This is a genomic window from Pseudomonas sp. MYb118, from assembly GCF_040947875.1.
In the GTDB taxonomy this organism is placed as follows: Bacteria; Pseudomonadota; Gammaproteobacteria; order Pseudomonadales; family Pseudomonadaceae; genus Aquipseudomonas.
In genome coordinates this window covers 2390664-2448084 of record NZ_JBFRXN010000002.1, presented here as the reverse complement: position 1 = coordinate 2448084, position 57421 = coordinate 2390664, and the positions used below count along the sequence as shown (strand labels likewise).

General features: G+C 62.6%; 51 protein-coding genes (2 of these 51 only partly in view). 27 read left to right on the top strand and 24 right to left on the bottom strand.

The annotated features are described in order from the left end of the window. A protein-coding gene (locus ABVN20_RS16995; RefSeq protein ID WP_368556871.1) for a PA4780 family RIO1-like protein kinase crosses the window boundary here: on the bottom strand, positions 1-323 show its start. 571 nt of this gene lie to the left of the window's left edge; only the first 323 of its 894 coding nucleotides appear in the window; the start codon lies at positions 321-323; the stop codon falls past the left edge of the window. Between the two features lie 445 nt (positions 324-768). Here ABVN20_RS16995 and ABVN20_RS16990 point away from each other — a divergent pair, with 445 nt between their 5' ends. Beyond that, positions 769-2715, top strand: a complete 1947-nt coding sequence (locus ABVN20_RS16990; protein WP_368556870.1) for a methyl-accepting chemotaxis protein — start codon at positions 769-771, stop codon at positions 2713-2715. Between the two features lie 87 nt (positions 2716-2802). Here the strand turns inward: ABVN20_RS16990 and ABVN20_RS16985 are convergent, their stop codons facing one another. Further along, positions 2803-3594 carry a helix-turn-helix transcriptional regulator gene (locus ABVN20_RS16985; protein ID WP_368556869.1) on the bottom strand — a complete coding sequence of 264 codons (792 nt, stop codon included), beginning with the start codon at positions 3592-3594 and terminating at the stop codon, positions 2803-2805. Between the two features lie 195 nt (positions 3595-3789). Continuing rightward, positions 3790-5067, bottom strand: a complete 1278-nt coding sequence (locus ABVN20_RS16980; RefSeq protein ID WP_368556868.1) for an acetyl-CoA C-acetyltransferase — start codon at positions 5065-5067, stop codon at positions 3790-3792. A gap of 183 nt (positions 5068-5250) precedes the next feature. On the opposite strand from ABVN20_RS16980, the gene ABVN20_RS16975 reads away from it, so the two are divergent. The 4 genes from ABVN20_RS16975 to ABVN20_RS16960 all read left to right on the top strand — a co-directional run bounded on the left by ABVN20_RS16975 (position 5251) and on the right by ABVN20_RS16960 (position 10893). Next, positions 5251-6603: a 3-oxoacyl-ACP reductase gene (locus tag ABVN20_RS16975; RefSeq protein WP_368556867.1), complete on the top strand. Its 1353-nt coding sequence runs from the start codon at positions 5251-5253 to the stop codon at positions 6601-6603. A gap of 2 nt (positions 6604-6605) precedes the next feature. Beyond that, entirely contained in the window at positions 6606-7460 is an 855-nt protein-coding gene (locus ABVN20_RS16970; RefSeq protein ID WP_368556866.1) for a MaoC family dehydratase, read from the top strand. Positions 7461-7688: 228 nt separating this feature from the next. Next, positions 7689-9134 (top strand): collagen-like triple helix repeat-containing protein, encoded by a 1446-nt coding sequence (locus ABVN20_RS16965; RefSeq protein WP_368556865.1) that lies wholly within the window; start codon positions 7689-7691, stop codon positions 9132-9134. 88 nt (positions 9135-9222) lie between these two features. Continuing rightward, positions 9223-10893, top strand: coding sequence for a ShlB/FhaC/HecB family hemolysin secretion/activation protein (locus tag ABVN20_RS16960; protein ID WP_368556864.1), 1671 nt, complete (start codon positions 9223-9225; stop codon positions 10891-10893). 125 nt (positions 10894-11018) lie between these two features. On the opposite strand, the gene ABVN20_RS16955 is transcribed toward ABVN20_RS16960, so the two are convergent. The 5 genes from ABVN20_RS16955 to ABVN20_RS16935 form a co-directional block, all read right to left on the bottom strand. Next, positions 11019-11801, bottom strand: a complete 783-nt coding sequence (locus ABVN20_RS16955) for a response regulator transcription factor (RefSeq protein ID WP_368556863.1) — start codon at positions 11799-11801, stop codon at positions 11019-11021. A 469-nt stretch (positions 11802-12270) separates the two neighbouring features. Continuing rightward, positions 12271-12828, bottom strand: a complete 558-nt coding sequence (locus ABVN20_RS16950; protein ID WP_368556862.1) for a DUF4136 domain-containing protein — start codon at positions 12826-12828, stop codon at positions 12271-12273. 56 nt (positions 12829-12884) lie between these two features. Beyond that, positions 12885-13499 (bottom strand): DUF4136 domain-containing protein, encoded by a 615-nt coding sequence (locus tag ABVN20_RS16945; RefSeq protein ID WP_368556860.1) that lies wholly within the window; start codon positions 13497-13499, stop codon positions 12885-12887. Positions 13500-13511: 12 nt separating this feature from the next. Further along, on the bottom strand, positions 13512-14261 hold the full coding sequence (locus ABVN20_RS16940) for a methyltransferase domain-containing protein (RefSeq protein WP_368556859.1): 750 nt from the start codon (positions 14259-14261) through the stop codon (positions 13512-13514). Next, complete coding sequence (locus ABVN20_RS16935; RefSeq protein WP_368556858.1) at positions 14261-14563, bottom strand: MazG-like family protein; 303 nt, start codon at positions 14561-14563, stop codon at positions 14261-14263. Before ABVN20_RS16935 ends, ABVN20_RS16940 begins: the two co-directional genes overlap by 1 nt. A gap of 144 nt (positions 14564-14707) precedes the next feature. Here ABVN20_RS16935 and ABVN20_RS16930 point away from each other — a divergent pair, with 144 nt between their 5' ends. Both ABVN20_RS16930 and ABVN20_RS16925 read left to right on the top strand, forming a co-directional pair. Further along, positions 14708-15001: a hypothetical protein gene (locus ABVN20_RS16930; protein WP_368556856.1), complete on the top strand. Its 294-nt coding sequence runs from the start codon at positions 14708-14710 to the stop codon at positions 14999-15001. A gap of 57 nt (positions 15002-15058) precedes the next feature. Next, positions 15059-16408, top strand: coding sequence for an MATE family efflux transporter (locus tag ABVN20_RS16925; protein WP_368556855.1), 1350 nt, complete (start codon positions 15059-15061; stop codon positions 16406-16408). On the opposite strand, the gene ABVN20_RS16920 is transcribed toward ABVN20_RS16925, so the two are convergent. From ABVN20_RS16920 to ABVN20_RS16880, 9 genes are all read right to left on the bottom strand, one after another. After that, the gene (locus ABVN20_RS16920) at positions 16402-17187 is read right to left on the bottom strand and encodes a DUF4123 domain-containing protein (protein ID WP_368556854.1); all 786 of its coding nucleotides are present in this window, start codon (positions 17185-17187) and stop codon (positions 16402-16404) included. The genes ABVN20_RS16925 and ABVN20_RS16920 overlap by 7 nt on opposite strands. Beyond that, a complete protein-coding gene (locus tag ABVN20_RS16915; protein ID WP_368556852.1) occupies positions 17184-18491 on the bottom strand; it encodes a type VI secretion system Vgr family protein in 1308 nt (435 codons plus the stop codon). The genes ABVN20_RS16920 and ABVN20_RS16915 overlap by 4 nt, the downstream gene beginning before the upstream one ends. Positions 18492-18724: 233 nt before the next feature. Then, positions 18725-20638 carry an arginine decarboxylase gene (speA, locus tag ABVN20_RS16910; protein ID WP_368556851.1) on the bottom strand — a complete coding sequence of 638 codons (1914 nt, stop codon included), beginning with the start codon at positions 20636-20638 and terminating at the stop codon, positions 18725-18727. 218 nt (positions 20639-20856) lie between these two features. Beyond that, a complete protein-coding gene (locus ABVN20_RS16905; RefSeq protein WP_368556850.1) occupies positions 20857-21228 on the bottom strand; it encodes a translation initiation factor Sui1 in 372 nt (123 codons plus the stop codon). A 291-nt stretch (positions 21229-21519) separates the two neighbouring features. After that, positions 21520-22077 (bottom strand): NUDIX hydrolase, encoded by a 558-nt coding sequence (locus ABVN20_RS16900; RefSeq protein ID WP_368556848.1) that lies wholly within the window; start codon positions 22075-22077, stop codon positions 21520-21522. A 3-nt stretch (positions 22078-22080) separates the two neighbouring features. Further along, positions 22081-23148, bottom strand: coding sequence for a DUF2333 family protein (locus tag ABVN20_RS16895; RefSeq protein WP_368556847.1), 1068 nt, complete (start codon positions 23146-23148; stop codon positions 22081-22083). Between the two features lie 131 nt (positions 23149-23279). Next, complete coding sequence (locus ABVN20_RS16890; RefSeq protein ID WP_368556846.1) at positions 23280-23771, bottom strand: hypothetical protein; 492 nt, start codon at positions 23769-23771, stop codon at positions 23280-23282. Further along, positions 23747-24253, bottom strand: a complete 507-nt coding sequence (locus ABVN20_RS16885) for an Hcp family type VI secretion system effector (RefSeq protein ID WP_368557719.1) — start codon at positions 24251-24253, stop codon at positions 23747-23749. Before ABVN20_RS16885 ends, ABVN20_RS16890 begins: the two co-directional genes overlap by 25 nt. Positions 24254-24954: 701 nt before the next feature. Then, entirely contained in the window at positions 24955-26103 is a 1149-nt protein-coding gene (locus tag ABVN20_RS16880) for a hypothetical protein (protein WP_368556845.1), read from the bottom strand. A gap of 323 nt (positions 26104-26426) precedes the next feature. On the opposite strand from ABVN20_RS16880, the gene gcbA reads away from it, so the two are divergent. The 13 genes from gcbA (at position 26427) to ABVN20_RS16815 (ending at position 43375) form a co-directional block, all read left to right on the top strand. Further along, on the top strand, positions 26427-28097 hold the full coding sequence (gcbA, locus tag ABVN20_RS16875) for a diguanylate cyclase GcbA (protein ID WP_368556844.1): 1671 nt from the start codon (positions 26427-26429) through the stop codon (positions 28095-28097). Positions 28098-28148: 51 nt separating this feature from the next. Further along, a complete protein-coding gene (locus ABVN20_RS16870; protein WP_368556843.1) occupies positions 28149-30095 on the top strand; it encodes a methyl-accepting chemotaxis protein in 1947 nt (648 codons plus the stop codon). Between the two features lie 339 nt (positions 30096-30434). After that, positions 30435-30890 (top strand): type II 3-dehydroquinate dehydratase, encoded by a 456-nt coding sequence (aroQ, locus tag ABVN20_RS16865; protein ID WP_368556842.1) that lies wholly within the window; start codon positions 30435-30437, stop codon positions 30888-30890. Positions 30891-30915: 25 nt separating this feature from the next. Next, positions 30916-31380 carry an acetyl-CoA carboxylase biotin carboxyl carrier protein gene (gene accB / locus ABVN20_RS16860; RefSeq protein ID WP_368556841.1) on the top strand — a complete coding sequence of 155 codons (465 nt, stop codon included), beginning with the start codon at positions 30916-30918 and terminating at the stop codon, positions 31378-31380. 17 nt (positions 31381-31397) lie between these two features. Next, entirely contained in the window at positions 31398-32756 is a 1359-nt protein-coding gene (accC, locus tag ABVN20_RS16855) for an acetyl-CoA carboxylase biotin carboxylase subunit (protein ID WP_368556840.1), read from the top strand. A 281-nt stretch (positions 32757-33037) separates the two neighbouring features. Then, positions 33038-33916: a 50S ribosomal protein L11 methyltransferase gene (gene prmA / locus ABVN20_RS16850; protein ID WP_368556839.1), complete on the top strand. Its 879-nt coding sequence runs from the start codon at positions 33038-33040 to the stop codon at positions 33914-33916. Between the two features lie 30 nt (positions 33917-33946). Further along, positions 33947-35209 (top strand): DUF3426 domain-containing protein, encoded by a 1263-nt coding sequence (locus tag ABVN20_RS16845; protein ID WP_368556838.1) that lies wholly within the window; start codon positions 33947-33949, stop codon positions 35207-35209. A 185-nt stretch (positions 35210-35394) separates the two neighbouring features. After that, positions 35395-36405 (top strand): tRNA dihydrouridine synthase DusB, encoded by a 1011-nt coding sequence (gene dusB / locus ABVN20_RS16840; protein WP_368556837.1) that lies wholly within the window; start codon positions 35395-35397, stop codon positions 36403-36405. Continuing rightward, entirely contained in the window at positions 36402-36722 is a 321-nt protein-coding gene (gene fis / locus ABVN20_RS16835; protein ID WP_030128251.1) for a DNA-binding transcriptional regulator Fis, read from the top strand. Before dusB ends, fis begins: the two co-directional genes overlap by 4 nt. A 75-nt stretch (positions 36723-36797) precedes the next feature. Continuing rightward, positions 36798-38405: a bifunctional phosphoribosylaminoimidazolecarboxamide formyltransferase/IMP cyclohydrolase gene (gene purH / locus ABVN20_RS16830; protein ID WP_368556836.1), complete on the top strand. Its 1608-nt coding sequence runs from the start codon at positions 36798-36800 to the stop codon at positions 38403-38405. A gap of 136 nt (positions 38406-38541) precedes the next feature. Next, positions 38542-39837 carry a phosphoribosylamine--glycine ligase gene (gene purD / locus ABVN20_RS16825; RefSeq protein ID WP_368556835.1) on the top strand — a complete coding sequence of 432 codons (1296 nt, stop codon included), beginning with the start codon at positions 38542-38544 and terminating at the stop codon, positions 39835-39837. A 99-nt stretch (positions 39838-39936) separates the two neighbouring features. Continuing rightward, positions 39937-42714, top strand: a complete 2778-nt coding sequence (locus ABVN20_RS16820) for a response regulator (protein ID WP_368556834.1) — start codon at positions 39937-39939, stop codon at positions 42712-42714. A gap of 64 nt (positions 42715-42778) precedes the next feature. Beyond that, positions 42779-43375: a MarC family protein gene (locus ABVN20_RS16815; protein WP_368556833.1), complete on the top strand. Its 597-nt coding sequence runs from the start codon at positions 42779-42781 to the stop codon at positions 43373-43375. On the opposite strand, the gene ABVN20_RS16810 is transcribed toward ABVN20_RS16815, so the two are convergent. The 7 genes from ABVN20_RS16810 to ABVN20_RS16780 all read right to left on the bottom strand — a co-directional run bounded on the left by ABVN20_RS16810 (position 43344) and on the right by ABVN20_RS16780 (position 50341). Next, positions 43344-44018, bottom strand: a complete 675-nt coding sequence (locus tag ABVN20_RS16810; protein WP_368556832.1) for a hypothetical protein — start codon at positions 44016-44018, stop codon at positions 43344-43346. The two genes, ABVN20_RS16815 and ABVN20_RS16810, sit on opposite strands and share 32 nt — an antisense overlap. Before the next feature lie 141 nt (positions 44019-44159). Further along, positions 44160-44912 carry a hypothetical protein gene (locus ABVN20_RS16805; protein WP_368556831.1) on the bottom strand — a complete coding sequence of 251 codons (753 nt, stop codon included), beginning with the start codon at positions 44910-44912 and terminating at the stop codon, positions 44160-44162. A 176-nt stretch (positions 44913-45088) separates the two neighbouring features. After that, on the bottom strand, positions 45089-46786 hold the full coding sequence (gene cobJ / locus ABVN20_RS16800; RefSeq protein ID WP_368556830.1) for a precorrin-3B C(17)-methyltransferase: 1698 nt from the start codon (positions 46784-46786) through the stop codon (positions 45089-45091). Next, positions 46786-47517, bottom strand: coding sequence for a precorrin-2 C(20)-methyltransferase (locus tag ABVN20_RS16795; RefSeq protein ID WP_368556829.1), 732 nt, complete (start codon positions 47515-47517; stop codon positions 46786-46788). The genes cobJ and ABVN20_RS16795 overlap by 1 nt, the downstream gene beginning before the upstream one ends. After that, positions 47517-48143: a precorrin-8X methylmutase gene (locus ABVN20_RS16790; RefSeq protein ID WP_368556828.1), complete on the bottom strand. Its 627-nt coding sequence runs from the start codon at positions 48141-48143 to the stop codon at positions 47517-47519. The genes ABVN20_RS16795 and ABVN20_RS16790 overlap by 1 nt, the downstream gene beginning before the upstream one ends. Then, positions 48136-49440 (bottom strand): precorrin-3B synthase, encoded by a 1305-nt coding sequence (gene cobG, locus ABVN20_RS16785; protein WP_368556827.1) that lies wholly within the window; start codon positions 49438-49440, stop codon positions 48136-48138. Before cobG ends, ABVN20_RS16790 begins: the two co-directional genes overlap by 8 nt. Before the next feature lie 136 nt (positions 49441-49576). Then, on the bottom strand, positions 49577-50341 hold the full coding sequence (locus ABVN20_RS16780) for a hypothetical protein (protein WP_368556826.1): 765 nt from the start codon (positions 50339-50341) through the stop codon (positions 49577-49579). Between the two features lie 223 nt (positions 50342-50564). Here ABVN20_RS16780 and cbiE point away from each other — a divergent pair, with 223 nt between their 5' ends. From cbiE to ABVN20_RS16745, 7 genes are all read left to right on the top strand, one after another. Beyond that, positions 50565-51776: a precorrin-6y C5,15-methyltransferase (decarboxylating) subunit CbiE gene (cbiE, locus tag ABVN20_RS16775; protein WP_368556825.1), complete on the top strand. Its 1212-nt coding sequence runs from the start codon at positions 50565-50567 to the stop codon at positions 51774-51776. Continuing rightward, positions 51769-52866: a cobalt-precorrin-5B (C(1))-methyltransferase gene (locus ABVN20_RS16770; RefSeq protein WP_368556824.1), complete on the top strand. Its 1098-nt coding sequence runs from the start codon at positions 51769-51771 to the stop codon at positions 52864-52866. Before cbiE ends, ABVN20_RS16770 begins: the two co-directional genes overlap by 8 nt. Continuing rightward, a complete protein-coding gene (locus ABVN20_RS16765) occupies positions 52863-53573 on the top strand; it encodes a cobalt-precorrin-6A reductase (protein WP_368556823.1) in 711 nt (236 codons plus the stop codon). The genes ABVN20_RS16770 and ABVN20_RS16765 overlap by 4 nt, the downstream gene beginning before the upstream one ends. Before the next feature lie 257 nt (positions 53574-53830). Next, positions 53831-54229, top strand: coding sequence for a DUF2946 domain-containing protein (locus ABVN20_RS16760; protein ID WP_368556822.1), 399 nt, complete (start codon positions 53831-53833; stop codon positions 54227-54229). A 47-nt stretch (positions 54230-54276) separates the two neighbouring features. Further along, positions 54277-54756: a copper chaperone PCu(A)C gene (locus ABVN20_RS16755; RefSeq protein WP_368556821.1), complete on the top strand. Its 480-nt coding sequence runs from the start codon at positions 54277-54279 to the stop codon at positions 54754-54756. Between the two features lie 15 nt (positions 54757-54771). Next, positions 54772-55221: a DUF2946 domain-containing protein gene (locus ABVN20_RS16750; protein ID WP_368556820.1), complete on the top strand. Its 450-nt coding sequence runs from the start codon at positions 54772-54774 to the stop codon at positions 55219-55221. 164 nt (positions 55222-55385) lie between these two features. Further along, positions 55386-57421: the 5' portion of a TonB-dependent copper receptor gene (locus tag ABVN20_RS16745; RefSeq protein WP_368556819.1), read on the top strand. It continues 82 nt past the right edge of the window; 2036 of the gene's 2118 nt are visible here — the first part of the coding sequence; the start codon lies at positions 55386-55388; the stop codon falls past the right edge of the window.

Sequence of the window (57421 nt, the reverse complement as noted above, 5' to 3'; positions counted from 1 at the left end):
ACCCGCACACCGGCATTGGCCAGGCGGAACAACGCCGCCACTTCGGCGTTCTGCCAGGCGTCTTCGGCCTCCTTGCGACCGAACTTGGAGCCCTTGGCCATGGCCCGGGCCTGCCGACTGTTGCGGACCTTGCGGCCTTCCTGATACTCGGCCGCCTGGCGGAAACTGCGTTTGTTCGCCTCCTTGTAGACCTTCGCGCAACGCACCTGATTGCCGCAGCGCACCACATACACAGCTGCTTCTTTACCACTCATGAGTGGGCGCAGCACCTCGTCGACCAGACCGTCCTCGATCAGGGGTTCAATGCGTTTTGGAGTCTTCATCAGCTTTTATTCTGGGTCCTTTATTACCAAACACGCGTGAGTCATTCGTTATACGGCAATCCACTCATTGGCGGGAGGGGTTGCCGACCTGTGAACTGTGCAGATGCACACAATGTGCCGAAAAAACCGGCCAATGGCGTCGAGTTTCCTCGACCGCCAAGGATCATAGCCGAGCCCACCCTCATTGATGGAGAAGGCATTCGCGGGCATTGACGACAGAGCCCGACATACTGATCAGCGCCTTTCGTAGGATTTTTTTCAACAGCCCTCAATTTCCCTCCCGGGCAGCCGAAGCCCTCAGTAACAAAGTGAATTGTCCGACGATCCCTTCCACAGAAGAAGACGTCGAAACCTCCCAGGATCGGGACTGACACAATCGTTACGGCTGCCAATAATTCCGCGGGTCCTCTGCACTACGTGGGTTACAAGAAAATATGGAGCGCGGATGAACATCAAACAGAAGTTGACGTGGGCGTTTGCAATCATCGCCTGCTTGCCCGTGGTGCTGGTCGCCACCCTCGTGGTCATGAACCTGCGCAGCGATGCCAAGGACGATTTCGTCGACGGCAGCGGCCGCGAGATTCGTCAGGTCAGCAACGCCATGCAGCTGTTTTTCGACGGCATCACCCAGAACGTCGAGTACCTGGCCAACCAGCCGCTGGTCAAGGCGGCTGACGCCAGCGTGAAAAGCCACATGAGCGCTGACGCTGCGCAAATCCCCTTCACGGAAATCGACACCAAACTGTTTGATCTGTTCGCCGCCCTGGCCGCCAGTCATCCGGCGTACTCCTACGTGTCCTACGGCTTGAGCAACGGCGGTTACGCGTTCTGGCCTGGCGACCCGAAAATGGCGAACTACGACCCGCGCGTTCGCCCGTGGTACAAGACGGCAATGGCCAACCCCGGCAAGACCGTGCGCACCGAAGCCTATTACTGGGCCGGTGATGACGCGGTACTGGTCAGTACCGTGCGCGCCGTGGCCAACCAGCTGGGCGCCCAGGGTGGCGTGGTCAACATCGACGTATCGCTCAAGCAGCTCACCGAGATCGTCAAGCAGATCAAGCTGGGTGAAACAGGCTACCTGATGCTGCTGGAAAACAACGGCACCGTGCTGGTGGACCCCAAGCAGCCGGAGCATAACTTCAAGGCGCTGGGCAGCCTCGGCGACGGTTACGCGCAACTGGCCAAGGCCGGCAAGGGCCTGGTGGAAGTCGAACTCAACGGCGAGCGCTACATGGCCAACGTCTGGCCATCGGAGCAACTGGGCTGGACCTTCATCGGCCTGATCAAGCAAAGCGAAGTGATGAGCTCGGCGACCCAACTGACCTGGTTGATCGCCATCATCGCCGCCGTACTGGCCGTGGTCTTCGCCGTGGTCGGCGCCAGCTTCGCCAGCCTCATCGTGCGGCCGATCCGTGGCGTGGCCAGCGGCCTGGAAGGCATCGCCCAGGGCGAAGGTGACCTGACCCAGAGCCTGCAAATCCGCGGTCGCGATGAAACTGCGCAACTGGCCAACTGGTTCAACCAGTTCCTGGCGGCGATCCGCAACCTGATCCAGAGCATTGGTGGCGCGGCGAGCAAAATCCTCGACACCTCCAAGAGCTCCACCCAGGTGTCCCACGACATGGCCGAAGCGGCCGGTCGCCAGCGCGAAGCGGTGGACATGGTGTCCACCGCGTTCCACGAAATGGTCGCCACCGCCAACGAAGTCGCGCGCTCCTGCAGCCAGGCCGCCGAGTCGGCCGACAGCGGCCAGCGCCAGGCCCATGAAGGCCAGCAGCAGATTGATGCGGCCGTGAACAGCGTCGATCGCCTGAGCCAGGAAATCGAACAGTCGGCGCAGTCGATGCAACAACTGGAGCGCGACAGCAACGACATCCAGTCGATCCTCGGGACCATCCGTTCGATCGCCGAACAGACCAACCTGCTGGCCCTCAACGCCGCCATCGAAGCGGCCCGTGCGGGTGAGCAGGGGCGCGGCTTTGCGGTGGTAGCCGATGAAGTGCGGGCACTGGCCAAGCGCACCGCCGACTCCACGGCGGAAATCGACGGTCTGCTCGGCAACCTGGCCCGGCGCACCAGCGAAGTGACCCAGCAGATGCACGCGAGCCTGGAAGTGTCGCAGCAGTCGGTGACCCGCATCGCCGAGGCACGCAGCAGCTTCGGGCAGATTCGTGAGTCGGTGGACGTCATCCGCGACATGAACACCCAGATCGCCACCGCGGCGGAAGAGCAGCACCAGGTGGCCGAAGACATCAACCGCCACATCAGCCAGATTCACGGCGATGCGCAGCTGGTGGCGGAACTGGCGAACTCGGCGCGACTGGATTCCCAGAGCCTGGCGGGGCTGTCCAGTGAGCTGGATGGGTTGGTGCGCAGGTTCAAGACCTGATCTGAACCGGGGTGACCTTATCGCGAGCAGGCTCGCTCCCACAGTACACAAATCCACTGTGGGAGCGAGCCTGCTCGCGATGGGGCATCACTGCCGGAACAACTCTCCTGGGGTAAACCCGAACAACCCCTTGAACGCCGCAATAAACGCCGACGTCGAGTCATACCCACAAGCCAACGCGGTATCGGTCACACTCGCCCCCTCCTCCAGCAGGCTCAGCGACGACAGCAGCCGCATGCGCTGGCGCCAGCCGCGAAAGCTCAAGCCGGTTTCGCGCTGGAACAGGCGCATCAAAGTCTTTTCCGACGTCCCCAGGCGCAGCGCCCATTCTTGCAACGTCACAGTGTGCTCGGGGTTTTCGATCAGTTCGTTGCACAGCCCCAGCAAGCGTTCATGACGCGGCAACGGCAAGGAAAAGCCGACCTCCGGCAGACTCGCCAGCTGATCCAGCAACACACTCACCAACCGCGCCTGCGGACTGTCGCCCTGTGGATACTCCACCGGCAACTGGCAAAAGCTCTTGATCAGTTCCCGCGCCAGCGGCGTCACCTCCAGCACCCGGCAACGGTCTTCGGCCCATAGGCAATCTTCGCGGCGCACATACAGGCTGCGCATCTCGGCGCGCATCGAGGTCACGACCTGATGCTCGAAGTCCGCTGGAATCCAGATGCCCCACTGCGGCGGCGCGAAGAAACTGCCTTCAGCGGTGTGCACGCCGAGTACGCCGCTGATCGCATAGGAAAACTGCACCCAGTCGTGGCGATGTGAGGGCGTCCAGGAGCCGGCGTTGAGGCTTTCGACTCTGGCGTAGAGCGGACGCGGCAAGGCGCCCAGGACCGGGATGCTGCGCTCGAGGGAAAGTTGTCCGTTGGACGGCATTTGCGGGCCTTGTGTTGCTGGGTGGGTGGTGCGTGGGACAGTAGGGCAAGCGCCCTATCTATTCAACACCACTATCCTCTGCTGAAACCGAACCCTGTGGGAGCGAGCCTGCTCGCGATAGCGGTCTCACCTGACACACTGCTATCGCGAGCAGGCTCGCTCCCACAGGGGTTCCAGTTTCCAGTTGATGGACGGCTAACGCTCGATAATCGCCGTCACCCCCTGCCCGCCTGCCGCGCAGATCGAAATCAACCCCCTGCCCTGCCCGGCCGCATCGAGCAGTTTCGCCAGGTTGGCCACGATCCGCCCGCCGGTGGCAGCGAAGGGATGCCCGGCGGCCAGCGAGCTGCCCTTGACGTTGAGCCGGCTGCGGTCGATGGAACCCAGCGGTGCGTCCAGGCCCAGGCGGGTCTGGCAGTACTCGGCATCTTCCCAGGCCTTCAAGGTGCAGAGCACCTGGGCGGCGAAAGCTTCGTGGATTTCGTAGTAGTCGAAGTCCTGCAAGGTCAGGCCATTGCGCGCCAGCAAACGAGGCACCGCGTACACCGGGGCCATCAGCAAGCCTTCGGCGCCGTTGACGAAATCCACCGCGCCGGCCTCGCCATCGCGCAGGTAGGCGAGGATCGGCAAACCGCGCTCCCTGGCCCACTCCTCGCTGCCCAACAGCACCAGTGACGCGCCGTCGGTCAGGGGCGTCGAGTTGCCCGCCGTGAGGGTGCCCCTGGCGCTTTTCTCGAAAGCGGGTTTGAGCGAGGCGAGTTTTTCCAGGGTCAGGTCCGGACGCAGGTTGTTGTCGCGGGTGAGGCCGAGGAACGGCGTCATCAGGTCGTTGTGCCAGCCTTCGGCATAGGCCGCAGCCATTTTCTGGTGACTCTCCAGCGCCAGTTGATCCTGTTCGGCGCGCGGGATGTTCCAGGTTTGCGCCATCAATTCGCAGTGATCGCCCATGGACAAACCGGTACGCGGCTCGCCGTTGCGCGGAAACTCGGGGATCAGATGGCCGGGGCGCAGTTGCAGGAAGGTCTTGAGCTTGTCGCCGGTGGTCTTGGCACGATTGGCTTGCAGCAGAATCCGGCGCAGCCCTTCGTTGATGCCGATAGGCGCGTCCGACGTGGTGTCGACGCCGCCGGCAATGCCGCACTCGATCTGGCCCAGGGCGATCTTGTTGGCCACCAGCAACGCAGCCTCCAGGCCGGTGCCACACGCCTGCTGAATGTCGTAGGCCGGAGTGGTCGGCGACAGTCGCGAGCCGAGCACGCATTCGCGGGTCAGGTTGAAGTCGCGCGAATGCTTGAGCACCGCACCCGCCGCCACTTCACCGATGCGCTGGCCGTGCAGGTTGAAACGCTCGATCAGGCCCTCGAGCGCAGCGGTGAGCATCGCCTGGTTACTCGCGGTGGCGTACGGCCCATTGGAGCGGGCGAATGGAATGCGGTTACCGCCGATGATCGCGACGCGGCGCAACTGAGTCATGTCATGCTCCCCATGAAATATCTGGATATAGAACCGAATCCCCCTGGATCGGCCACCCATGCCCCGTAAACCCTGGGGGCAAACCTGCCTAACCTGTTCAAGCGTAGGCCTTATCTCGCTGATCGAACGACTGATTGCCATTCGTGGTCCACACTTTGAACCCCAGCTACCGGAGCGCGTTCCATGTCTGACCGCTATATCGACTTCGCCAATTCATCCATCGGCCATCGCCTGGTCGGGGCCCTGGGGCTGCCGGCGCCGGTGCGGCTGGAGCGTTGGCAAGCCGGCCGGCTGCGGCCGGTCGAAGGGGCGCTGCTGCTCGGCGGCGGGCCACTGGCGCAAAAGGTCGGTGCCTTCGCCAATCGCCTGACCGATGCGATCTACAGCTACGGCACCGAGCCGTCACTGGCCACCGCCTGGATTCCCGGCCTCGGCCCGAAACTCAAGGCCGTGGTGTTCGACGCCACGGATCTTTTGCACACCGACCAGCTCAAGCAGTTGCGCGAGTTCTTCCAGCCGCTGATGAAAAACCTCGATAACAGCGCACACCTGGTCATCCTCGGGCGGCCGCCGCAGGACCTGCGCGATCCGTTCGCCGCTAGCGCGCAACGTGCCCTCGAAGGCTTCAGCCGGTCATTGGCCAAGGAACTGCGCAACGGCGGCACCCTGCAACTGATCCAGGTTGGCGAAGGCGCCGAGGATCAACTGGAAGGACCGCTGCGGTTTTTCCTCTCGCCCAAGAGCGCTTTCGTGTCCGGGCAGGTGATCCGCCTGAATGCTTGCGACACCCCCGTCACCGACTGGACGCGCCCGCTGGCCGGACGCAAGGCGCTGGTCACCGGCGCGGCGCGGGGCATCGGTGCGTCGATCGCCGAAACCCTGGCCCGCGACGGTGCCGAGGTCATTCTGCTCGACGTACCATCGGCCAAGGCTGACCTCGAAGCCCTGGCCGCGCGCCTGGGCGGGCGCGGTATCACTCTGGACATCTGCGCCGAGGATGCCGCCACGCAGTTGGTCGAGCACTTGCCGGACGGCGTCGATATCGTGGTGCACAACGCCGGCATCACTCGGGATAAGACCCTGGCCAACATGACCCCGGAATTCTGGGACGCGGTGCTCGCGGTCAACCTCAATGCCCCGCAAGTGCTGACCCAGGCCCTGCTCGACAGCGGCACCCTGCGCGACAACGGCCGTGTGGTGTTGCTGGCGTCCATCAGCGGCATCGCCGGCAATCGCGGGCAAACCAACTATGCGGCGAGCAAGGCCGGCTTGATCGGCCTGGCCAATGCCTGGGCGCCGTTGCTCAGTGAGCGCGGGATCAGCATCAACGCCGTGGCCCCCGGCTTTATCGAAACGCAGATGACCGCACACATTCCGTTTGGCTTGCGCGAAGCGGGCCGGCGCATGAGTTCGCTGGGCCAGGGCGGCTTTCCGCAGGATGTCGCCGAAGCGGTGGCGTGGCTGGCGCAGCCGGGCACCGGCGCGTTCACCGGGCAGGCGCTGCGGGTGTGCGGGCAAAGCGTCCTGGGGGCTTGATGATGAATACCGACTGGCACACGCTCGACCGCGAACCCGCTCTGCCGGGGTTGTTTGCCCGGGCGGCGACGCGGCGCAAGATCACCGGCACCACACTGCCCGACACCGGCTTGCGCTGCTGGGTCGATGTCGATGGCAAGCGCCTGGCCGCTTACCGTTCGGTCTGTGGTTTTGCCGACAGCGGCCTGCTGCCGCCGACGTATCCTCACATCCTCGCGTTTGCCCTGCAGATGCAGTTGCTCACGGCGAAAGACTTTCCGTTTCCGCTGCTGGGGCTGATCCATCTCGGCAACCGCATCAGGGTTTTTCGCCCCATGGGTGGCGTGAGTCGCGTGCGGGTCGGCGTGCAGGTGGAGAACCTGCAACCCCATGCCAAGGGTGCGACCTTCGACCTGATAACGACACTCGACGATCAACTCGGGCCGTTATGGGAAGCGCAAAGCCGCATGCTCTGTCGCGGGGTGAAACTCGAAGGCGAGCCGACCGATGACACCTTCCAGGCTTCACTGGTGCAAACCGAGGTCACCCGCTGGAAAGCCCCGGCAGACATTGGCCGGCAATACGCCAAAGTGTCCGGCGACTACAACCCGATCCACCTGAGCGCCGCCAGCGCCAAGCTGTTCGGCTTTCCCACCGCCATCGCCCACGGGCTGTGGCTCAAGGCCCGCACCCTCGCCGCGCTGGCCGAACATCTGCCCACGGCGAACATCGAGATCACCGTGCAGTTTCGCAAACCGGTGAGGCTGCCCGGCGAGGTGTTCCTGCTGGCCAGTGCGGCCGGTTCCAGTGGCGATTTTCAGCTGCTGGGGGCCGGGGACCTTGAACACATGGTGGGGCGTTGGCAGCCGATCGCCTGATGCCGGGTGACTGATCACTCCCACGTCGAGGCGTCGAACCTTCCGCGTGGGAGCGATCATGCGCGCGCGCCGTTCTGCAGCGCCAAAAAGGTGTTAATACCAATTGGAGAATGGCGGACCAGAGCCCTTGGGACTTTCATGTAAACGACGGACAAAGGCAGCGCCGCCACGTGAAACGGCGAGCCTGCAATAACAAAAGACGTTGTGAAAAGTGCAAGGAATCTCCCCATGAAAAACTCGGCGTGGTGCAAATCGGCAACAGCTCTGGCCCTCATCCTGTCTCTCGGCCTCGGTGGTTGCAGCAGTGGCGGTGGCGGCCATCACAGCAGTTCCGGCAGCAGTTCACCTGACAATTCAGCGGGAGCAGGAGCCGGTGGCGGCGGCGATGGTTCGGGTGGCGGCGCGGGTGGTGGTGATGGTACTGCCGGTGGCGGTGGTGGCGGCGGCGGCGACAATGGCGGTGGCGGCGGGACAACCCCTCCCACTGCAACACCCTTGGTGACCACCACGCTGGTCCAGGATGTCGGCACCACCGTCGGCGGCGTGGGTGATGGCGTGGGCCAGATCGGCGACTCGTTGAGTTCGGTTCCCGTGGCCGGCGGCGTGGTGCAAAGCGTCGCCAATACCGCTGGCAACGTGGTCAGCACATTGGGTGATGGCGTCGCCAACGGCGTCGGCCAACTGGGCACCAACCCCAATGGCCTCGGCGTCACGGCCTCGGCGGTGGGCGGTGTGGTGCAGGATGTCGGCAATGGCGTTTCCGACCTCAGCGGCAAACTCGACACCGCCACCACCAGCATTCCTGTGGTAGGCGGCGTAGTGACCCGAGTTGCACCGGTGGTCGATGGCGTCGGCCAGCGCGTCACCATGCTGGGCGATACCCTGAGCACGGCCACCACGAGCGGCCCGCTGGGCTCGGTCACCCAGACCGTCGGCAACAATTTGGTGCCAGTGATTGCCATGGTCGAGAGCACCACCAATCAGGTCGGCAGCGCCACGGGCCTCGGTGACCCGCTCAAGGGCGTGATCAAGAAAGTCGGCGACACCGTTGATGGCGTTGGCAGCAACGTCACGGCGGCGGGCAACGGCAACCCTGTGACCAACACCCTCGGCGGCGCTCTGAGCAACACCGGCACGGCAGTCGGCAAGGCCGGTGGGCTGGTGTCCAATGGCACGGGAACCGGAGGCACCGGCTTGCTCGAAACCGTCGGCGGCGCAGTGGTCAATGTCGGCCAGGGCCTGACCGGGAGCAATGCAGTGGTCACCTCAGCCGGCAACAACGCGGTGGCCGGCGGTAATCTGGTCGCCAGCGTCGGCAGCGCGCTGGGCGGCTCGGGTGTGGCCAATACCGCACCGACCGCAGCACTGGCCAGAGTCGGCAATGGCTTGGGCACCGTGGTCAATCCCGTGGTCAGCGGGGTGAGCGGCGTCACCCAGAATGTCGGCGCGGCCACCGGGCTCGGCGCTCCAGTCGCCGGCCTGACCAGCCAGGCAGGCGGCGCGGTTGCGAACCTCGGCGGAGCCATTGCCGCCAGCAACGCCAACCCGGTCACCACGACACTGGGCAACACCGTGACCTCGCTTGGCAATACCGTCACCGCGGCCGGCGGCCTGGTCAACGGCACCGGTACGGGCGGCGGCCTGCTCGGAACCCTGGGCGGCAAACAACGCTAGCGTCACCCGGCGCAAGGCTCCCTGCGAGCCTTGCGCCGCTGTTTGCCGGACATGAACCCCAGGCAGAGACTCGAACAGGGAATGTCTTATGCGCGTCATGGCGTCATTGCTACTGCTCACCGTCAGTTCCTGCGCCCTCGCAGACCCTCTCCCCAGCTTCCTCAACAGCAACGACACCATCCGCAACCTGCCCGTGCCCAACCTGCCGGCCGACGCCTACCGGCCAACCGCAGCCCCCTTGCAAGTGCCGGAGCCCGGCGCGGCCCAGGCCCAGCCGTTGCTGATGGGCACCAAGGTGCATATCAAGACCGTGCAGATCGAAGGCGGGACGATCTATCCGCTCAACGAGTTGGCCACCCTTTACCAACCGCTGCTGGGCCGTGACAGCAGTGTCGCCGATCTGATCGAGGCCACCCGCAGCATCACCCGTCGCTACCAGCAGGATGGTTACCTGCTGTCCTACGCTTTCCTGCCCCAGCAGACCTTCGAAAATGGCGTGGCGCGCGTGGTGCTGGTGGAGGGCTACATCAAGGACTACCAACTGCAGGGCGATGTCGGACGGGTCAAAGGCCTGCTGGATAAACTGGTGGCCAAGCTCCAGGCAGAGCGGCCGCTGACGCGCAAGACCTTCGAGCGCTACACCACACTGATGACCCGCATTCCCGGCGTGACCTTGCAGGCACAGGTGCCGCCACCGGGCACCACCGATGGCGCCGCCGACCTCAGGGTCCAGGCCAGCCGCAAAGCGTTCACCAGCAGCCTGAACGCCACCGAGGACAACCGCAACGGCACCCAGGCGCTGCTGGGTGTCAGCAGCAACTCGCAGACCACCATGGGCGAACAACTGAGCCTCAGCGGACTGTTCCCGCCGGGCGATGACGACGAGCATTACTATCGCCTGGACTACAACCAGTTCCTCAATGCCGAAGGCACGCAACTGGCGTTGTCCGCCTCGCGCTATCGCGCCGACCCGAGCACTACTGTGCAACTGGACAATGGCCTGCAACTCAAGCCGCATCGGGAAAACGACCGCTACTCCATCGGTTTCAGTCATCCACTGATCGCCGGCCCCAACCAGCTGTTCAGCGCCGGGGCACGGCTGTATGCCGTCAACGACAAGACGCGTTACCAGGTGGTCGGTTTCCCGCTCAGCGTGGAGGAACACAGCGACATCCGCGCCGTGGCCGTGGAAAGCGACTGGCGCAAGGCCGATCAGACGCAACTGCGGATTCTCAGCGGCGGGCTGTATCAGGGCATCGACGGCATGGGTGCAAAAACCAACAACACCGACCTCGACCTCGACTTCTTCCGCGCACGCTTGTCAGGGGTGCAAAGCGACAAGTTTTTCGATAACTGGCAGGGCGTGGTATCCGCCGCCCTGTACTGGAGTGATGACACCCTGCCCGAGAGTGAGCGGGCGGTGTTCGGCGGGCAGAATTTCGGACGCGGCTACCCCGATGACCAGGCCTCGGGCGACAAGGGGTGGGGCGTGGCCTATGAGTTGAACTACAGCTTCAACCGCGACGGCAAGTGGGTCAGGATTGTGCAACCGTACGGCGTGCTGGACCGCGCCCGGACCTGGTTCAACGAGCTGCCGGTCAAGGGCAACGACCTGTCCTCGGCGGCGCTGGGTGTGCGATTCGGCGACGCGAAGTACTACAACATCGCGCTGGAGGCGGCCAAACCGATGTCGGAAAAAGCGCTGGATACGTTCAATCGCCGGGCGAGGTACAGCATCAGCTTCAGCTATCAGTTGTGAGCTTTTCTGTTCCTGTAGGAGCAGCCGGTCGACGCTCGATTGCTCGCGATTGCGTAGTGTCAGTCGATGATGCCGTGATTGATAAACCGCCATCGCGAGCAAGCTCGCTCCTACAGGTACGGGTTTCAGTGGGTGGTGTCTTTCTGGCGCACCGCTGACACGTTCGGTGATAACGCCAGCGCCAGTTGCGTGCGGTTGTGCATGTGCGTCAGGCGCAGCACCTGCGACACATACAATTTGACCGTGTTTTCGGTGATGCCCAGCTCACAGGCGATCTGGTAATTGGTCTGTCCCTTGCCCACCAGCCGCGCCACATCCAGTTGCCTGGGCGACAACTGATGGAAGATCGCCGGCACGTCTTCCTCTGCCGCATTATCCGCCGTGCCCTCGCTCGGCTCCGACATGGGCGAACTGTGGCGGATCTGGTCCAGGTCCTGGTACAGGTCATTGATCGACGCGGAAAGGTATTGCAGCTTCTGGCTCAACTTCCCCAGTTGCACGTTTTTCTGCCGCTCGCGCAGGGCCACTTCCCGACGCTGAACCCCTTCGAGCATTTCTCCCAGGTTGATCGGCTTCTGGTAGTAATCGGCAATGCCCACCCGCAGGGCCTTGATCACATCCTGCTTTTCCGCGCGTCCCGTGAGCATGATTGCCTCGAAAGCCCGGTGTTTGCCGGAACGCCGCTGCAGCTCTTGCACCAACTCGATGCCATCCAGACCGGGCATGTGCAGATCACAGAGCACCAGGCCAACCTCTGCATCCTCGGTGAAGCGCTCGACAGCCTCGTGACTGGACTCGCAAGGCACGCAGCGATACCCGCTGCCCTCGAGAAACTCGCACACCATCTCGACGATCATTGGCTGATCATCGACTACCAGGACCTTTACCGGGGATACAGACTTGTTCAATTTCGGCTCCTTTCCGGGTCAATTGACTGACCACTCCTGTACCACCACTCGCTGGCTGTACAACAAACCCTATTGTGAAAGTAGACGCAGTTCCTGCCCCTGTCATACGTCCTTCGACAATTGGATCCATCTGAGCGTGCGAAAAAGGTGTCAGCAGAAATTGCGCGGAAAGTGGCTTGTTTGACGCTTGAGGTCAGATATTTCCCACAGGGCACGTAAGCCCTTGAACGGTATACAGCCAGACTTTTGACGTGGGTAGTGGCCAGTGAGCATCAGCCAAATCTGACACTCGATAAGCGCTGCGATGTGAGTAGAACCGTCCGTCGCACAGATCAGGCTGTCATTACTTTCAAAATGGCCCCTCTGTAGGAGCGAGCTTGCTCGCGATTGCGTAGTGTCAGTCGATGTTGCCGTGACTGATACACCGCCATCGCGAGCAAGCTCGCTCCTACAGAAGCCGATTTACGGGCTAGCGCGGTGGGTAGTTGGCCAGGATGTTTTTCACCGTATCGTGAATCGCCGTGCTGCGATCCGACGGGTTCGGTGTGCGGCTGAGGATCTGTTCGTCACTGCCGCGCCACACCAGCTTGCCGTCCTTGCCATCGAGCAGGTCGATCTGGATGGTCGCCACCTTGTAGGTGATGTTGCGGGTTTCGTTGTACATCGGGCCGCCCCAGTAACCATTCCAAGGGTTGCCCCAGGCACCGCCATAGTTGGTGGTCACCTGCTGCTGGCGGTCCTCGACGATCAGGTAGGTCTGCACTTGCACATCGCCCTTGCTGCCAGCCGCCGCCGGACGCAGGCCGCGCTGGTCGAGCTGATCCGTCACCGCCTGGCGAATGCGCTGTTCGGTCAGGTCGCTCTTGATCCGAGGGTCATCGGGGCGATATTGCAGGGCGGGCTCTTTCCAGCTCCAACTGCGATAGGCGGCAAAATCGCGGCTGGCGTCGAAGTCATGGTTGACCTGATTGGCGGCGCAGGCACTCAGCAGTGCGGCCACGACCAGTAAAGCAAGACGGCGGAACATGATGATTCTCCAGTTGAAGACATGAACCTGCGGAACGCTTCTTATTATTGTAGAAGCTAACTGGGAGGATACGCCGACATGGCCTTTTCCACAGCCTCACGGATGGCATCGGCTTGCGCGCTCTGGCTGCTCTTGCTGCTGGTTTCGGCACTGGCACTCCAGACCGGCTGGCCGCTTTGCGCATCGAAGAGGTCGACCTGTACCACCACGACCTGCTCCGAATAAGTGCGCACGATCGGCACCGTGTTGTACATGCCGTAGCCACTGCCATAGCGGTTGTAGCTGCCATACCCGCCACCGTAATAACCGTAGTCGTCCTGGTACTGACGCAAGCGGGTTTCCAGGTGCAGGTTGGCACTGACGAACAGGTCGGCCGGGCGATTGTCATGCAGAGGGCGCAAGCCGCGTTGATCCAGCGCGTTGCTGACGGCTTCGGCGACTTGCGCCGAGTCCGCCCAGGCCGTGCCGGGCGGCAAGGTTCCATTGAGCCACGCCCAACTGCGGTAGCGCCCGTAATCACGAGGCGCTGCCGGATAGGCGCTGCGGTCGAAGGTCGTGGCCGCTTGCGGTGGCGCCGGCGGCAGCGGCCTGGAACTGGCCACATACGGATTGCTGCCCTGGCAGGCGGCCAGGCCCAGGCAGATGACCAGTAACCCTGAACGACTTTTCATTTCGTGCTCCGATCAGATCGGCCGGCAAATCCAGTGCAGGTAACGCCCGAGCCCGGCAAAACTGGGGTGACGTCGGTGGGCCAGCTCCATTTCCAGCAAGTCCACCAATTCGGCGCGAGCCTGGAACTCCACGGGCATGTAGTCATGGAAAACCCGCACCCCGCTCTGTGTTTCGACCTGCCACAGGCCTTCAAGTTGCGCCGCCAGCTCGCGCGGATCAAGAGGTTGTTGCGGGGTCAGGCTCTGTTTCTCGCCGGCCATGTCGTTCTTGCGCATTTTGCGGAAGTGGCCCTTGAGCAGGTTGCGGTAAATCAGCGCATCCCGGTTGTAGAAAGCCAGGGACAACCAGCCGCCCGGTCGCGTCAATTGATGCAGCACCGGCAGAATGGCGTGAGGCTCGGCCAGCCACTCCAGCACGGCATGGCAGAGCACCAGGTCGTAAGGCTCGGTGAGCTGGCCAAGCAGGTCCTGCCAGGGCGCCTGAATGAATGTCGCAGGCTGCCCGGCCTCGGCAAATCGCTGACGGGCGCCTTCAAGCATGGGTTCGGCCGGCTCGGCCAGGGTAACGTCGTGCCCGCGCTGGGCCAGCCACAACGACATGTGGCCCAGGCCGGCGCCGATATCGAGCACGCGCAGCGGTCGGTCCGGCAAGGTTTCGGCAAGATCGGCCTGCAACACCGCCAGACGGATCGCGCCCTTCGCCCCACCGTAGATCTTTTCGGCGAAACGGGTGGCCAACTGGTCGAAATGACGGTCACTCATCAGCTGAACCTCCGCTCGCTGTCGGCCAGCTTGCTGCGCACCACTTCGTTCATGTCCAGCCCCAGTTCGCTGCACAGCAGCAGGAGGTAGAGCACGATGTCACCGACTTCCTGCCCGGCATGCGCCAGCTTGTCCGCCGGAAGCGCTCGCGACTGGTCTTCGGTCAGCCACTGAAAGATCTCCACCAGTTCGGCCATTTCCACGCTCGCGGCCATGGCCAGGTTTTTCGGGCTGTGAAATTGCCGCCAGTCATTGTGGTCGCGGATGGCGTGCAGGCGTTCGGTCAGTTCAACAAGGTTCATCGGGCTCTCCTCAAGGCGTATAGCTTCGGGGGGATAAACCATGAAGGCAAGTTTCTTGCGCCATACTCAAACGATCCGGTCACGGAACTCGCCGCTGTCATTCGTGGCCCAAGGCTCAATCACTGACATCAGGACGTTGAAGACATGCAGGTAGAAAGCTTTTTCGAATGGCTCGGCCAGGCGCTCGGTTCGGTCATCCGCTTTATCGTTGACGGCCTCGGCGGGCTGTTCAACCTGCTCAGCGATGCCGGGAGCAATTTTGTCGAAGGGTTGTCCCGGACCCTGGGCATGGATACGTCGATTGTCAGCATCATCGCCTTGATTGTCGGCCTCATGCTGTTGTGGTCGGCGATCCGCGCGTTCATGAATGCGTCGATCATCATGGGCATCATCTGGCTGCTGCTGGGCTTGTGGCTGTTGAGCTGGATCATTCACTAACCCGCCGAACGCCCTCCCCCGACTACCGCTACAATGCCGGCTCGCCAAGGAGCCTGCATGTCCAACCTGATCGCCGACTGGCGCGACCGCCCCACCCATCGTCGGGTCTGGGCGCTCGCCGCGCCGATGATTCTCTCGAATATCTCCGTGCCACTGGTGGCGCTGGTCGACAGCACGGTCATCGGCCACCTGCCCCACGCCCATCAACTGGGCGCGGTTGCGGTCGGGGCCAGCCTGTACAGTTTTCTCGCCTGGGCCATGAGTTTCCTGCGCATGGGGTCCACCGGTTTTGCCGCCCAGGCGGCAGGTCGCGCGGACGGGGCCGCGCTGCGGCAGATTCTGTTGCAGGGGCTGTTACTGGCCATGGGGCTGGCGCTGGCATTGGGGGCGCTGGGCATTCCGCTGAGCGGTGTCGCCCTGCACTTCATGCAACCGTCGGCGGACCTTGCACAGATGACCCGGGAGTTTTTCCATACCCGTCTGTTCGGCTTGCCCGCTGCGCTGGCCAGTTATGCGCTGGTCGGCTGGTTCCTCGGCACCCAGAACGCCCGCGCGCCGCTGGCGATTCTGCTCGGTACCAACCTGGTCAACATTGCGCTGAACCTGTGGTTTGTCCTCGGTCTGGATTGGGGAGTGGTGGGGTCCGCCCGGGCGTCGGTGATCGCCGAATGGACCGGCGCGCTGATCGGCCTGCTGCTGACCCGCAAAGCGCTGCGCGCCTACCCCGGCCATATTGCCTGGGCCGCCCTGGCGCGGTGGCAAAGCTGGCGCCCGCTGCTGGCGGTCAATCGCGACATTTTCATCCGCAGCCTGCTGCTGCAATCGGTGTTCATCCTGATCACCGTGCAAGGCACCCGGCTGGGCGACGCCACCGTGGCCGCCAATGCCCTGCTGCTCAACGGACTGCTCCTCACCGCTCACGCGCTCGATGGCCTGGCCCACGCTGTCGAAGCATTGTGCGGGCACGCGATCGGTGCACGCGACCGCACGGCCCTGCGTCGCTCCCTGGTCGTGGCCTGCGGCTGGTCACTGCTGGCCAGCCTGGGGTTCGCCACGCTGTTTATGTTCGCCGGCCACCTGTTCATCGAAATTCAGACCGACATCCAGAGCGTGCGCGACACCGCCTTCATCTACTTACCCTACCTGGCCGCCCTGCCCTTGATCGCCGTCTCGAGCTACATCCTCGACGGCCTGTTCATCGGCGCCACTCGGGCGCGGGAAATGCGCAACGGCATGTTGCTGACGGTGCTGCTGACCCTGCCGTTCGCCTGGGCCTTGAGCGGCCTGGGCAATCACGGTCTGTGGCTGGCGTTCCTGCTGTTCATGGTGCTGCGCAGCATGACCCTCGGTGCCATTGCCTGGTCGTTGCGCAAACAGGATCGCTGGTTCACCGATCAGGCTCATTGAGCCTGATCGTCTTGCCATCGCCGCCGCAGGCTGTCCAGTCGCTCCTGCTGCGTGCGCCCGGACAGCGGTTGCGCCAGCGAAGCTTCGGGGTGTTGCAGGCGCAGCCATAACCAGCCGTCGAGCACCGAGCGATCATGGAACCCCAGCGCCAGTCCTTCCTGCAGATGCGCCCACAAGCGGTGATAGTCCGTGCCGGTGGCCTGGCTCCAGTGGCAGGCATGCTGCTCCAGCAGGCAGGTCTGCAAGGTTTCGCGCTGACGGACACTGAGACTTTCCTCGACGGCCAGCGGACGGACAGCAAGGGCCGGGTTGAACAACTGCTGCCAGCCCTGACTGCCGAGCGCGCGGTCGACCCAGGTGCCGCCGAACCAGTGCAACTGATGAATGGGGCCCAACCAGCGACTCAATTCCTGCGCATCGCAGGCATCAAAAAAGTAACTGGCGGTATTCGGGTTGTAGTAACTCAGCAGCGCCCGATGATGCAGCCCCAGCGTGACGGTGAGCATGCGCCGCAGGTGCTCGAGCAACCGGGCAGACGCCGCCTCGCTGACAATGAGCAAGCCGCGACACAGGTGCGTTCGGCTATAGCAGGACTGCGCCAGCACCGGGCACGTCCGCAGGTCGATCAACGCCGGCCCTTCTTCACGCAGGGCGTGCCACGGTGTGCCCTCGAACAACCAGAACCTGCGGGCATCGGTCAGCGGCTGTTGCAGCAAGGCCCGCGCTTGCGGCGTACCGGGCACATCCAGCAGCAGCCATTGTGGAGTCGTGTCGATCATGCCGCACCGCTCTGGCCGGAGCGGGCCAGTGCCCGACAGGCGCATGGCCTTTGCGTGCAGTGGCTGAAACTGCCGCCGCCCGGCATCAGGCATAACAACACCAGCGGATCGCCCGCGCGCAGTCGTTCAAGCAAACCGGCCTCGACCGAACCATCACGGCACGGGGCCGGTGTTTCCACGTCTTCGGTCATCGATGGCGTCGGCAGGAACCCGCAAATCAAGGGCCGATCCGGATCACCCTCGATGAAACTCACCACCACCTCGGTGCCCTCGATCAACGGTGCGGCGTCCAGCTCGCTCGCCAGCGGCAACCAACAGTAGCTGGGACTCGCCCCTTCACCCTGATACAACCAGTCGAACTGCACCGGCACCGGCCGCGAAGGGTCCGGCCGCGGTTCATCGACCTCAACCACCCAGGCCCGTTGCAGGCTGTGCATCCGCGGTTTCACGACGGATGGCGGCGAGACGAAGGGCACCGTCCAGGGAATCGCGCGGATCTGGTTGCTGTAGGGTTCGAATGGATCCTGGCTGCCCTGGTGTTCGACATGGGTCAACAGCCACAACTGATTCCATTCGACCACCGGATGACCGGACAACGGCATCAGATGCCCGCTGCGCAGGCTCGGCAGGTCGGCGCGACCTTCAGCACCCGGCGACTGACGCTGCCCCGCCTGAAACTGAAATTGCCGTACCCCCGGCTGCCCTGCGTCGAGTTGAAACGACGCGCTCGCGCACCGCTGGAAATGCCCCTGACCATCACCAAATACCACGCAGTGCCCGCGCGGATGATGCTCGAAGTGATAGTGCAGGCATTCCTGGGCGCACAGGCGCTGGAGAAATTGCAGATCCGACTCGCGATACTGCGTGCAGAAATCCCGGGGCGGGTAATCGCCGCTCAACTCGAAACGCCGATCCTTGCCGACGATACCGTGCTCCCTGAGCACCTGGCTGAGAATCTGCGGCACCGACAGCGCATTGAAAATGCGCTGACTGAAACGCTGACCCAGACAGGCCAGCCGAGGCCCCAGCCGCACATGGCAAAGCCGGATGCTCGAACCGTGGTCACGCTGAACCAGCTCATGCAACTGGCCGTGCAACGTATTGGCGGGTGGTCCGAAATGCAAAACAGCCGGTCGGTACAGCAAGCTGGCAAGGTCGAGCGTCGGGTCTTCGATCAGCAGATCCACGTCGAATACAAACGGCTCGCTGATCGCTTCTCGACCGGTAAAGGCCAGCACCTCGAAAGGCTCAGGCAGACCGGCTACATCCAGACGAAATGACGGTTCGTTGACTGGATCGAACATCGACGATTCTCTACAGGAGGGGCGGGCGGGGATTCTCGCCGAGAGACATGGCCGAGTAGAGAGCCGAAGTACAACTTAGGAAATGGCCTACGCGAAAAGAAGACCATGTGGCTTTGATCGCCAGAAGAGAGGCAAGTGATGCGGAAAAATCGAGAACCGTCGCACCAGATCATCTGAAAATTCCGCAGCTCGCAGTGAATTTTCAGACAACCTGGTGAGAACGACTTCTGACGTCAGGAGGACAGGTAAGACGAACGGGTCAGGCCCAGACGCAGGGCGTCGAGGAACTGGGTGCGCTCGGCAGCGGTGATGCGCGCGCTGGCGCACTTGTCGCGGTAGTGGGTCATCAGCTCTTCAGGCGACAGGTGCACGTAACGCAGCATGTCCTCGATGGTGTCGTGGGTTTCGATACCCGCGTGGTACACACTGCCGTCAGCATTCTGGTAGATGTTCACCGAGTCGGTGTCACCGAACAGGTTGTGCATGTCACCGAGAATTTCCTGGTAGGCACCGACCAGGAACACGCCCAGCAGATAGTCCTCGCCCTCGTTCAAGGCGTGTACCGGCAGGCTGGTTTCGATGCTCTGCTCGTCGACGTACTGATTGATCTTGCCGTCGGAGTCACAGGTCAGGTCCTGCAGTACCGCACGACGCAGCGGCTCTTCATCGAGACGGTGCAGCGGGATGATCGGCAGTACCTGGTCGATGGCCCAGGTGTCCGGCAGGCTCTGGAACACCGAGAAGTTGCAGATGTACTTGTCGGCCAGTTTGTCGTTGAGCTCGTCGAGCACCTGACGGTGCGAGCGCTGGCGCGCCTTCAGCGAGTTATGCAGGCGACGGCACACGGCGAAGTAGCACTGCTCGGCCAGGGCCTTTTCCGCCAGGGTCAGCTTGCCATCGGCGTACTGGGCGGCGACATCGCTCATGTAGTGCGTGGCGCGCCAGTAGGTTTCGGTGACCATCTCGATGTCGGTCGGGCCGAGCAGGTCAACCAGCCACTGCACGGTTTCCGGCAGCGCGTCCTTGTTCTCGATCTGCGGCACGTCGTCGTTGTGTTTTTCGACGTCGGTGACCTGTACCACCAGCATGGCGTGGTGCGCGGTCAGCGAGCGACCGCTCTCGGAGAAGATGTGCGGGTGCGGCAGGCTCTGCGCGTCGCAGAACTCCTTGAGCATCCCGACCACGACACCGGCGTAATCGTCCATGTCGTAGTTGATCGAACTGGCGTTGCGCGAGTGGGTACCGTCGTAGTCCACGCCCAGGCCACCGCCGACGTCGATGTGATCGACCGGCAGGCCGAGGTTGCGCAGTTCGCCGTAGTAACGGATCGCTTCCTTGAAGCCGTGCTGGTAATCGGCCAGGTTGGCGATCTGCGACCCCATGTGGAAGTGCAGCAGACGGATGCCCTGGTCCAGGCCCGCCGCGCGGAAACGCTCGACCACCGACAGCAGTTGCGCCGCCGACAGGCCGAACTTGGATTTTTCGCCACCGGTGTCCGCCCATTTCGACGACGCCAGGGACGACAGGCGCACACGCAGGCCGACCTGTGGCTTGACCTTCAGCGACGCGGCTTCTTCGATCACCAGCCCGACTTCGGACTCTTTCTCGATGACGATGAACACGTTGTGGCCGAGCTTCTGGCCCATCAGTGCGAGGCGGATGAACTCACGATCCTTGTAACCGTTGCAGACGATAGTGCCACCCTTCGGTGCCAGGGCCAGCACCGCCAGCAGCTCCGGCTTGGAGCCGGCTTCCAGGCCGATCGACACGTTCTGCGTGGCGATGATGTTCTCGATCACCGCTTCCTGCTGGTTGACCTTGATCGGGTACAGCGCGGTGTATTTGCTCTGGTATTCCAGGCGCGCGATGTTGGCATCGAACGCGCCGGTCAGCTGACGCACGCGGTCTTGCAGGATATCCGGGAAACGGACCAGCAACGGCAAGGACAGGCCGCTCTGGCGCAGCTGGTCGACTTGCTCGAACAGGTCGATGGGCGAGCTGCTCGGGCCGTTCGGACGAACCTCGACGCGACCGGCGTCATTGATCGCGAAATACCCGGCCCCCCAATGGCGAATCCCGTAAACACTGCGGCTGTCCGCAACTGTCCATTGGCTGCCATCGTCTTTGCGTGTGCGTCGTACGGACATTGAAGTCCCCTATAAAGAAGTCATAGAGCGTCGCCTGGATTCAGGCCGGCGCAGTCTAATGGATGAAAATGACGGTTCGTCAACGAAGGGGTAGACCCCGTCGACCGCTACGAGTTTAGAAGCCGGTCAGGAACAGGCTCTGTGAAAACCATGGTGACGACGCCAGGCCGCACGGTGTGCAGGCCGGATCAAGCCAGCGGTGGTCTTCACAGAGGCTGCTAGCCGCCGGACTTCTTCGCCTTGAAACCGAGCTTGATCAGTTCGGCCAGCAACGGCTCGACATGATCGCCCTGGATCTCGATGACACCGTCTTTCAACGCCCCGCCGGTACCACAACGTTTCTTCAACGTGGTGGCCAGCTCCTTGAGCGCGTCTTCGGCCAGTGGCACGCCGGTGATGGTGGTCACCGTCTTGCCGCCACGGCCCTTGCTCTCGCGACGCACGCGGGCAATGCCGTCGCCGGCCGGGATAACGGTCTGTTTGCAGATGCAGGCGTCCACCGGTTTACTGCATTCCGGACAATGACGACCTGCGTCGGTGGAAAATACCAGGCCACCAAGGGCGGCGAAGGATGCGGCTTTTTTGGCCACCGGCAATCCTCTATGGGAGGACAAAGACTGGTCGCAGCCTGGGGCAGGCCATCGACCGCGAAGCCCCACTCAGGCAGGGGCAGCGCTACTGCAACGGTTGACCCCCTGTAGGAGCGAGCTTGCTCGCGATGGTCGAAAGATCGCCGCTGGGTGTCAGGATTCCAGCGTTATCGTTGAAGACCATCGCGAGCAAGCTCGCTCCTACGCGGGTAAAGCCAACCGTTACAGCTTGAAAAGGTCGCGCAGTGTAACGGCAAAACCGCCGATTGCTAAGAGCCAATCGGCGCCAATTTATGCCTCTTTTGCGACGCCACCGCCGTGAGCGCGCAGATAGCGTTTCAGGGCGGCCAGGGAGTCCGGGCAATAGGGCTTCTGCTGGATTTCCTGCATGACCTGATCAACCGGGATAAAACGTGCTTCCAGCACCTCCTCCGGTTGCAGAATCAGTGGACCATCCCACACGGCCGAAAACGCCGAACACCACAGCCGGTTACCCGTGTCCTCGAAAAAGAAGTGATCGTGGGCGGTCAGTTCCACGCCACTCACCCCCAATTCCTCCTCGAGCTCCCGGGCGGCCGATTCGGCGTAGGTTTCTGTGGCGAGCACCATGCCGCCCGCCGCCACGTCCCAGTAACCCGGATAGATCGCCTTGCTCAGGGTGCGCCGGTGCACACACAAATCACCGGCGGAGTTGAACAGCATGATGTACGTGCCGCGCCCGATCAGCCCGCGTTCACGCAGGTCGCTGCGCACCAGGACGCCGAGCAGATTGTCCTGCTCGTCGACCCAGGCGATCTGTTCGGCGTCGGAGGCCGCGCGATGGGCGGCCTCCCGGGTGTTATCGACCATGACTCAGCCCTGGTTGAGCAGTTGACGCAAGTCGATCACCGCTGCGTTGGCCCGGGAAATGTAGTTGGCCATGACCAGCGAGTGGTTGGCCAGCACACCGAAGCCGCTGCCGTTGAGGATCATCGGGCTCCACACCGGTTCCTGCGACGCTTCCAGCTCACGAATGATCTGGCGCACGCTGACCGTGGCGTTCTTTTTCGCCAGCACATCGGCAAAGTCGACTTCAATGGCGCGCAGCAGGTGGGACAGCGCCCAGGCCTGGCCACGGGCCTCGTAGAACACGTTGTCGATCTGCATCCACGGGGTCTCGACGATCTCTTCGTCCACCTGTGGCACTTCACCCGGTGCGACGACTTCGGTCTTCAACGCGGTGTTCAGCTTGACTCGACCGACGCTGGCCGACAGGCGCTGCGACAGCGAACCCAGACGGGTCCCGACATCGCCCAGCCAGTTGTTGAGGTTGTCGGCGCGGGCATAGAACAGCGCGTTTTTCTGCGTAGGGTCGGACAGGCGAGCCTGGTAGCGGCTCAGGGAGTTGATGCCTTCCTGGTACTCGGACTCGCTGGAAGGCAGCACCCAGCTTTTATTATCGAAGTTGAAGCGCGGCTCGGCCTTGGCCAGGTCGGCGTCTTCGGCCGACTGCGATTGCGAACGGGCGAAGTCCTTGCGCAAGGCGCGCGTCAGGTCGCGAACCTGGACCAGCACGCCATATTCCCAGCTCGGCGTGTTGTCCATCCACAGGCCCGGCGGGAAGCGATCGTTGGAAATGTAGCCGCCCGGCTTGGTCAGCAGGGTATCGGCGACCGTCTTCAGGGTTTCCACCGTGGTGTAGCCGATGACCATCTGCTTGCCTTCTTTCTCGGCAGCCTGCTGGGCACTCTGTTGAACCGGGAACAGGGCCGGCTCCTGGCTCCAGTACCAGCCCAGGGCAATGGTCACAAGCAGGTAGAGACCGATCAACGTGGCCAGCGCCCGGCTGAACAGCAGGCCACCGACGTAGCTGCGGGTGGCCGACTTCGGTTCAGCAGGTCGTTCAGGCGCGCTGCCCGCGCGGTTCTTCCAGTCCAGCATGGCGATATCCTTTCAATCACTTGAGTTCATCGGTTCGACCACAACCATACAACAACGTGCCTTTGCCCGGCACCCGTCGTCGGGATATCCGGGCAAAATTGCCTCGTGTGAACTCTAGCTACTGGCCGGGATCATGCGTCCGGCACCTGCATTGAAAGGCCTGAAGTCCCGGTCGGAACGAACAAATGTGCGATGCCCTTGCCGTCGGTACGATGCCTGGAAGCCCCACCTTGCACGGTTGCCAGGCATCGGCGTTGCACGAAAGGCTCACCTGTGACGCTGGCGACCAGGCGAAACAGCTGTGGTGATCGTGCAGGCTGAGCGTGCGGATTCAGCGCCAGCACTTTTGGATCAAAGGCACGATTCGGTATTTTCCACGCCATATAGTCCGCTTCGGGCCTGACCAGGTGCCATTGCGCGCGCTCGATCTGCTCCAGCACCTCGCTGTCCAAGTTGATCATCAAGCCCGCCCGCAATTGATCCAGGCCGTCGACGGATTGCCGATTCAGCAACGCTTCACGCACGATTTCCACCGCCTGCTCGCAAGGCCAGACATGCTGGCGCTCCCACTCGGTGATGGCGAAATCCTCAACCAGCCTCACTGTGGCGCTTCGCTCTGCCATTCATCACACCCCATGGTCCGGGCGATTTCATGCCGCCAATAGATGCGCCGGTAGCTGAAATGGACCTTTTCCAACTGGGTCAGGTACGCGGTGTCGGCATCCTGGCAATGGGGCATGAGCACATCCGCGCCGACGATCAGTGCGTCCTCCAGCTCCAGCGTATAGAAATGCTCCTGAACGCCGTGAACCGTCGTGCGATACCACTCGAGGCGGCACTCGGTCAGCAACTCGCCGGTGCATAACGCAATGTTGATCAGCGGCGTCGACTTGTCGATGACCTTGGTGATGACCAGCGGCTTGTGCATCCGCTTCGCCGCACTGGCGCCTTTCGGCACGAAGATCCCATGACTCAGGGCCTGCACCATGATCTGGTTCTCCCGCCCCTTTTGATAACCGGCACCCACCGATGCCTCGCCGTAGGCACCCTCGCTGATCAGGCCCTGTTTTTCGCCGTAGAGGCTCATGAAGATGGGAGTTGGCATGCTTGAGCTCCTTGGTTTGCTGGGGGGGAACAAGGCAGTGAGAGGGTTGGCCTGATTCACCTCGACGGTGTCATCGCCATCCTCTTCAAAAGGCGTCCAGGGTGCGCCGATCGACAACGTGATGAGGTAGCGTTCTTCGTTGGGTCGTTTGTCGTCCTTGAAACGGTGCATGAACATGGTGACCTGGTACTTTTTGTCGGCCTTCCAATACACGGTTCCACCCCTGTTCACGTCTCGAAACTGTTCTCGCCACGCAGGCGTGTCAGCGAACGGCGGATAGCTATACCGACCGGCCACTCGCCACCCTCCTTTGCACCATTGGTCCTGTAGATCCAGCGCGACCTTCAGGGCATCGTCCAACAGCAAAGGCTCCACCTGTGGTGAGATGCGGATACTGGTGACAGTACTGTCATCAAAGATAACGGTGAAAAAACGAGCTCTAGGGGTCACGAATTCGTACTGCGGATCAATAAACCGAAGTCGGGCATCGGTGCGGGGAATGCCCATCCAGATGTGGCCGGGAATCCTCTGAGTAAACGGGACCGTAGAATGCTCGCGCAGGTTTTCATAGGTTCCTCCCATTTCTAATGCCACTACCGGCTCTTTTGAGAGAGCAACAATCAACCGATACATTGCCGCTGTTAACAGCGCGATTAGAAACAGCAACCCAACAAAACTGTACCAGCCACTTTTTCGCCAACTCATGACTCACCGCCAGATGCGATTTCTCGAATCGACTGTTCCAACGCACTCCGATGGCTGTCATTGAGCATGCCGTCAAAACTCGTCGCAGCCCGAAGGACAAAAGGCATGCGCTGATTGATGTCCGAAAGGTCCGCCAAAGGGTTATCGCTGAACTCAATTGTTGAGCCATCGGTCACACGTTCACACTGACTCGTGAGGGTCAACTCAATCGCTTGAGCCACACCGGAAGGGAACCCGGTTACGTAGGAAGCATGATTACCGCGCAGCAACGCGGCCAGTTGCTGATTTCTATAAATCGTAGGCTGAAGGATGTTCTGTTGTTCGTGCCAAGCAAGATGGACAACGCTTTGTGCAATTTCCCCTGCTTCTATTGCTGCAAACCCTTGCAAGATATCAATGTGATCCAGCCCAAACCTCAGCGTCTCCTGGCCTACCGGCCACAGCACGGGAAACTTCGGATGCCCGTGAATAGTTTTGCGAGCACTCAAACACTTCTCAAACTCCCCCCACCCCCGCTTCGCATAAAACTCATGCAACGGAAACACATCCAGAAACAGCGTGGTGTTCCCCAGCGCCATCATGTCGTACACATGTCGGAACTGCTGTTGCACCGCCGACAGTTCTTCCCCTGCCGCTCGATAATCCACCGACGGCACCGGATTACGCGCATCCGCCTCTTTATATTCACGCAACTCCCGCGCCTGTTCCGCCGTCCTTTGCGTCGTCAGTAACCCATGTTCCCGGCGACTCTCGCGCATGCGCTCGCGCGCCGCATACTCATCAGCAATCAAGTCGATGCTGTTCGCCGCATGCAGCAAGCCACAGCCCACTTGCTTGGATGCGAACGCCGCCAGTCCGGCCCACTGGAATCTCGGATCGTGCAACCACAGTCGAGCGTACGCGGCGTTGATCACCCGGTTGCGTGCCAGCGGGTCGGCGATCAGCACACCGCCCGGCGCGACGATGTCTTCTGCTGCACGCTGATAATGGCGCCATAAACAATCGCACGTGAGGATCGGCACTTCAGTGACAAATGATCGGCTGCCGTAAAGCTCCACCTCCTGACCTTCGCACTCGTCCACCGGGATGGTGTTGTGGTTCAGACGCTGGGTATCGCAGGGTCGGTCCTTGAAACACTGGCTCATGATCGGGGCCACCTCTAAGGGTTTCCCTGAACCCTACTCGCTTGAAAAAGCGTTTGGATCCACCCGGCAAAAAATCAGAATTGCCTGACAGCAAGCGTGAAACAGCGTGACGGAGGCTTCTTGAATACAGGGACGAAAATGCCCGGAGTGCCCGTTTCACGGGGGCTTTGCAAAAACGGGCGGACATTTGCCGACCATCGAGTCAGAAACTGAATGCGGTCAGGTTGCAGATTATTGACGTACGACACTCATCCCATCGAAAAGAGGTGCTAGCATAGAGCCACCAGTCGACCTCAGCATGCACCCTACCTAGTAGTCAGGATATGACCGAGCCAGAAGACCCAAGCCGCGATCGCCTCAAGCACCACTTTGCCCAGCGGGTAATTCATCAGGCACGTCAAATTCTTGAGATCTGGCAGCGCCTGCAACGCAGCGAGTGGTCGCTCGCCGATCTGTCGGAGCTGAGCGAGGCCAATTTGCGCCTGCTGCGTTTCGCCGAGCGCTTCGAACAACCGGAACACACCCAGCTGGCGCGCCACATAGGCCTGTCGCTGGAAGCGGTCGACGCCAATCGCGGGCGCTTGAGCAGCGGCCTGATCACCGACCTCAATCGCCTGATGCAGCGCCTGTCGCGCACCGGCCTGCGCCATGGCGACCAGCTGGAGCAGACGTTCCTGCCGCCGCTGCGCAAACCGATCTACGTGATGCTGCAGGACCACGACCGCGCCGAGCGCCTGGCCAAGCAACTGGAATTTTTCGGTCTCAGCGCCCAGTCCCTCGACAGCGTGGATGCGTTCCGCTCCTCGATGGTCGAGCGCCTGCCGGCGGCGATTGTCATGGACGTGGATTTCAGCGGCCCCGGCGTTGGCCTGAAACTGGCCGCCGAGGCCCAGGTCGGCCTGGACGAGCCGCTGCCGCTGCTGTTTTTCAGCCTGCACGAAACCGACACTCCGACGCGCCTGGCGGCGGTGCGCGCCGGTGGCCAGGAGTTCCTCACCGGCACCCTGGAAGCCTCCAGCCTGCTGGAGAAAATCGAGGTCCTGACCTGCGTTGCGCAATACGAACCTTATAAAGTGCTGGTCATCGACGACTCCCGCGCCCAGGCCCTGCACACCGAACGCCTGCTCAACAGCGCCGGGATCGTCACCCGCACGTTGATCGATCCGATCCAGGCCATGGCCGAACTGGCGGACTTTCAGCCCGACCTGATCATCCTCGACATGTACATGCCGACCTGCACCGGCACCGAACTGGCCAAGGTGATTCGCCACAACGACCGTTACGTCAGCGTGCCGATCATTTACCTGTCCGCCGAAGACGACCAGGACAAGCAGCTCGACGCCATGAGCGAGGGCGGCGACGACTTCCTGACCAAGCCGATCAAGCCCCGGCACCTGATCACCACCGTGCGCAATCGTGCGGCACGGGCGCGCAACCTCAAGGCGCGGATGGTCCGCGACAGCCTCACCGGGCTGTACAACCACACGCACATCCTGCAATTGCTCGAAGACTGCAGCTTTCGCTCGCGCCGCGAGAACAAGCCGCTGAGTTTTGCGATGCTCGACATCGACCACTTCAAACGGGTCAATGACAGCCACGGCCACCCCATGGGCGACCGCGTGATCAAGAGTCTGGCGCTGTTTCTCAAGCAACGCCTGCGCAAGACCGACTTCATCGGTCGTTACGGCGGCGAAGAGTTCGCCATCGTCATGCCCGACACAGATATAGAAGCAGCCCACAATGTGCTGGATGAAATCCGTCAGCGGTTTGCCGAAATCCACTACCCGGCCCAGCCTCAGGACCTGTGGTGCACGTTCAGCGCCGGGGTGGTCGAACTCTGCGAGGACTCAGACAGCCTGATGATGGCCAGTCAGGCCGACGAGGCTCTATATCGGGCCAAGCATGCCGGTCGCAATCGCGTACACGCCGCTCGGACGTCAAAGCAAAGTGCCACTTTTTCATCGGAATCAAGCGAATCCGTCATAACCGTGTAACACAATCGCAATAACTTCTCGGGCTTACCATTCTGCCGTTGGTAGTCCGCGATGCGCCTTAAATTGCTGACCAATCTCAATACCCTTCTTTTGGTCGCCGTGTGCGTAGCCCTTGGCGCTACGCTGTGGTGGTCACAAAAAGCCCTGGAACGCCCGTATCTGCTGATGGAGCGTTACCTGGGATTGTCCCAGCAGTTTCAGAACGAAGTGGCGCGTAACGTCGAAGACTACCTCGCCAGTGGTGATGCCTTGCGCCTGAGCAGCGCCAGCCAGGCCATCGAATCACTGCAAAAGGAACTCGCAGAGTTGCCGCCGACCCTGGCCGACACCCTGCGCCCCAGCCTCAAGAACCTCGATGAATTCAGCAAGACCGACCTGCTCGCCGCCGGCAAGCTCGCCGGTGACCCGCAAGCCCTGCTGCTGCAAGCCGAACGGGAGCTGGGGGCCAGCCTCGATCAGCTCAGCCAGTACGCCAGCGGTCACGCGACTTATCTGACACCACTGCTGACCGCGTCCCAGCACCTGGGCAAATTGTCCCTGGCCCGGGACAAGCTGGTCAGCAGTGGGCGCAGCGAACTGGCGGCGGACGTCGAACGCGAAGTCACCAACATCCGCACCCAGGCCGAAGTGTTGAACACGCTGCCGCTGCTGGGCGTGGCCAGCACCGCCGAATCGGGTTCCGACGATTTCGCCGCGATGATGGGCCTGGAGAACACCGAAAAAGCCGAAGCCGAAGATGCCGGCGTTGGCCTCAAGCGCGAACTCAACAGCCTGCTGACCCGCTACCCCGCCGAGCTTGAGCGCACCCGCGAGCAGATCCAGAAGCGCGCCGACCTCAGCGCCGCCACGCACCTGAAAATCACCGAAGTGCAGCAGGCCATCGCCGGGCTGGAGCCGGTGGTGCGTGCCCAGCATGGCCAGATCCAGGGCGAGGTGCGCCTGATGCAAGGGGTGATGATCGGCCTGATCCTGCTCATCGCGCTGTTGATCGACACCCTGCAACGGCGTCTGGCACGGACCCTGACCAACCTCGCCCCCGCGCTGTCGACCTGGGCCGAAGGCGACTTCAGCCAGGACATCGAACTGGGCAAGACCAACCGCGAACTGCATGACATCCAGGCCTCGCTCAATCGCTTGCGTGCCTACCTCGCTGACCTCGTGGGCACCATCCGCCTTAACGCCGAACAGGTCGCGGGCAGCAGCCGCACCCTGGCCGAACTGAGCAACGACCTGCACAACGGCGCCGAACACCAGGCCGGCGATACCGCGCTGATCCGTGACTCGCTCGGTGAACTGGAAGCCACCATCCAGCAGGTCGCCGGCGATGCCAGCCAGGCCGCCGACGCCAGCCGCCATGCCGGGCTGGCAGTGGAACATGGCCAGGAAGTCATCGGCCTGAGCCTCACCGGCCTGCACGCGCTAGTCGAGGAAGTGCAAGGCAACGCGCAGATGATCGAACACCTGGCCGAAGAGTCGGCGACCATCGGTGGCGTCCTGACGGTGATCCGCTCGATCGCCGACCAGACCAACCTGCTGGCATTGAACGCCGCCATCGAAGCGGCCCGCGCCGGGGAAATGGGCCGCGGGTTTGCCGTGGTCGCCGAAGAGGTTCGCTCGCTGGCGCAACGCACGGCGGGCGCCACGGCGGAAATCCAGACCCTGATCGCCGGGCTGCAAAGTGCGGCGCGAGAATCGGTCGAAGGCATGCGCGCCCAGGTCGAACACGCCGAAGCCACCGCCAACCAGGCCCAGGCGGCGGACGGCGCGCTGGATAAAATCGTCGGTGCGATCCAGACCATCGCCGACACCGCTATCCGCATCGCTGATGTCACCGCGCAACAAAGCGGTGCGGTCAGTGAAATCCGCGATCACAGCGAGCGGATTCATCAATTGGGCGGGGATAACCTGCTGCGCATTGGTGAGGGGCGTGAGCAAGGGGAGCATTTGCTGGTGCTGGGTGGGCGGCTGGATACGGCGGTTCAGGCGTTTCGGATCTGATCCAAATCATTGGGTGACTGGGGGAGCGCATCGCGAGCAGGCTCGCTCCCACAGTGGAACTGCGCACTCAGAACAAGTGTGGGAGCGAGCCTGCTCGCGATGAGGCCAGCTCGTCCACCCTTTCACCTGCGCCCCAGCGCAATCCACAACTCTCCGCTATCCTCCCCCAACTCCAATACACAAACATCCTCAAACTGACCGGATTTAATCACCCAGTCACATATCTCGCGCAAACATCGGCCATCGTGCTGGCTATTGCATAGAACTGGACAGTCACAAAGGCTTTGCGGCATAGTCGCCGGGTTCTGACAAATGCAATCGGATAACAAGGAACAGCAGATGGCGACCCTATTGGTGCTGCACGGCCCCAACCTGAACATGCTCGGCACCCGCGAACCGGGCACCTACGGTGCCACGACACTGGCGCAGATCAACCAGGACCTGGAACAACGAGCCCGTGCCGCCGGCCACCATTTGCTGCACCTGCAAAGCAACGCCGAGTACGAATTGATCGACCGGATTCACGCAGCGCGTAGCGAAGGCGTGGACTTCATCGTGATCAATCCAGCAGCTTTTACACACACAAGTGTCGCATTACGTGACGCGCTGCTGGCGGTGAGCATCCCATTCATCGAAGTGCATTTGTCCAACGTGCACAAACGCGAACCTTTCCGCCATCACTCTTACTTCTCCGACGCAGCGGTGGGAGTGATCTGCGGCCTTGGCGCCAGCGGTTATCGACTGGCCCTGGAGGCCGCCCTGGAGCAGCTTGAACAACAGGCTATACGCCCCTGACCGACCCTTTGGGAGTTGATGATTCATGGATATCCGTAAAGTTAAGAAACTGATCGAATTGCTGGAAGAGTCCGGCATCGACGAGCTCGAGATCAAGGAAGGCGAAGAGTCCGTACGCATCAGCCGTAACAGCAAGACTCCAGCCCAGCAGTACTATGCCCCGGCACCTGTGGCTGCTCCGGTTGCCGCGCCTGCCGCTGCCGCCGCTCCGGCTGCCGCTGCTGCCCCGGCTGCTGCCGCCGCACCTGCGCTGAACGGCACCGTTGCCCGTTCGCCGATGGTCGGTACCTTCTATCGCAAATCTTCGCCAACCTCGCCTGCCTTCGTTGAAGTCGGCCAGACCGTGAAGAAAGGCGACACCCTGTGCATCGTCGAAGCCATGAAGATGATGAACCACATCGAAGCTGAAACCAGCGGTGTGATCGAGTCCATCCTCGTCGAAGACGGCCAGCCGGTTGAGTACGACCAACCGCTGTTCACCATCGTTTGAACCGCGGAGAAACTTTGATGACTGCGAAGTTGGAAAAAGTTCTGATCGCCAACCGCGGTGAGATCGCACTGCGTATTCTGCGTGCCTGCAAAGAGATGGGCATCAAGACCGTCGCCGTTTACTCCAAGGCCGACAAAGAGCTGATGCACCTGGGCCTGGCAGACGAATCCGTCTGCATCGGTCCAGCTTCGGCTGCCCACTCTTACCTGCACATCCCGGCAATCATCGCCGCGGCTGAAGTGACCGGCGCTACCGCCATTCACCCAGGCTACGGTTTCCTCGCGGAAAACGCTGATTTCGCCGAGCAGGTCGAGAACTCCGGCTTTGCCTTCATCGGTCCGAAAGCCGAGACCATTCGCCTGATGGGCGACAAGGTTTCGGCCAAGCACGCCATGATCGCAGCCGGTGTGCCAACCGTTCCAGGTTCCGACGGCCCGCTGCCTGAAGACGAAGAAACCGCCCTGCGCATCGGTCGCGAAGTCGGATACCCGGTGATCATCAAGGCCGCTGGCGGCGGTGGTGGTCGCGGCATGCGCGTTGTGCACAAGGAAGAAGACCTGATTTCGTCGGCCAAGCTGACCCGCTCCGAAGCGGGCGCAGCGTTCGGCAACCCGATGGTCTACCTGGAAAAGTTCCTGACCAACCCACGTCACGTGGAAGTTCAGGTCCTGTCCGATGGCCAGGGCAACGCCGTGCACCTGGGCGACCGTGACTGCTCGTTGCAGCGCCGTCACCAGAAAGTTCTCGAAGAAGCGCCGGCACCGGGCATCGACGAGAAGGCTCGCCAGGAAGTGTTCGCTCGCTGCGTCAAGGCGTGCATCGACATCGGTTACCGTGGCGCAGGCACTTTCGAGTTCCTGTACGAAAACGGCCGCTTCTACTTCATCGAGATGAACACTCGTGTCCAGGTAGAGCACCCGGTTTCGGAAATGGTCACCGGCATCGACATCGTCAAGGAGATGCTCAGCATCGCCGCCGGCAACAAGCTGTCGTTCACCCAGGATGACGTAGTCATCCGCGGTCACGCGCTGGAATGCCGGATCAACGCCGAAGACCCGAAAACCTTCATGCCAAGCCCGGGTACGGTCAAGCATTTCCACGCACCAGGCGGCAACGGCGTTCGCGTCGATTCGCACCTGTACAGCGGTTATGCCGTTCCGCCGAACTACGACTCGTTGATCGGCAAGCTGATCACCTACGGCGCCAGCCGTGACGAAGCCATGGCGCGCATGCGCAATGCGCTGGACGAAATCGTGGTCGACGGGATCAAGACCAACATCCCGCTGCACCGTGATCTGGTTCGTGACGAAGGCTTCTGCAAGGGTGGGATCAACATCCACTACCTGGAACACAAGCTCGCTGGCGACAAGCACTAAGCTTCAACCGGCCCATGACAAAGCCGCCTTCGGGCGGCTTTGTTGTTTCTTCAACGCACCTCTTTTTCCTGTGGGAGCGAGCCTGCTCGCGATAATGGTGTGCCAGTCAAAAAATATGTTTCTGACACTCCGCCATCGCGAGCAGGCTCGCTCCCACCAGTACTGCTTGCAGCAGAGCTGCTTGCTGAACGCCACTCCCACAAACCCCGCGCGCTCGCGTAAACTTGCGCGCTTCTCGCAGGCCGCTAGGCTGCAATCAATATTTTTCAAAGGTGCCCGCCATGCCTTGGCTGCAAGTCCGTCTCGCCATCAGCCCAGAACAAGCCGAAACCTACGAAGACGCGTTCCTCGAAGTGGGCGCCGTGTCGGTGACCTTCATGGACGCCGAAGACCAGCCGATCTTCGAGCCGGAGCTCAACACCACGCCGCTGTGGTCGCACACGCACTTGCTGGCCCTGTTCGAAGGCGGTACCGAGGCCGCGGCCGTGCTGGCCCACCTTGAACTGCTGACCGGCAGCCCGCTGCCCGAGCATCACAGCGAAGTCATCGAAGATCAGGACTGGGAACGCAGCTGGATGGACGGTTTCCAGCCGATGCGTTTTGGCCAGCGCCTGTGGATCGTGCCGAGCTGGCACGCCGCCCCCGAAGCCGATGCGGTCAACCTGCTGCTCGATCCGGGCCTGGCGTTCGGCACCGGCACCCACCCGACCACCGCACTGTGCCTGGAATGGCTCGACGGCCAGGATCTCAAGGACTGCAACGTGCTGGACTTCGGTTGCGGCTCGGGGATCCTGGCCATTGCCGCCCTGCTGCTGGGCGCGAAGGAAGCGGTCGGCACCGACATCGACGTGCAGGCGCTGGAAGCCTCCCGCGATAATGCCGGGCGCAACAACATCGCCGAAGAGCTGTTCCCGCTGTACCTGCCAGAAGATTTGCCGCAGGTTCAGGCCGACGTGCTGGTGGCCAACATCCTTGCCGGCCCGCTGGTCTCCCTGGCCCCGCAACTGTCCGGCCTGGTCAAGCCAGGTGGTCGCCTGGCACTTTCGGGCATCCTTGCCGAACAAGGCGAAGAAGTCGCCGCTGCCTACGCACAAGACTTCGACCTGGATCCGATCGCCAATCGTGACGGCTGGGTGCGCATCACTGGCCGTCGGCGCTAGAATGGACGCCTGCATAATCCGGATCGCCGCATGACCGATAGCTTCGTCACCCAGTGCCCGCATTGCCAAACCAGCTTCCGCGTCAGCCATGCTCAATTGAGCGTGGCCCGTGGGGTGGTTCGTTGCGGCTCGTGCCTGCAAGTGTTCAATGCCGCCAAGCAGCTGCTGGAACAGGCCGGCAAGGAAACGGTGACGCCCGTAGCCCCGCCGCTGAGCGAAGTGACAGAGCCGGAACCACGAGCCATCAGTCAGAAGCAGTGGAGCGCCGCTGAACTGGATCTGGACACCCTCGACCTGGACGGCGAACTCGCCCGGCTCGAACAACGGGAAATCCAGCCGAGCACCGAGTTCGGTCGCCATCGCGAAGACAGTCTGAGCGCGCGTCGGGACACCCACGAGCCGGACATCGAGCCCTGGTCCGACAGCCTGTTCAGCGAACCGGCCGACGATCGCGCGGAAATGGCCGACACCGTCGAGACCTCGATCACCCCAGAGCCGGATGTCGAACCCTACGTCGAGCCGGAAAAATCCTCGCGCACCGAACCCTCGCTGTCCCTCGAGCCCGAGGACCTGGACGAAGAACCGGATGACGCACCGCAACCGGCGCAACTGCGCCTGAATGACCCGCTCGAAGCGCCGCTGCCGCTGCCGCTCCACCACGAACGCCTGTCGGCAGCCGACGATGATCTCGACGATAACCTGCCGTCCATCGAACCGTTGCGCAAGCGCCGCGAACCGGCGATGCGCTCCGAAGTCCTGCAGGACCTGACCGACGACCCACTGCAACTCGACTGGCAACGCCGCCGCTCGCCCTGGGGTCGGCGCTTTCTCTGGCTGCTGCTGATCCTGCTCGGCGCCGGCGCGCTGGTCGGCCAGTACATTGCCTACCATTTCGACGAGCTGGCCCGCCAGGATCAGTACCGCCCCTGGTTCCAGCAACTGTGCCCGCAAATCGGCTGCACGGTGCCGTCCAAGGTCGACATCGCGAAAATCAAGAGCAGCAACCTGGTGGTGCGCAGCCATCCGGAGTTCAACGGCGCGCTGGTGGTCGATGCGATCATCTATAACCGCGCACCGTTCTCCCAGCCTTTCCCGCTGCTGGAACTGCGTTTTGCCGACCTCAACGGTCACCTGATCGCCAGTCGTCGCTTCAAGCCCGGTGAATACCTGGGCGGCGACCTCGAAGGCATGGCAGAAATGCCACCGCAAACACCGATCCACATCGCCCTGGACATTCTCGATCCGGGCGCCAAAGCCGTGAACTACAGCCTGAGCTTCCACTCTCCCGAGTGAAACGGTTCAGTGCTGCGCGTTTGACGGCACATTTCTGACAGACACCGCTGATACCAAACTGCTGGCGATAACAGAATAACTGTTCAGATTTTGTTCAATTCAGCCTTTATCCGGTCATCGAGAGCGGGTATCATGCCAACCCTTTTTCGAACTCTCATGATCCGGCCCCACAACAGGGAAGCCCTATGTCGGCGGTACGCATCGGTCCATACACATTGCACAACGGCTTGATCCTCGCCCCGATGGCGGGCGTCACGGACCAGCCCTTTCGTCAGCTGTGCAAACGACTGGGCGCAGGACTAGTAGTCTCGGAAATGGTCACCAGCGACATGAGTCTGTGGAACACCCGCAAATCGCGCATGCGCATGATCCACGAAGGTGATCCCGAGCCACGCTCGGTACAGATCGCCGGTGGTGACGCACAGATGCTGGCGGATGCGGCCCGGGCCAACGTGGAGCTGGGCGCGCAGATTATTGATATCAACATGGGTTGCCCGGCGAAGAAGGTCTGCAACAAGGCCGCCGGTTCCGCGTTGTTGAAGGATGAAGCACTGGTGACCGAGATCCTGCAGGCCGTGGTGGCCGCAGTCGATGTGCCGGTCACCTTGAAGATCCGTACCGGCTGGGACCGGGACAACAAGAATGGCGTGACGGTGGCGAAGATCGCCGAGCAGGCAGGCATCACGGCGTTGGCGGTCCATGGCCGCACCCGGGCTGACCTGTACAAGGGTGAAGCCGAGTACGACACCATCGCCGCGATCAAGCAGGCGGTGTCGATGCCGGTGTTCGCCAATGGCGACATCGACTCGCCAGAGAAGGCCCGGTACGTGCTGGACGCGACCGGTGCCGATGGATTGCTGGTTGGACGGGCTGCCCAGGGGCGGCCATGGATTTTTCGCGAGATCGACCACTTCCTGCGTACCGGTGAAAAACTCCCGGCGCCGGAGCTGATCGAGGTGGAACACATTCTGCTAGAGCATCTGGCCGCACTGCACGCCTTCTATGGAGACGTCATGGGTGTGCGGATCGCTCGAAAGCATGTGGGCTGGTATCTCGCAACCCTGCCGGGCGCCAGGGAGTTTCGCGCCCACTTCAATCGTTTGGAAGATACGGAAGCACAATGCGCCAACGTCCGGGAGTTTTTCGCCGAACGTTATAAGAGCCTGACAGGGGACGGAGAGGGAGTGGCCGCATGACGATGATGACCGAGACTTTAGTGAGTGGAACAACGCCCGTGAGCGACAACGTGAATTTGAAACAGCACCTCAATACGCCCAGCGAAGAGGGTCAGACCCTTCGCGGCAATGTCGAGAAGGCGCTGCACAATTATTTCGCCCACCTTGAGGGCGCAGCCGTCACGGATGTGTACAACCTGGTGCTCTCCGAAGTCGAGGCGCCCCTGCTCGAGTGCGTGATGAACTACGTCAAGGGCAACCAGACCAAGGCCAGCGAGCTGCTCGGACTCAACCGCGGCACCCTGCGCAAGAAACTCAAGCAGTACGATTTGCTGTAAGCATTCAATCAAACCAGAAAGGCGCCCGCGTAAAACCGGTCGCCTTTTTTGCTGACCCTCGTGATGGAAATTGAAATGACCGACCAGACTACCCGCCTGCCGATCCGCCGCGCCTTGATCAGCGTCTCCGACAAGACCGGGATCCTCGAATTCGCCAAGGAGCTTGAAGCCCTGGGCGTCGAGATCCTCTCCACCGGCGGAACGTTCAAGCTGCTGCGCGACAACGGCGTGGCCGCAGTGGAAGTCGCGGACTACACCGGCTTCGCGGAAATGATGGACGGCCGGGTGAAAACCCTCCACCCGAAAATCCACGGCGGGATCCTCGGTCGTCGCGGTACCGACGACGCCATCATGAACGAGCACGGCATCAAGCCGATCGACCTGGTTGCGGTCAACCTGTACCCGTTCGAAGCCACCATCAACAAGCCAGGCTGCGACCTGCCGACCGCCATCGAGAACATCGACATCGGCGGCCCGACCATGGTCCGTTCCGCGGCCAAGAACCATAAAGACGTCGCCATCGTGGTCAACGCCAGCGACTACGCCAACGTCCTGGAAAACCTCAAGGCCGGCGGCCTGACCTACGCCCAGCGTTTCGACCTGATGCTCAAGGCGTTCGAACACACCGCCGCCTATGACGGCATGATCGCCAACTACATGGGCACCGTGAACCAGGCCGCTGACACCCTCAGCACAGAAGGTCGCAGCGAATTCCCGCGCACCTTCAACAGCCAGTTCATCAAGGCCCAGGAAATGCGCTACGGCGAGAACCCGCACCAGAGCGCGGCGTTCTACGTGGAAGCCAAGCCTGCCGAAGTCGGCATCGCCACCGCCACCCAACTGCAGGGCAAGGAGCTGTCGTACAACAACGTGGCCGACACCGACGCCGCGCTGGAGTGCGTGAAGAGCTTCGTCAAGCCAGCCTGCGTGATCGTCAAGCACGCCAACCCGTGCGGCGTAGCGGTCAGCCCGGATGCCGAAGGCGGTATCCGCAAGGCCTACGACCTGGCCTATGCCACCGACACCGAGTCGGCCTTCGGCGGCATCATCGCGTTCAACCGCGAGCTGGACGCTGAAACCGCCAAGGCCATCGTCGAGCGTCAGTTCGTCGAAGTGATCATCGCCCCGAGCGTCAGTGAAGAAGCCCGCGCCATCGTGGCCGCCAAGGCCAACGTACGCCTGCTGGCCTGCGGCGAGTGGTCGGCCGACCGCGCTGCCGCCTGGGACTACAAGCGCGTCAACGGTGGCCTGCTGGTGCAGAGCCGCGATATCGGCATGATCGGCGCCGACGACCTGAAAGTCGTCACCAAACGCGCACCGACCGAACAGGAAATCAACGACCTGATCTTCGCCTGGAAAGTGGCCAAGTACGTCAAGTCCAACGCCATCGTCTACGCCAAGAACCGCCAGACCATCGGCGTCGGCGCCGGCCAGATGAGCCGCGTGAACTCGGCCCGCATCGCCGCCATCAAGGCTGAACACGCCGGCCTGCAGGTTGCCGGTTCGGTCATGGCGTCCGACGCGTTCTTCCCGTTCCGCGACGGCCTGGACAATGCGGCCAAGGCCGGTATCACCGCGGTGATCCAGCCAGGTGGTTCGATGCGTGATGCGGAAGTTATTGCTGCGGCGGATGAAGCCGGTATTGCTATGGTCTTTACTGGCATGCGCCACTTCCGTCACTAAGCACCCGATCCACTGTGGGAGCGAGCCTGCTCGCGATAGCGCCCTTTCAGACACACTGATGCTGATTGTGCCGCCATCATCGCGAGCAGGCTCGCTCCCACAAAACCCAGAATCAGCGTCATCCGAGGTTTTTGAAATGAATGTTTTGATCATTGGCAGCGGTGGCCGTGAACACGCCCTGGCCTGGAAAGTGGCTCAGGATCCGCGCGTGCAGAAGGTTTTCGTGGCCCCGGGCAACGCCGGCACCGCCATCGAAGCCAAGTGCGAGAACGTCGCCATCGACGTCCTGGCCCTGGAACAACTGGCCGATTTCGCCGAGAAGAATGTCTCCCTGACCATCGTCGGCCCTGAAGTACCGCTGGTGGCTGGCGTCGTCGACCTGTTCCGCTCCCGTGGCCTGGACTGCTTTGGTCCGACCGCCGGTGCCGCGCAGCTGGAAGGCTCGAAAGCGTTCACCAAGGACTTCCTGGCACGCCACAAGATCCCGACCGCCGACTACCAGAACTTCACCGAGATCGAGCCGGCCCTGGCTTACCTGCGTGAAAAAGGTGCGCCGATCGTGATCAAGGCCGACGGCCTGGCCGCCGGTAAAGGCGTGATCGTGGCCATGACCCTGGCCGAAGCCGAAGACGCCGTGCGCGACATGCTCGCCGGCAATGCCTTTGGCGACGCCGGTTCGCGCGTGGTCATCGAAGAATTCCTGGACGGCGAGGAAGCCAGCTTCATCGTCATGGTCGACGGCAAGAACGTTCTGCCGATGGCCACCAGCCAGGACCACAAACGCGTCGGCGACGGCGACACCGGCCCGAACACCGGCGGCATGGGCGCTTACTCTCCGGCTCCAGTGGTCACCAGCGAAGTGCACCAGCGTGTCATGGACCAGGTGATCTGGCCGACCGTGCGCGGCATGGCCGACGAAGGCAATGTCTACACCGGTTTCCTCTACGCAGGCCTGATGATCGACAAGGCTGGTAACCCAAAAGTTATCGAATTCAACTGCCGTTTCGGCGACCCTGAGACTCAACCGGTCATGCTGCGCTTGCAGTCGAGCCTGGTGTTGCTGGTCGAAGCCGCACTAGCCCAGGCCCTGGACAAAGTCGAAGCGCAATGGGATCCACGTCCTAGCGTCGGTATCGTTCTGGCAGCAGGCGGCTACCCTGGCGACTACGCTAAAGGCGCCGCCATCAAGGGGCTGGATGCCGCCGCAGGTCTGGAAGGCAAGGTTTTCCATGCGGGCACCGCGCTGCAGGACGGTCAGGTGGTAACCGCCGGTGGCCGCGTACTGTGCGCGACCGCCATGGGTGCCAGCGTCGATGCCGCTCAGCAGCAGGCTTACAAGCTGGCAGCTAACATTGACTGGGAAGGCTGTTTCTACCGCAAGGACATTGGCTACCGCGCCATTGCCCGCGAGCGTGGCGAAAATCAGGAATAAGCGTTTCATTCGGTCGGGCAAGGGCTTCAGGCCCTTGCCTGACTATTCCGGCGCCGCGCATAGTTATATTCTGGCATCAACCTACGAAGGGATTTCGCCGTGCGCTGGCTCAGGATTGCCATAGGTTCCATTCTCACCCTGCTGACGCTGCTCTACATGTTGTCGGCCCAGGCCGCGCAGGGTAGTGGTTGGGCGGTATTGCTCGACGAACAGGGCGACCTGCAACTGAGCGACATCCGTTCCGCTCGTTATATCAACCAATTCAGCCCGACCGAACTCGAACGCCTGACCGCGGCCGAACCCGGCGGTGCGCTCTGGCTGCGTTTCAGGCTGGCACCCGGCAAACACGAACAGTTGCTGCGGATATTTGCCCCTGACCTGTCGCACCTCAACCTCTATGTGCTCGACGGCGACAGGCTGATCGACCAGTCCACTACTGGCAGCGAACAGCCGCAGGCGGAACGCCCCCTGCCCAACAGCGACTTCATGCTGCCGTTGCCGCAAAGCGACAAGCCCCTCGATGTCTATCTGCGCCTGGCGTCCGAACACCAGATGCGGCCCTACATCACCCTGCAATCGGCCATCCTGACCGCTGCCAATCAGAGCCAGACGCTGATTTACGGCCTGCTGTTCGGCTGCATCGGCATGCTGATCCTGCACAACCTGATCCGCTACGCCTACACCCGCTCGCGCAGCAGCCTCTGGCTGGCCGGCTGTGAAGCGCTGCTGATGCTCAGCCTCGCGCTGCTGCTCAACCTCGCGGGGCCCTGGCTGCCGGACTGGCATGGCCTGCAAACGCCCGGCGCCTACATCGCCCTGATGCTCACCGCACCGTGCGGGCTGATGTTCGCTTACCGCTTCTTCGCGCCGCTCGGCCCACATCCGCTGAACAAGCTGCTGCTGGGCGACATTCTGTTCATCAGCGTCTGCGGCCTGCTGCTGTTGTTCGTCAACACCCTGCCGCTGAACCTCATCACTTACGCCATGGTCGCCCTCGCCGGCCTGACCATGCTGTTCGTCAGCGCCTGGCACTGGCAAAAAGGCTATCGCCCGGCGCGCCTGTTCGTTGCCGCGATGGTGGTGTTCAACCTCGGCACGCTGATCATCCTCCCGGCCCTGTTGGGGCTGACGCTGATCGAACCGCAAGGCCTGATCACCGCCCTGCTGGCGTTCATCTGCCTCAGTGGCCTGCTGATGAGTATCGCCTTGAGCGAACGCCAGCGCAGCATTACCGAAGACCGTTTCAGCGTCAGCCGCGACCTCGCCGCCAGCAACGCCGAAATCAACGCCAAGGCGGAATTCCTGGCGAAAATCAGCCACGAGATCCGCACACCGATGAATGGCGTGCTGGGCATGACGGAGCTGCTGCTGGGCACACCGCTGTCGGTCAAACAGCGTGACTACGTGCAAACCATTCACAGCGCCGGCAACGAGCTGCTGACACTGATCAACGAGATCCTCGACATCTCCAAGCTGGAATCCGGGCAGATCGAGCTGGACGACGTACAGTTCGATCTCAACGCGCTGATCGAAGACTGCCTGAGTATCTTCCGCGCCAAGGCCGAACAGCAGAACGTCGAGTTGATCAGCTTCATCCAGCCGCAAGTGCCCCGGGTCATCAGCGGTGATCCGACCCGCCTGCGCCAGACCCTGCTGAGCCTTCTGGAAAATGCCCTGAAGAAAACCGACGAGGGTGAGGTCCTGATCGTCGTCGCCCTCGACGAACGCAGCGCCCGCCCCCGCCTGCGCATTGCCGTGCAGGACAGCGGCGAACCGATGGACGCCGAAGAGCGCGACGCGCTGATGCACGCCGAGCTGCACAGCAAGAACTTCCTGTCCGCCACCCGCCTGGGCGGCAACCTCGGGCTGGTGATCGCCCGCCAGCTGATTCGCCTGATGCAAGGCGAGTTCGGCATCAAGACCGGCGCCAACCAGGGCAGCACCCTGTGGCTGACCCTGCCCCTGGACCCCGACCGCCTCGAACACCCGACCTCCGACCTCGATGGCCCGTTGCAAGGCGCCCGGGTGCTGGTGGTGGACGACAACGACACCTGCCGCAAGGTGCTGGTGCAACAGTGCAGCGCCTGGGGCCTGAATGTCAGCGCCGTGCCGTCCGGCAAGGAAGCACTGGCGCTGCTGCGCACCAAGGCGCACCTGCGCGATTACTTCGATGTGGTGCTGCTGGACCAGAACATGCCCGGCATGACCGGCATGCAACTGGCGGCCAAGATCAAGGAAGACCCGAGCCTCAATCACGATATCCTGCTGATCATGCTCACCGGCATCAGCAACGCGCCGAGCAAGATCATCGCGCGCAACTCCGGCATCAAGCGCATCCTCGCCAAACCCGTTGCCGGCTATACCCTCAAGACCACCCTGGCCGATGAGCTGAACCAGCGCAACAAGGGGCAAGCCGTCTCGCCGCAACAGCCGGCCGGGCCGACCCTGCCGGTCAAGGTCCCCAGCGACTTCCGCATTCTGGTGGCCGAAGACAACAGCATTTCGACCAAGGTCATCCGTGGCATGCTGGGCAAACTCAACCTGCAACCGGACACCGCCAGCAATGGCGAGGAAGCCTTGCAGGCCATGAAAACGCAGCGTTACGACCTGGTATTGATGGACTGCGAGATGCCGATCCTCGACGGTTTCTCCGCGACCCAGCAGTTACGCGCCTGGGAAGTCAGCAACCAGCGGATCCGCACCCCAGTCGTCGCATTGACCGCGCACATCCTTGCCGAACACAAGGAACGGGCACGCCAGGCCGGCATGGATGGGCACATGGCCAAACCGGTCGAGCTGTCGCAACTGCGCGAACTGATCGAGCACTGGGTGGCGCAACGCGAACAGCAGAATCGGGCCGCAGCGCACACCTCCTGAGCCGACAGACTGCGCGACGCCTGATAGACTCCCTCACGACTTCCTTCGCCAGTGAGCCTGCCCCATGCTCCACGTGTTGTTCAGCGTTTACCTGAAGATGCTGGTGCTCTACAGCCCTTTCTTCGTGTTGTCCTGCTTCATCAGCCTGACCCGCGGTTATTCGCGCAAGGAGCAACACCGACTGGCCTGGAAAGTGGCGATCGCCACCCTCGTCTCCAGTGTCCTGCTGTATCTGTTCGGGCGAGTCATCTTCAGCGTCTTCGGCATCACCGTGGACGCCTTCCGCATCGGCGCCGGCAGCGTGCTGTTCATCTCCGCCCTGGGCATGGCCCAGGGCAAGTCAGCGGTGCAGACGGACAACGTGCAACAGGACGTCACCATCGTCCCGCTGACCATTCCCCTGACCGTCGGCCCCGGCACCATCGGTGCGCTGCTGGTGATGGGCGTCAGCCAGCCCCATTGGGATGACAAACTCACCGCCATCCTCAGCATCGCCCTGGCCAGCTTCACGGTCGGTGTGGTCCTGTACCTGTCGAACCGCATCGAACGCATTCTCGGCGACCAGGGCTTGCAGATTGTCAGCCGGTTGATGGGGCTGTTCGTCTGCGCGCTCGCGGCCCAGATCATCTTCACCGGAGTGAGGGGCTATCTGGTGCCCTGACGGCTGCGCAGTCCCTGTGCTTGCCTGATAACGCAGGTACAGGCCCCACCGCCGTCAACCCATGAGTCCCGACGAAGGCCACCAGTTGCTCGCGACTGCTGGCGAACGCCCTGGCCGCCAACTCGAACGAGTGAAGCTGGACGGTCACCGCCGAGGTGAAACAGCTGGGCGCAAATGCCTGCGTCAACCAATGCGCTTGCGCGCTTTGAGTCGTTTCGAACGCCAGGTAAAGCACTTCGATGCAGGCGCTGCGAGTGCTCACGGCAAACCGCAGCCGCACCCTGGTTCGCCGCTCCTCCCCCTGCGCCAGCCCGACAAGGGACTCACTGATCAACCCTTGCTGATAAAGCAGCCGTGCAGGCGAATCCAGCGCAAGGCGGGCCAATTCAGCCAGGGCTTCGCAGGCCAGCTCGCGCTGATCATCTAGCGCCACGTCAGCCATGCCGCGGTTGATCAGATCCTTCAGCGTGACGCCGGGCAGGTGCTCGAATGCAGGTTGCAGCAGTTGCTCCCGTCTCAGCGTCCAGCCACACCGCTTGAGGGCCTGGACAAAGGTGTCATGGGCAAAGTCGGAACGACCCGCAGGCGAACCCGCCGCCATCAATCGCGCGGCGAGCAACGAATACAGAATGTCGCATTTCATCGGGGCGTCCAATCGAGTGGACAACGCACTGAGCAAACCGGAATCGACAAAGGATTCCTGACGATGACTCTCCATGTCTCACCTTGAAATCATGCAAAAGCGCTAAAGAAAAACTGCTGCAGCAGAAGTTGTCGATTATCGTCAAAGTTGAGTCTTGAAATATTCCAGTCGCTTCTTATCAACTTCGGACTGAATCAAATCCTTGACCACATTGTAGGCACGGCGATTCAATGTACGGCGCGTGGCAGCGTTATAAATCCGCACCTGTTCGCGCTGGAACTTGAAAAACAGAACTTTGGTCAGCACATCACTGGTTTCCAACTGCATGGCGCATGCAATCATGGTCGGGCGACCACCCAGGGAAATGCACGGGATAATCTGAAAGTTGGCGGACTTGTTCTTTTTACTTTTAACTTCAACCAGCTTTATCGCACCGTCATTTTTTTCCAGAGCGCTGAAGGCTGAAGAAATCAGTGGCAGCACCTTGAGCTTGTCCGCGCCGGCCACCAGCGAAATAATCTGCAGCGCGGCTTCATCCATGCTGAAGTTCAGTTCCTGGCTGACGTACTCCATGTAGGGATCGTTCACCGTGGGCCAACCACAATTGGTCAGGGCCTTGCTGTATTCCAGGTACCATTCGCGGCGCTGGGTTTCACGCTTGAACAGCCGGTCGGCGCGAATTTCCGCGAACAGGATCGTGTCGTCGAATGCTTCGCGATCTTCTGCCGAGAGTTCCTGATCATAAGCAGCGATGGTCGACCCCAGTACCGCGGACTCATTCTGGACTTCAATACTTTGAGTGTCACTCACCGCCAACTTTCTGAAAGCAACGGGTGTCGTGAAATAATCACGTTGCGCTGCATAATCGAAAACTGCACCTGCTTCTTCTGTCATTTTAATTATCACCCTGTTATTAGTTTAATCCGCTTCATGCAGATGCAGGCAAACTAACAACGCGACTCTCGACAGTCAAACCAGCCAGGCAACGAAGTTATTTAAAGTATTTTCAGAACTATATATATATGCACTACCCATTAAAAAGCCGGCATTGCGCCGGCTTTTTAATGGGTTCAAGGTTTGTTGCCATACCAACGGGGCGTATAGACCCAGATACGGCCATCCGGGCGCGGAAATATGCAGGTGGTCGAAGAACCAACCAGGACCATCGTGCGCATGTCCACTTGATCGGGGGTGAGCTGCCCCAACGTGGTCACCCGCAAGGTTTGTCCGGGACGACCGATGTCACGGCCCAGCACCACCGGTGTCTGGGCAACACGATGCTGCGCGACGATTTCCAGCGCCCGCCCCAACTGCCAGGGGCGCGAACGGGAGATCGGGTTGTAGAACGCCAGCGCCAGGTCAGCCTGCGCCGCCAGGTCGAGGCGTTTCTCGATGATCGCCCATGGCTTGAGGTTGTCCGACAGTGACATGACGCAGAAGTCATGCCCCAACGGCGCTCCGGCTTGCGCTGCGGTCGCCAGCGAGGCGGAAACGCCCGGCAGGATCTCCAGATCAACGTTGTGCCACGCGGTATCGCTGGACTCGTGCAGAGCCTCCAGCACCGCTGCCGCCATGGCGAATACCCCGGGGTCGCCCGAGGAAACCACCACCACCGAGCGCCCTTGTGCCGCCAGCTCGAAGGCATGACGAGCACGCTGCATTTCTTCGCGGTTGTCGGTGCAATGCAGCACCTGATCGTCCCGGAACGGGCCGGCCATGCGCACGTAGGTCTCATAACCGAGCACATCAGTGGCCCGGGCAAGCTCAGCCTTGACCGCCGGCACCATCAACTCGGCAGCGCCCGGCCCCAGGCCGATCACCGCCAGACGCCCGCGAGGGCGACCGATCGACAATACTGGCAACGGCTGCTCGGCCACCGCGATGGCAATAGCGTCATCGCCAAGGATCGCAACCGGCTGGTCGACGGCGTTGCGTGCCCGTTGGCCGAGCGTGCCGGTATCGCCGCTAAAACGCAGCGGTACACCGAGTTCAAGTGCGGCCTGGTGCAACAGCGGGTCGGCCATGTCGCGATCGGCCGCCAGCAGCAGCGCGACCGACTGCACGGCGATCTTCGCCTGATGCAATGCATCGGCAATCGCCTGCGAAAGGTTGGCCACACCTGCGCTGACCGCCACTAACACGTTGCGTGGGTAGATCAACAGTTCGTCAGCCGATGGCGTGCGCTCGGCATGTCCGACATGAACCGCGAGCCGCGCCTGCGGGTCTTGCGGCAACTGCGCGTTGGCCAGCCAGGGCGCCGAACCTTCGATACGCAGCGATTCACCCGCCAGCAAATCGGAGACGAAACGCTTGCCCAATTCCAGGTCCCCGAGGGCGAAGCCATCGGGCGGGTTGAGCAGGCAGGTGCCGAAACGCAACTCACCGCTGGTGGTGATCGCCGCCGCCACCTGCAACGCCGCGCCCATCTCGCGCGCCATGACATTCACACCGCCCAGGCCACCGAGCAACGGCACCACCGCGCTGCCGTCCTCGGCGACGGCCAGCACCGGTGGTTCGACGCCTTTTTCCAGCAGCAAAGGCGCCAGGGTCCGGATCACGATACCGGCAGCGCACAGGGCGATGATCGGCGTGTCCTGGCGATAAAGTTCGCGCAGCGTCGCGCCGAATTCGTGATAGGCCCGATCAGCACCCTCGACCCGTTCGGCCAGGCCATGGATCAGCGCACCGGGGTACAGCTGTTGAATCCTGCGCGCGGTGGCGAGGCTGCCATTGCCAAGGATGACAATCGCCGGAGCGGGACGCGTCATCAACCTTGCCACCTTTCACCAGGAACGATGATCAGCGAGAAGTACGGCGAAGACATCGGTTCGACCTGATCCAGCGGCACGATTTTCTGGTTGGCCATGGTCGCGCGCTCGACATACAAGGCACGCTCGGCCAGCCCCAGTTCGTTGAGCACCTGGCGCACCTTGGGCAGGTTGCGCCCCAGCTTCATGATCACCGCCGCATCGGCGTCAGCCAGTCGACGCTTGAGATCCTCGTGCGGCAGCACCCCGGACAGCACCGACAGGCTCTGGTTGCGATACACCAGCGGCGCGCCGAGCACCGAGGCCCCACCGAGCATCGAGCACACGCCCGGCACCACTTCGGCTTCATAACGCTCGGCCAGACGATCATGCAGGTACATGTAGGAACCGTAGAAGAACGGATCGCCTTCGCAGATCACCGCCACATCACGGCCGGCGTCCAGATGCGCGGCGAGTTCTTCGCTGGCCGCATCGTAGAAGTCGCTGATGACCTGCTCGTACGACAGCGGTGCCGGCAGCGCTTCGGTGGTCACCGGGTACACCAGCGGCAGCAAGGTCTGCGCCGCTTGCAGGTGCGCCTCGATGATGCCGAAGGCATTGCCCTTTTTGCCCTTGGCGACGAAATACGCCACCACTGGAGACTCGCGCAACAGGCGCAAGGCTTTGACCGTAATCAGTTCCGGGTCACCAGGGCCGACACCCAGGCCGATCAGACGTCCACGCGGCTGCATTATTCGATCTCCGTGGCGAGGGCATTGACCGCAGCGGCCGCCATGGCGCTACCGCCCAGGCGACCTTGCATGATCACGAACGGTACGCCACGGCTGTCCGCCGCCAACGCCGCCTTGGACTCGGCCGCGCCGACGAAGCCCACCGGGAAGCCGAGGATCAGCGCCGGTTTCGGAGCGCCGGCGTCGAGCATTTCCAGCAGATAGAACAAGGCAGTCGGTGCGTTGCCGATCACCACGACGCTGCCTTCCAGATACGGGCGCCACAACTCCAGCGCGACAGCCGAACGGGTGTTGCCCAGCTCGCGGGCAAGCTCGGGCACGCTTTCGTCACGCAGGGTGCAGATCACCTGATTGTTGGCCGGCAAGCGGGCGCGGGTGACGCCCTCGGAGACCATGCGCGCGTCGCACAGGATCGGCGCACCGGCCGCCAGCGCATCGCGCCCGGCCTTGCCCGCGCCAGGGGAGAACTGCAAGCCATCGACAGCATCGACCATGCCACAGGCATGGATCACCCGCACCGCGAGTTTTTCCAGGTCGGCCGGGATGCGTGCGAGGTTGGCCTCGGCGCGAATGATCGCGAAGGAGTTGCGATAGATCTCCTGACCGTCGCGAATGTAATCAAGCATCAAGCGGGCTCCGTGAGCGGGCGTCGATCAAGGCGTCGACCGCTTCAATAGTAAGGTTGCGTGCGTGCAGGGCGCCGAAACCCGGCTGCCCCGCTTCGCGAAAATAGAGGTCGTAACGACCGGGGGTGACCGCCAGCAGAGTGACCGGAGCGACATGGGCGGCGGCGCAGGAACGCGGACAGCCGCTCAGGTGCACATTCAAGGCGTCGCCGTGGCGCTGCAACAGCTCGGCCAGTTGCCGGGCATCGCCCTTGGTATCGGCCAGGCCTCGGCCACAGCCTGTGGAACCGGTGCAGGCGATCAGTTGCGACAACGCCTGATCGGCGTCGCACAACAGGCCAAGCCGGGTCAGGCCGCCCAGCACTTCATCGGCGTGTTCGCGACGCACGTTCGGCAGCAGCAGGCTTTGCCATGGCGTGAATCGCAGCGTGGCATCACCGTATTGCTGCGCCAGTCGTGCGGCGCCGCGCAGCATACTGGCATCGAGGCGGCCCAGGGGCGGCACGGCGCCGACATAGACATGATCGGCCTGCGCCTGTGCCTGCGCGCCCATGTGCAGGCCCGTCGAGGCTGGACGCTGCCAGCTCGCGACCGGCGCGATGGCCAGGCGCTCAGCCAGTCGTGCAACGATGGTGGCGACACTGATATCAGCCAGCAGATGCCGCATTCGCGTCTGCTCGGGTGACGCCAGTTCGAGGAACAACTCCAGCACCGCCACCACCAGTTCGTGACCATCGACCAGGGCGACCGAACCGACTGGCGCATCCGTGGGGCACCCCGCCAGGCCGAACGCCAGCCGGCACTCGCCCGCCTGTTCGAAGGCCGAGAGCCACAGATCATTGGGGTGTTCGAGCATCGCCAGCGCCTCGCCGCCATCCAGTTGCAGGGCGAACTTGGGGCTGAGGTCGTGGAAAGGTTCGTGACGTTGCACGGTGGCCAGGATCCGCTCGGCCAGCTCACGGGTGTCGAACAGCATGTGCCGGTCGATCCCGGCGCTCGGGCTGAGCATCAGGTTACGCACGTCGTCGCCGGCCGCGTTGTGCGGGCCGAGACCGGCAGCCAGCAGTCGCTCGATCAACGCCGCCGGTTGATCACCGATCCCGCGAATCTGCAGGTTGGCACGGTTGGTTGCCTCGATCGCACCGCTGGCGAAATCTTCGGCGGCACTGGCCACGGCTTCGGCCTGGGCGCAACTGATCGAACCGCCGGTGAGCTTGATGCGACAGATGCCACCGTCCAGTGCCGGGACGATACGGAGCAACCCCGGACAGGCCGAGGGGCGTACTGCGGTGGACATCAGGCGTTCGTTCAAGGGCATGACCCGTACAGGTGGCGAGGCACTTCGCGGGCGAAGGGGCCGGTATTATGCCTGCTTTGCAACGGGGTATGAAAAGCCTGTCGGACGACCAGAGCATTGCAATGAAGCGCGAGGCCTACATTCGCAGCAGATACTCACGGCTGCGCTCGGTGATTTTCCCGCGCATCGCCACGGCCAGGCTGTCGAATCGGCGTCGATCGAGGGTGAAGGTCCCGTAGTGCTGAATCAGCGTGGTGTCATGGTCCTGCCACTTTATGAACAGAAATTGCCCCGGGCTGATCACACTGACATACCAGGCATGGATCAGCGTGAGCGTCAGGTTGCCCTCGCCATCGTAGGCGCAGGGCATGACTTGAAACTGCCGCCCCTGCCCTCTCGAGCTGGTCTTTTCCAGTGACGCACTGACTTGCAGGTTGCTCTTGAGCGACTCGAAGGCGTGTGCGGCGGCGTTGTACATGGGCGCGCTGGCCCGGGGCCTGAGGGTTTCGAGAATTTCCTTGCTGATCGGCTCGGACAACAACGTCTTGCGACTTTCCAGCATCACCGGACGCTGGTGAATCCAGCCCAGGTGCCAAAGCCCCAGGGTGAAATGCTGCAGCCATTCGTACCATTGGCTTTCCCGGTCATAACGGGTGTCGGTGTACTGCTCCAGATAAAGCGCGCAGTCCAGCGCGACCTGTTCATCGTCTTCGGACACCCTGGGGGCAACCGACACGATGGTACTGCCGGCCAGCGCGGCGCGACTTTGCGTGCCCTGCCTGCGCGGCTCGGTGAAGGTGCGGCGACCTTGCGTGGCCGCATCGGCGGCCAGCGGTTCGGCAAGCCCCAGAAACGCGCGGCTCTGCTCTTGAGGGGGAAACGCCGTAGTGGTTTCGAACATAAAAATTCCTTTTTCAATCGTCGGGTCGGTCAACTCCATTGTTAAACCGTCACTCACACTAATCAGATCCCCATGGGCGCAACAATCCTCGATGTACCTCAAGATATTTACCGTTGCCGACCGGCATCCCGTGGGCGTCCAGTCGGCAAACAGGGGGAAAAACCGCGGCGGCGCGGTATCATCCCGCCCGCGCCCGGTGGGTGGTTTTTTTCAAGGAGCAGGCATGACGCCCTGGCTGACAGTGATTGGCATCGGTGAAGACGGTTTCAAAGGCCTGGGCAAAAATGCCCGGCACGCGCTGCTGCGGGCCTCGCGGATCTTCGGCGGGCAGCGACATCTGGACCTGTTGCCGCCGTGCATTCGTGGCGCGCGCCAGACCTGGCCAAGCCCTTTTTCCCTGGAGCCGCTGCTGGCCCTGCGCGACGAACCGGTGTGCGTACTGGCCAGCGGCGATCCGATGTTCTTTGGTGTCGGCGCCAGCCTCGCCCGTCAATTGCCCCCTGAGCAAATGCTGATCCTGCCCGCACCCTCCTCCTGTTCGCTGGCCGCCGCGCGCATGGGCTGGCCGTTGCAGGACGTGGTCACGCTGTCGCTGGTGGCCCGTCCCCTGGCGGCGCTCAATGCACAGTTGTCCGGCGGCGTGCGCCTGCTGGTGCTCAGCAACGACGGCCACAGTCCGGCGGCAGTCGCGGCCCTGTTGCGCGAGCGCGGCTTCGGCCCCAGCCGCATGACCGTGCTGGAACATCTGGGTGGCCCGACCGAACGTCGCGTCGACGGCCTGGCTGAGGATTGGACCGACACACCGGTCGCCGACCTCAACCTGCTCGCCATCGACTGCATCGCCAGCGCCGACGCGCCGCGCCTGTCGCGGCTGGCCGGCCTGCCCGACTCGGCCTTCGAGCATGACGGCCAACTGACCAAGCGCGATGTGCGCGCCATCACCCTGGCGCGCCTGGCCCCGGTGCCTGGTGAGTTGCTGTGGGATGTCGGCGCGGGCAGTGGCTCGATCGGCATCGAATGGATGCGCGCCCACCCCAGTTGCCGGGCGCTGGCCATCGAAGCCAATAAAGGCCGCCAGGCCCTGATCGAACACAACCGCGACACCCTCGGCGTGCCCGGCCTGCAACTGATTCGCGGCAAGGCGCCGCAGGCCCTCGCCGGCCTGGAACGCCCGGACGCCATTTTCATCGGTGGCGGCGTCACCCGCGAGGGCGTGCTGGACGCCTGCTGGGCGCAGCTCAAACCCGGTGGCCGGCTGGTGGCCAACGCGGTGACGCTGCAAAGTGAAGTAACCCTGATGGCCTGGCGCGAGCGGCATGGCGGCGAGCTGACGCGTATTCACATCGCCCAGGCGCAACCGCTGGGCGACTTCGACACCTGGCGTCAGGCCCTGCCCATTACCCTGCTGGACGTGGTCAAACCCCTCGATGCGTGACGAAACCGCCGAACAACCCGCGCCCCTGCGCAGTGGCCTGACCACCGGCAGTTGCGCCACCGCCACCAGCCTGGCTGCCGCCCGGTTGCTGCTGGGTGGTACGAGCGCGGACGCCGTGGAGATCGTCCTGCCCAAGGGCAAGCGCGTGCAGATGCGCCTGGAGTTCTGCCGACAACTGGATGACGGCGCCGAGGCCGGCACGATCAAGGACGCCGGCGATGACCCGGACGTGACCCATGGCGCGCTGCTGTTCAGCCAGGTGCGCTTGCGCGCTGAACCGGGCATCACCTTCCGTGCCGGCCGTGGTGTCGGCACGGTCACCCGGCCCGGCCTGGTGCTGGCGGTCGGGGAACCGGCGATCAACCCGGTGCCGCGCAGAATGATCAGCGCGCACCTGACGGCGTTGGCCCAGGAGCGGGGTTATCCAGGCGGTTTCGAAGTCACGGTGAATGTCGAGGACGGCGAAGCCCTGGCCTTGAAAACCATGAACCCTCGGCTGGGCATTCTCGGCGGGCTGTCGATCCTCGGCACCAGCGGCATCGTCCGGCCGTTCTCCTGCTCGGCCTACATCGCCTCGATCCACCAGGGCATCGACGTGGCGAAAACCAATGGTTACCTGCACATCGCCGCCTGCACCGGCAATGCCAGCGAAGACACCATGCGCCGGGTGTACGACCTGCCGGAGATTGCCCTGATCGAGATGGGCGACTTCGTCGGCGCGGTGCTCAAGCACCTGCGCAAGGTGCCGGTGGAAAAGCTCAGCCTGTGCGGCGGTTTCGGCAAGATCAGCAAGCTGGCCGCCGGCCACATGGATCTGCACAGCCGGCATTCGAGCATCGACCTGCCGCAACTGGCCGAGTGGGCTGCGGCCGTGGGCGCCGATGCGCCGTTGCAGCAGGCGATTCGCGCAGCCAACACCAGCCAGCAAGCCCTGGCGATGGCCAGCGCAGCCGGTATCGCCCTGGGCGATGCGGTGTGCCAGCACGCCCTGGCATTCGCCCGCAGCGTGGTGCCGGCGCAGGTACAGATCGAAGTGTTCGCCATTGATCGCCAGGGTGGGATCGTCGGCCAGGCTGGAGTCATGCCATGAAACGTATCTTGCTGCTGGGCGGCGTCAGCGAAGCCCTGGCCATCGCCCGTACGCTGGGGCCGAATCACATCTACAGCCTGGCGGGTATCGGGCGGGTGCCCAACGACCTGGCCTGCCAGGTGCGTGTCGGTGGTTATGGCGGCGCCGAGGGCCTGGCGCGGTTCATTGCCGATGAAGGCATCGACCTGCTGCTGGACGCCACTCACCCCTACGCCGCACAGATCAGCCACAACGCGGCGCTGGCGGCGAAGGCAAGCGGCATTGCCTGCTGGGCCCTGCGGCGCCCGGCCTGGCAGGCACAGGCCGGTGATGACTGGCGTGAAGTCAGCGACTGGGCCGAGCTGATCCAGGCCCTGAAGCCGTTCCGCCGCCCGCTGTTCACCCTCGGCCGCGAGCCCCTGCAACACCTGGATGAAATTCCGCCGGAGCAATTCTGGACCTTACGCGCGCTGGACGTTTACCCTGCGACCCCACGCTGCGAAGTGATCGGCGCACGCGGACCGTTCCTGCTCGACGATGAGCGGCAATTGTTTGAGCGTCGACAGATTGATGTATTGGTCAGCAAGAACAGCGGCAGCACGGCCACCGAACCGAAACTGCAAGTCGCCCGTGAACGTGGGGTGCCAGTGCTGGTGTTGAAGCGGCCGGTGTTGCCGCAGGTGGATCGGGAGTTCAGCACGATTGCCGATGTATTCAATGCCCTGTAGGAGCGAGCATGCTCGCGATGGTGGCCCAGACACCGCTGGCATCCAGCCAGCCAGCGTTATCGTTGACGACCATCGCGAGCATGCTCGCTCCTACAGGTTCAGCGAAAGCTCCCACAGTGGCAATCGCCAAATCACAGCTATCATGTGGTTATGAGGTGCTGGCACTGCGACACCAAACCGCACGCGGTGTTTTTACTTATCGGCATTGATCAGGCTAAATAGCCGCGTCTGATCGCTCACCCAACCGGATTCGTCCCATGTCCCGACAACGGCTCGCAATTGCCTGGATAGCCTGCTTCGCAGTGCTGTTCAACCTGCTCGCCATGCCGATGACCGGAGCGATGGCGCAGGCGGCGAACGCCCCCGCCGAGCAGTTGATGTGGGGCAGTTTCTGCTCCTCCAGCGGCACCCGCATGGTGGCGATCTCGCTGGGCGATCTTGAGCAGAAGCCGTCGCAAGGCGAACAACACTCCAACATGCAGCACTGCTGGTGCTGTTCCGGCAGCGCACCGCTGGTCGCCTTGCCCGGCCATGTGCCGCAACTCTATTTCGCCCAGTTCGAGAGCAACCGCAGCCTGCCTGCCGCCACACTCGACAGCCCCACCCCGCGCCAGCAATGGCCCAGCCTCAACCCCCGTGCATCCCCTCTGGCGTGATTCCTTTTCGCAAACTGACTGCGTCGTGAATCATTCGGAGAACTGCCATGTTGAACAAACTCATCGTCCTGGCCGCGTTGCTGCTGCCTGCCTGCTTTGCCAATGCCCATGAATACAAGGTGGGCGATCTGGAAATCGCCCATCCCTGGTCACAGGAACTGCCGCCGAACGCACCGACGGTCGCCGCCTATTTCGTGATTCATAACACCGGCAAGGCGGCAGATACGCTGCTCAGCGTCGATTCGCCGATTGCCGGCGTCGCCGAACTGCATGAACACGTCATGCAAAACGACCTGATGAAAATGCAGCAGGTGCCCAAGGTGGAAATCCCGGCAGGCGGCACCGTGACCTTCGCGCCGATGGCCTATCATGTGATGTTGCTGGATCTGAAGGACCGCAGCCAACTGAGCGACGGCAAGCGTTTCCCGATGACGATGCACTTCGAAAAATCCGGTGACGTGACCGTCGAAGTCGCGGTGCAGAAAAAGGCGCCCGACGGCACACAGACCCACGTGCATAAACCGTAAGAGCCGAATACGCCCATGCGCACGCCTGGCACCCGGTTATCCACCGCCCGCCGTCAGTCCCGGGGACTGACTCGCGGCAGCTGGATCAGCCTGTTCGCCATGTTGATGATCTTCATCGGTCCGCTGATTTCCCAGTCGATGCCGATGGATCAACGCGCCGCCGCAATGACCATGAACATGTCGATGGACATGAGCATGGACATGTCGTCGATGGATCACGGCGACCATGGTGCGATGCCCGCCGCCGAGCATTGCCCGCCCAAGGCCAGCCACCATGCCATCTGGGAAAAGTGCGGCTATTGCAGCCTGCTGTTCAACTGCCCGGCCCTGACGGGCGGCCAGTCCTTCGTTGCCTTCGATGTACCGCTGACCAACACCTTCAGCACTCCCGCCACACGCCTGGGCCACGCCCGGTCCACCTTCTTCCCCGGCGCCCGCACCCGCGCGCCGCCCGTCGCCGCGTAAACACCCCGATATCACACGGTCCGAAGACAGCCAGAGCCTCCTGTGGGAGCGAGCCGGCTTGCGCTGCCGACGACGTCTCTTGACGCCGGGCGCACGCGAGCACGCCCACAGAACACGCGCAGGCTGCCGTCCGTATCGTTTACGACTGTTCGATGGAAATTGTCATGTCCAGGTTTTCTGCTGACTCACGCTTGAGCCCTGCCCAAGCTTCTTTTGCCCTGAACGCCACGCGCGTACGTTTCGGGCACGCCACCGCCATTCTCTGCGGCGCCTTGTTGACGCCCATGGTGCTGGCCGACGACCACGCCGGCCACGAAGAGGAACTGAGCCCGACGGTGATCACCGCCATCGCCCCCAGCTCGCCACTGACCGTCGTCACCAACCCCAAGGACCCGCGCCAACCGGTGCCGGCCAGCGACGGTGGCGACTACCTCAAGACCATCCCCGGCTTCGCCCTGGTGCGCAACGGCGGCACCAACGGCGACCCGGTGCTGCGCGGCATGTTCGGCTCGCGGCTGAACATCCTCACCAACGGCGGCGTGATGCTCGGCGCCTGCCCGGGGCGCATGGACGCCCCGACTTCGTACATTTCCCCGGAAACCTACGACAAGCTCACGGTGATCAAAGGCCCGCAAACCGTACTCTGGGGCCCGGGTTCGTCGGCCGGCACCATCCTGTTCGACCGTGAACCGGAAAGCTTCGGCGAGCTGGGTACGCGGGTCAACGCCAGCGTACTGGCGGGTTCCAACGGCCGCTTCGACAAGACCGTGGATGCCGCCGCCGGTGGCCCGTTGGGCTACGTGCGGGTGATCGGCAACACCGCCCAGGCCGATGACTATCGCGATGGCAACAACGACACCGTGGCCTCGCGTTACGACAAATGGAACGGCGATGTAGCGGTTGGCTGGACGCCGGACGCCGACACGCTGCTGGAACTCACCGCCGGCAAGGGCGATGGCGAAGCGCGCTACGCCGGGCGCGGCATGGACGGTGCGCAGTTCAAGCGCGAAAGCCTGGGCCTGCGTTTCGAGAAATCCAACATCGGCGACGTTTTGGACAAGCTCGAGGCGCAGGTCTACTACAACTACGCCGACCACGTGATGGACAACTACACCCTGCGCACGCCGTCGGGCACCGGGATGATGGCGGGGCCGATGGCTTCCAACGTCGATCGACGGACCCTCGGTGGCCGGATCAAGGCGACCTGGCGCTGGGCCGATGTACAGTTGATCAGCGGCATCGACGCGCAGACCAACGAACATCGGCAGCGCAGCAGCATGGGCATCGACACCTACAAGGATCTGCCGTACACCAAGGACGCCGACTTCCATAACTATGGCGTGTTCGGCGAACTGACCTGGTACGCCGCCGAGCGTGATCGCCTGATCAGCGGCGCCCGCCTGGACCGCGCCTCCGCCAAGGACTTCCGGCAGACCACCGGTTCCGGCATGTCCACCCGGGCCAACCCGACCGCCGACGACACCCGTGCCGACACCCTGCCGAGCGGGTTCGTGCGTTATGAGCACGACCTGGCCGACAGCCCGACCACCCTGTACGCCGGCCTCGGTCATACCCAGCGGTTCCCGGATTACTGGGAGCTGTTCTCGCCCAACTCCGGGCCGGCAGGTTCGGTGAATGCCTTCGACTCGATCAAACCGGAAAAAACCACCCAGTTCGATTTCGGCCTGCAATACAAGACCGACGACGTCGATGCCTGGGCTTCGGCTTATATCGGGCAGATCCGCGACTACATCCTGTTCAACTACACGCCGGGCATGATGGGCATGACGTCACAAGCCTCGAACATCGACGCGCGGATCATGGGCGGGGAGCTGGGCGCGGCCTACAAGCTGACCTCGAACTGGAAAGCCGATGCCACCCTGGCCTACGCCTGGGGCAAGAACAGCAGCGACGGCAAGGCACTGCCGCAGATGCCGCCACTGGATGCCCGATTCGGCCTCACCTACAGCGAAGACAACTGGAGCGCCGGCGCCCTGTGGCGCGTGGTCGCGGCGCAAAACCGCATCGACCAGAACAAGGGCAACGTGGTCGGCAAGGACTTCACCAAAACCCCGGGCTTTGGTGTGTTCTCGCTCAACGGCGCGTACCGCATCAACAAGAACTGGAAGGTCAGCAGCGGCGTCGACAACCTGTTCGGCAAGGCGTACGCCGAGCACCTGAACCTGGCGGGCAACGCCGG

Excerpts from the sequence above, each read along its gene's own strand:
- ABVN20_RS16990 (WP_368556870.1), top strand. The coding sequence starts at position 769 with ATGAACATCAAACAGAAGTTGACGTGGGCGTTTGCAATCATCGCCTGC.
- ABVN20_RS16985 (WP_368556869.1), bottom strand. The coding sequence starts at position 3,594 with ATGCCGTCCAACGGACAACTTTCCCTCGAGCGCAGCATCCCGGTCCTG.
- ABVN20_RS16980 (WP_368556868.1), bottom strand. The coding sequence starts at position 5,067 with ATGACTCAGTTGCGCCGCGTCGCGATCATCGGCGGTAACCGCATTCCA.
- ABVN20_RS16975 (WP_368556867.1), top strand. The coding sequence starts at position 5,251 with ATGTCTGACCGCTATATCGACTTCGCCAATTCATCCATCGGCCATCGC.
- ABVN20_RS16970 (WP_368556866.1), top strand. The coding sequence starts at position 6,606 with ATGAATACCGACTGGCACACGCTCGACCGCGAACCCGCTCTGCCGGGG.
- ABVN20_RS16965 (WP_368556865.1), top strand. The coding sequence starts at position 7,689 with ATGAAAAACTCGGCGTGGTGCAAATCGGCAACAGCTCTGGCCCTCATC.
- ABVN20_RS16960 (WP_368556864.1), top strand. The coding sequence starts at position 9,223 with ATGCGCGTCATGGCGTCATTGCTACTGCTCACCGTCAGTTCCTGCGCC.
- ABVN20_RS16950 (WP_368556862.1), bottom strand. The coding sequence starts at position 12,828 with ATGTTCCGCCGTCTTGCTTTACTGGTCGTGGCCGCACTGCTGAGTGCC.
- ABVN20_RS16945 (WP_368556860.1), bottom strand. The coding sequence starts at position 13,499 with ATGAAAAGTCGTTCAGGGTTACTGGTCATCTGCCTGGGCCTGGCCGCC.
- ABVN20_RS16940 (WP_368556859.1), bottom strand. The coding sequence starts at position 14,261 with ATGAGTGACCGTCATTTCGACCAGTTGGCCACCCGTTTCGCCGAAAAG.
- ABVN20_RS16935 (WP_368556858.1), bottom strand. The coding sequence starts at position 14,563 with ATGAACCTTGTTGAACTGACCGAACGCCTGCACGCCATCCGCGACCAC.
- ABVN20_RS16930 (WP_368556856.1), top strand. The coding sequence starts at position 14,708 with ATGCAGGTAGAAAGCTTTTTCGAATGGCTCGGCCAGGCGCTCGGTTCG.
- ABVN20_RS16925 (WP_368556855.1), top strand. The coding sequence starts at position 15,059 with ATGTCCAACCTGATCGCCGACTGGCGCGACCGCCCCACCCATCGTCGG.
- ABVN20_RS16920 (WP_368556854.1), bottom strand. The coding sequence starts at position 17,187 with ATGATCGACACGACTCCACAATGGCTGCTGCTGGATGTGCCCGGTACG.
- ABVN20_RS16915 (WP_368556852.1), bottom strand. The coding sequence starts at position 18,491 with ATGTTCGATCCAGTCAACGAACCGTCATTTCGTCTGGATGTAGCCGGT.
- speA (WP_368556851.1), bottom strand. The coding sequence starts at position 20,638 with ATGTCCGTACGACGCACACGCAAAGACGATGGCAGCCAATGGACAGTT.
- ABVN20_RS16900 (WP_368556848.1), bottom strand. The coding sequence starts at position 22,077 with ATGGTCGATAACACCCGGGAGGCCGCCCATCGCGCGGCCTCCGACGCC.
- ABVN20_RS16895 (WP_368556847.1), bottom strand. The coding sequence starts at position 23,148 with ATGCTGGACTGGAAGAACCGCGCGGGCAGCGCGCCTGAACGACCTGCT.
- ABVN20_RS16890 (WP_368556846.1), bottom strand. The coding sequence starts at position 23,771 with ATGGCAGAGCGAAGCGCCACAGTGAGGCTGGTTGAGGATTTCGCCATC.
- ABVN20_RS16885 (WP_368557719.1), bottom strand. The coding sequence starts at position 24,253 with ATGCCAACTCCCATCTTCATGAGCCTCTACGGCGAAAAACAGGGCCTG.
- ABVN20_RS16880 (WP_368556845.1), bottom strand. The coding sequence starts at position 26,103 with ATGAGCCAGTGTTTCAAGGACCGACCCTGCGATACCCAGCGTCTGAAC.
- gcbA (WP_368556844.1), top strand. The coding sequence starts at position 26,427 with ATGACCGAGCCAGAAGACCCAAGCCGCGATCGCCTCAAGCACCACTTT.
- ABVN20_RS16870 (WP_368556843.1), top strand. The coding sequence starts at position 28,149 with ATGCGCCTTAAATTGCTGACCAATCTCAATACCCTTCTTTTGGTCGCC.
- aroQ (WP_368556842.1), top strand. The coding sequence starts at position 30,435 with ATGGCGACCCTATTGGTGCTGCACGGCCCCAACCTGAACATGCTCGGC.
- accB (WP_368556841.1), top strand. The coding sequence starts at position 30,916 with ATGGATATCCGTAAAGTTAAGAAACTGATCGAATTGCTGGAAGAGTCC.
- accC (WP_368556840.1), top strand. The coding sequence starts at position 31,398 with ATGACTGCGAAGTTGGAAAAAGTTCTGATCGCCAACCGCGGTGAGATC.
- prmA (WP_368556839.1), top strand. The coding sequence starts at position 33,038 with ATGCCTTGGCTGCAAGTCCGTCTCGCCATCAGCCCAGAACAAGCCGAA.
- ABVN20_RS16845 (WP_368556838.1), top strand. The coding sequence starts at position 33,947 with ATGACCGATAGCTTCGTCACCCAGTGCCCGCATTGCCAAACCAGCTTC.
- dusB (WP_368556837.1), top strand. The coding sequence starts at position 35,395 with ATGTCGGCGGTACGCATCGGTCCATACACATTGCACAACGGCTTGATC.
- fis (WP_030128251.1), top strand. The coding sequence starts at position 36,402 with ATGACGATGATGACCGAGACTTTAGTGAGTGGAACAACGCCCGTGAGC.
- purH (WP_368556836.1), top strand. The coding sequence starts at position 36,798 with ATGACCGACCAGACTACCCGCCTGCCGATCCGCCGCGCCTTGATCAGC.
- purD (WP_368556835.1), top strand. The coding sequence starts at position 38,542 with ATGAATGTTTTGATCATTGGCAGCGGTGGCCGTGAACACGCCCTGGCC.
- ABVN20_RS16815 (WP_368556833.1), top strand. The coding sequence starts at position 42,779 with ATGCTCCACGTGTTGTTCAGCGTTTACCTGAAGATGCTGGTGCTCTAC.
- ABVN20_RS16810 (WP_368556832.1), bottom strand. The coding sequence starts at position 44,018 with ATGAAATGCGACATTCTGTATTCGTTGCTCGCCGCGCGATTGATGGCG.
- ABVN20_RS16805 (WP_368556831.1), bottom strand. The coding sequence starts at position 44,912 with ATGACAGAAGAAGCAGGTGCAGTTTTCGATTATGCAGCGCAACGTGAT.
- cobJ (WP_368556830.1), bottom strand. The coding sequence starts at position 46,786 with ATGACGCGTCCCGCTCCGGCGATTGTCATCCTTGGCAATGGCAGCCTC.
- ABVN20_RS16795 (WP_368556829.1), bottom strand. The coding sequence starts at position 47,517 with ATGCAGCCGCGTGGACGTCTGATCGGCCTGGGTGTCGGCCCTGGTGAC.
- ABVN20_RS16790 (WP_368556828.1), bottom strand. The coding sequence starts at position 48,143 with ATGCTTGATTACATTCGCGACGGTCAGGAGATCTATCGCAACTCCTTC.
- cobG (WP_368556827.1), bottom strand. The coding sequence starts at position 49,440 with ATGTCCACCGCAGTACGCCCCTCGGCCTGTCCGGGGTTGCTCCGTATC.
- ABVN20_RS16780 (WP_368556826.1), bottom strand. The coding sequence starts at position 50,341 with ATGTTCGAAACCACTACGGCGTTTCCCCCTCAAGAGCAGAGCCGCGCG.
- cbiE (WP_368556825.1), top strand. The coding sequence starts at position 50,565 with ATGACGCCCTGGCTGACAGTGATTGGCATCGGTGAAGACGGTTTCAAA.
- ABVN20_RS16770 (WP_368556824.1), top strand. The coding sequence starts at position 51,769 with ATGCGTGACGAAACCGCCGAACAACCCGCGCCCCTGCGCAGTGGCCTG.
- ABVN20_RS16765 (WP_368556823.1), top strand. The coding sequence starts at position 52,863 with ATGAAACGTATCTTGCTGCTGGGCGGCGTCAGCGAAGCCCTGGCCATC.
- ABVN20_RS16760 (WP_368556822.1), top strand. The coding sequence starts at position 53,831 with ATGTCCCGACAACGGCTCGCAATTGCCTGGATAGCCTGCTTCGCAGTG.
- ABVN20_RS16755 (WP_368556821.1), top strand. The coding sequence starts at position 54,277 with ATGTTGAACAAACTCATCGTCCTGGCCGCGTTGCTGCTGCCTGCCTGC.
- ABVN20_RS16750 (WP_368556820.1), top strand. The coding sequence starts at position 54,772 with ATGCGCACGCCTGGCACCCGGTTATCCACCGCCCGCCGTCAGTCCCGG.